Source organism: Bacillus sp. JJ1764 (genome assembly GCF_036962145.1).
Taxonomy (GTDB): domain Bacteria; phylum Bacillota; class Bacilli; order Bacillales; family Cytobacillaceae; genus Neobacillus.
Genome location: NZ_JBALNY010000040.1, coordinates 278 through 49,012, shown reverse-complemented (window position 1 = coordinate 49,012; position 48,735 = coordinate 278). Strand labels below are relative to the sequence as shown.

Here is a 48,735-nt window from a genome sequence, read left to right as displayed (position 1 = left end):
CTGAAGAAGAATTCGACCGTCGATTAGAAATCTATGCGGATGGAGAACGCCATGGAGAATAAAGGTTCTCGCTATTTATACTCGATTCCTTATTTTCTTTGGATTATTCTTTTTGTCATTGCACCCATTTTTCTTGTATTCTATTACTCTTTTTTCGATATTGAAGGCCATTTTTCGTTCGTTAATTATCAAAAGTTTTTTACACCAGTCTATTTAAAAATGACATTCAGTTCATTTTGGTATGCAATTTTAATCACAGTATTGACTTTGCTCGTTTCTTATCCAACGGCTTACCTGTTAACGAAAACCAAACATAAGCAATTATGGCTATTATTAATCATTGTTCCATCTTGGATTAATTTGCTGTTGAAAGCCTATGCTTTCCTTGGAATCTTTGGTACCTACGGGGTAGCGAACAGTTTATTGGAGATTATTGGAGTGGGTTCGAAGCAAATCTTATTTACGGATTTCAGCTTTATTTTTGTTTCCGTTTACATTTTTATTCCATTCATGATACTGCCAATTTTTAACGCTTTGGATGAATTGAATCCGACACTTTTGGATGCAGCCAGCGATTTGGGCGCTTCTAAATGGATTACATTCCGCCGGGTTATTTTTCCACTAACGCTGGACGGGGTCAAATCAGGCTGCCAAGTTGTATTTATACCGGCATTATCTCTGTTCATGTTGACAAGGTTAATTGCCGGAAATCGGGTGATAACACTTGGAACTGCAATTGAGCAGCATTTTTTAGTCACTCAAGACTGGGGTATGGGATCGACAATTGCCGTGTTTTTAATCATCATTATGGTGCTAATCATGGTCGCGACCGATACGCGAAAGCGAGGTGTGTAAGTTGGATAAAAAAATCTCTCCGTTATCAAAAGTATTTTTAGTATTCATCTTTTTTATCCTGTATGCACCCATTTTCTTTCTTATTTTTTATTCCTTTAACAGCGGGGATACCATGTACGACTTTAAAGGATTTACCTTGGATTGGTACAGGGAGCTATTTCATGATACAAGGCTGTTGATTATTGTACTTAATACCATTGTTGTTGCCTTGCTATCCGCTCTTTTTTCAACCGTTATTGGAGTTCTCGGGGCATTGGCCATTTACTTGGCGAAGAAACGGCAAACAAAAAATACGCTGCTATCGTTAAACAATGTGTTAATTGTCAGTCCGGATGTCATTATTGGTGCGTCGTTTTTGATTTTATTCACCATGGTGGGAATTAAACTGGGCTTTTATTCTGTGCTGCTTTCCCATATTGCGTTTAGCATTCCCATTGTTGTGTTAATGGTGCTGCCTAAATTAATGGAAATGAGTCCTTCGCTAATCGATGCGGCACGTGATCTAGGGGCGAACAGCTGGAACGTTCTGACAAAGGTAATGATCCCGTTTATTTCACCCGGGATATTCGCAGGTTTTTTTATGGCGTTAACGTATTCGTTTGACGACTTTGCGGTAACTTTTTTTGTAACCGGAAACGGTTTTTCGACGTTATCGGTGGAAATTTATTCCTTAGCACGTAGGGGTATTTCATTGAATATTAACGCCCTATCTGCCCTGCTCTTTGTATTCACGATGCTGCTAGTGGTTATTTACTATTTTATTAGTCAGCGAACCAAGTTGAGTGGAATGGGGGTTCGCAAACAATGAAGAGTCTGATTCGCTTTTTTATCGTCATTGCAGCTGTATCCGCCATTTTGCTATATACCATTTCCAGTTTAAATACATCGCAGGGCTACTCTGGAAGCAATACATTGACCGTATTTAACTGGGGCGACTATATTGACGAGGAACTCATTACGAAGTTTGAGAAGGAAACAGGCATTAAAGTCATTTATGAAACATTTGATTCCAATGAGGCAATGATGACCAAAATAGAACAAGGCGGAACGAATTACGATATTGCTGTTCCATCAGAATATATGATTGATAAAATGCGCCACGAGCATTTACTAATCCCTTTGGATCATTCTAAGCTCCCAAACTTAAAAAATATTGATAAACGGTTTATGGACCTACCGTTTGATCCTAATAATAAGTACTCTATCCCCTACTTCTGGGGAACGGTCGGGATTGTCTACAATACTAAAATGCTTGGTGGAGAAAAAATCACTAGCTGGAACGACCTTTGGAAACCGGAGTTTAAAAATAGAATATTGCTCACTGACGGGGCCCGCGAGGTAATGGGCATGGGGTTAAATAGTTTGGGATACTCATTGAATGATACGAATAAAGCACATTTACTTGAGGCAAAAAACAAACTAAATAAATTGACGCCAAATGTAAAAGCGATTGTCGGTGACGAAATTAAAATGCTGCTTGCCAATGAGGAAGCTTCAATCGGCTTGGTCTGGTCGGGAGATGCCTCAGAGATTATGTCTAATAACGAGAATTTGGACTATGTCGTTCCTAAAGAAGGTTCCAACCTTTGGTTTGACAACATGGTCATCCCAAAAACAGCCAAAAACATCGATGCAGCCCATAAATTCATTAACTTTATGCTTGACCCAAAAGTAGCAGCCAAAAACACCGAATACGTCGGCTACTCAACACCTAACAAGGCTGCCCTAAAACATATGCCTAAAGAAATCACAGACGATAAACGTTTCTACCCATCGCCTAACCTAACCAAAAAACTCGAGGTCTACAAAAACCTCGGTAAAAAGAACCTAGCCTACTACAACGAACTATTCCTGCAATTCAAAATGCACAGCAAGTAGCGGGCCGTATGAGGTTCGGTGTCAGTTCGGTGTCAGTTCGGTGTCAGTTCGGTGCCTGGCACCGCTCGTGTACAATTGTCCACGTGGAAAAGACAGTCCAAGTTTCGGACTGTCTTTATTTATTTATTTATTTATTTATTTATTTATGTATGCTGGAATTTCTTCTAGTAGCTGTTATCTTCTTCGAATTGGGTTTTGTTGGTGTACCAGTTGGTTAACTGGGTTAGTATAGCGAAGACGAAGAAGAAGTTCATCGCCCATATATTGATAAATGGGGTGATTCCTCCGAATTCAATGGTTTCCATTCCCTTTAGCTTCATGACGATCATTGATTCTATAAAAATGAGGATAAATCCCAAAACACCCGCAGCGGCTGCTCTCATCATGATAAACAACTCCTCTATTTCCTTTTTTAACTATTTAAATGGTATCAAGATTAATTTTCAACAATTTTGTGAACGTTGTTAATCCTATTATATATCAGTGGAAAAATATGAAAAGTGAAAAGTACCTTTTCATCAAAAAGATTCCATCTTCACAACTTCCACATAACTTCCCCCTAAAATCCCCACAAGTTTTTTATAAGATAAAGACAACTTAATTAGGAAATAAGTTCACGGAACTCATTTCTTAAAACTTCCCATAATTTTGATTGGTGCCGACACCAATCTATTTTTTTTGTAAAAAGACCCCCTTTTTCTAATTGTCTTGGAAAAAGGGGGTCTTTTATTATAGGGTGCTGACAAAGGTTTGGCTTTCTGTTTCAAACGGATTTTCTTCGATTTCAAAACCAAGATCTTGGATTAATTGAAGGTCTTCATTACTGCCTTGACCTGCCGTGGTTAAGTAATCGCCGACAAAAATAGAATTGGCAATGAACAAACCTAGATTTTGAAGGGAACGCAGGTTGAATTCTCGGCCCCCCGAGACCCTAATTTCCTTGGTCGGATTAATAAAACGGAATAGGGATAAAATTTTCAAACAGCGAATGGGGGTTAGATCATCCATGCCCTCAAGTTTTGTGCCTTTAATTGGATGAAGAAAATTAACTGGAATGGAGTCCGCATCTAGCTCCTTTAAGGCAAAAGCCATTTCTACGATATCGGCATCTGTTTCACCCATGCCACAAATGACACCTGAGCACGGGGAGATCCCCGCCTTCTTCACATTTTCAATGGTAGTAACTCGATCATCATAATCATGAGTTGTTGTAATGTTAGTGTGATGATTGGAGCTCGTATTTATATTATGATTAAATCGGTCCACCCCGGCCGCTTTCAGCTTTATAGCCTGTTCCTCCGATACCAATCCCATGCAAGCGCAAATTTTGATCTGGTCTACTTCACTTTTAATCTCCTGGACTGCAGAGATAACCGTGTCCACTTCATTATTGGTCGGTTTGCGCCCACTCATAACGATGCAATATGTACCAATTTTATTCTTCTTTGCCTCTTTAGCACCTTCCACAATCGTTTGTTTACTAATAAGCGGATACCTTTCTATTTCTGTGGTTGCTTTAATAGATTGAGAGCAATAGCCGCAATCTTCCGGACAAAGGCCGCTCTTGGCATTGATGATTAGGTTTAGTTTAACTTTCTTACCGTAGTAGTTCCGTCGAATTTCGTATGCACCATTCACAAGAGACAGAATGTCGTCATCTTTTGCCAGCAAAATTTCTTTCGCTTCTGACTTTGATAGTGAGTAACCATCAAGAACCTTTCTAGCAAGCTCTGTCCAATTCATTTCATCACCTCCGAATAATATGTTAACCATTTTAAATTATAAGTTAACATATTAAATTATAAAACAAGAAAACCATGAAATAAACTATTTTTGGAAAAAAATTCAGTACTCCATCTTCACAAATTCCACATAACTTCCCTATAGGTTCTACATAAGTTTTCTATATGATAAAGGTAACTTAATTAGGAAATAAGTTCACGGAACTCATTTCTTAAAACTTCCCATATTTTTGATTGGTTCTCTCAACCAATCCTTTTTTTTGCCCTTTTTTAAAGGGGCTTATAAATATAGCCCCTTAGTATAAACAGACGTTATTGTTTCTGCTATTTCTTCTATTGAATCCTGCCGCTCATTTCGAACTATTTCCCAAAGATACATTTCATTCATGAAAAACCATCCTCTTGCCACCAATTCATGCTTTAATTCCGATCTTGCTAACCCTTTGTGTTGGGCATAGGCAATATCCTTTGAAATGATTTGAATAAACTTTTCTCGAATGGTTTTCCACTTGTCGGCAATAGCAGTTGATATGCCAATTCCCTGTTCAAATACTTGCATCATGTTACGTTCCATTTCTGCCATCTTTAAAAAAGCCGTTGCCTGCTCTTTAATGATTTGCTCTGCTTCCTCTTTTGATGTTGGAAAAAAGGTAATTTCGGCTATTTCATAGAATTTCTCCATCACATCCTCCATTAGGACAATGAGGATGTCCTCTTTTCCTTCAAAGTGAACATAGGCTGTTCCGTACCCAATATTAGCTTTTTTTATCATTTGAGTGATCGTCGCTTTTTGAAACCCATCTTTTAAAAATACTTCTCTAGCTGCCTCCAATAACTTTTGTCTTGTCTTCAAGGATCGCAAATGTCGTTTATCGATTACTTCCTGATCAGCCAATTTCCTTCCTCCCTGATCCTATTTCTTCTAGCATAGTGGGAATTTGCAAAAATGAAAAGTATCATCCTTATCTGTGAAAACATTATTAATTTTCTGATATATAATATTGACACCGTGTCACATTCCTTGTTATGATTCACTAGAAAAAACCTTAGTAAGGAGGAGTAATATGGACTTACATGATTTTTCCCTAACATTAGATTTTGCTAAAAAGTTGGACTCTGAAGACACATTAGCAAGATTTCGAAAAGAGTTTTACCTTCAACCGAATACCATCTATATGGATGGGAACTCATTAGGACTGCTTTCAAAACGTGCCGAACGTGCACTATTAGATACACTTGAGGATTGGAAAGAGTATGGCATTGATGGCTGGACACAAGGAAAACAACCATGGTTTAACCTTTCTGAAAAATTAGGAGAAATGATTGCTCCATTAGTTGGTGCATCCGCAGATGAAGTTATTGTAAGCGGTTCCACAACTGTTAATCTTCATCAACTGCTTGCCACATTTTATAAACCAAAAGGTTCCCGCACCAAAATTGTGGCGGATGAGTTAAATTTCCCCAGTGATATATACGCACTCAAGAGTCAACTAAACATACATGGATTGGATCCAGATGTTCATCTGATCCGTGTAAAAAGCCAGGACGGCAGATTCTTAGTTGAAGATGATATTATTGCCGCCATGTGTGATGATGTTGCACTTGTGATTCTCCCAACTGTTTTATACCGCAGTGGCCAAATCTTAGATATGAAACGCTTAACAGTAGAAGCCCATAAACGAAATATTATGATTGGATTCGACGCATGCCATTCTATTGGTGCAATACCTCATTCTTTTAGTGAATGGGATGTAGATTTCGCGTATTGGTGCAATTATAAATACTTAAATGGTGGACCAGGTGCAGTCGGAGGCTTGTTTGTAAATCGAAAGCATTTTGGCACAGCGCCGGGATTAGCCGGATGGTTCGGGTCTGATAAAGAGAAGCAATTTGATTTAGAACATAACTTTACTCCTGCTAATACTGCTTCTGCCTATCAAATTGGAACACCTCACCTCTTAAGTCTTGCTCCGTTAATGGGTTCATTAGAAATTTTCGCAGATGCCGGTATGGAGAAAATCCGTCAAAAGTCTCTTCACATCAATCACTATTTTATGAGATTACTAGAGGAAGAATTAGCTGGAATGGAGTTTGAAATTGGCAACCCTAGAGAGGATTACCGTCGTGGCGGACATGTAAGTCTTGAGCATCGTGAAGCTGCCAGGATCTGCAAAGCATTAAAAGAAAACGGGGTTATTCCGGATTTCCGGGCGCCGAATGTCATCAGACTCGCACCAGTTTCTCTCTATACCTCCTATGAAGACGTTTGGAAAGCCGTTCAGATTCTCAAAAAGATTATGACCGAAAAGCTATATGAGAAATTTGCCAATGAACGTGAAGTCGTGGCATAACCTGTTTCATTTTTTTAAGAAACCTTAAGGAGGCTATATATGGAGAACAAACCTACACAAATAAAAAATGGCCACGATTCTGAGAAAGAGCTAAAGCGCGATTTAACTACTAGGCAGCTCACCATGATTGCCATGGGGTGCGCCATTGGAACAGGACTGTTTCTAGGAAGTGGATTGGCCATTAGTACGGCCGGACCTGGGGTATTAATCAGTTATGCTATTGGTGCTTTCATTGTCTTATTATTAATGGGATGTTTAGCAGAAATGACAGTTGCCCATCCCTCTACGGGAGCTTTTGGATTTATTGCGGAAAAGTATATGGGTCCGATGGCCGGTTATCTTGTCCGATATTCTTACTGGATCGCAAATGTATTGGCGGTCGGAGTTGAAGTAAGTGCCATTGCTGTTTATATGCATTATTGGTTCCCAACCGTTCCAGGAATGATTTGGATCTTGCTGTTTGGTGGGGTTCTAATTTATGTAAATGCTACAAGTGTTAACACCTTTGCTACCTTTGAATATTGGTTCTCCATGATAAAAATCAGTGCCATAATTGGTTTTATCCTGTTGGGACTCTATGTTGTGTTTGGTTCTTCCTCCGTGGCAAATATTGGCCCGGAAAACCTAGTAAATACCGGAGGATTCCTTCCACATGGCTGGTCAGGTGTATGGATTGCGGTTTTTATTTCTTTATTCAGCTTTTTAGGGACAGAATTAATAGCTGTTACAGCCGGCGAGGCAAAGGATCCGGATGTTGCCGTTCCAAAAGCTTTAAAGGCAACTGTCTTCCGTCTATCCACCTTCTATGTCATCACACTTGCTATTATGTTAATGATTGTTCCATGGAAATCAGCAGGAATCGATAAAAGTCCATTTGTAAAAGTAATGGAAATTTTAAATATCCCGGGTGCTTCCGGAATTATGAATTTTATCATTTTAACAGCGGCATTATCGGCAATGAATAGTCAACTTTATGCATCCACAAGAATGATGTTTTCCCTATCACAAGCTAAATTTGCTCCTGCCTTTCTTGGAAAAGTAAACAAAAAAGGAGTCCCGCTTACTGCTCTTGGTGTTTCTACTATTGGAATCATGGTGGCGGCAGCGGTCAGTGCCATCTTCCCTAATACCTCCTATGCTTTTATGATGGGAATCTCCATGTTTGGAGCGATTTTCACCTGGTTCATGGTTTTCATCTCTCATTTGTATTTTAGAAAAGCCTGGGAGAAAAATGGTGGCCGTAATCTGCCGGTAAAAATGATTGGTTTCCCCTATTTAACCGTGTTGGGGGCCATTCTCTTAGCAGCCCTTATGATTACAACTTGGTTTACGGATTTTAAAATATTACTTCAATTCGGTATCCCATGGCTCATCTTTTTATCTATCATTTATTTCTTTACAAGGAATAAAAAAACTAATGTACCAGAATCATTAAATCAGCAAGTTAAATAAAGAGGATTGGAAGAAAGGGATGATTAATAATGAACAACCTTGACAGTACAAAGCGGCAAATGAAGGGGAGTCTGGAGAAGGAAATCCAAACCAATTTTCAAAAAGAAATGTCATATGGTGATTACCTTCACCTGGATCAAATTTTATCAAGCCAACATCGTCTATCCCAACATCATGACGAGATGCTCTTTATCATCATCCACCAAACAAGCGAATTATGGATGAAGCTGATTTTACATGAATTAAATGAAGCCATTCAGTGTATTCTTAAAAACGATCTGGAGCCATCCTTCAAAATGCTGTCACGTGTCTCGAGAATTCAGCAGCAGTTAATTCAATCCTGGAGCGTACTTACTACATTAACTCCAGCTGATTACATGCAATTTCGCGATAAGCTGGGACATTCCTCCGGGTTTCAGTCCTACCAAAATCGTCAAATAGAGTTTGCACTAGGACAAAAAAATGTCCATACTTTAGCTGTTTATCAGCACCAGCCAGAATTATATGAAACGATGGTTAAATCCCTTGAAGCACCCAGTATTTATGATGCGGCCATCATGGCGCTTAAAGCACATGGATTACCAATCGAAGAAAATGTTCTGAAACGGGATTGGTCTCAAAACTACGAACCAAAGACAAGCGTTGAAGAAGCGTGGCTGACTGTTTACCGGAATACCGATCAATACTGGGATCTTTATGAGCTTGCTGAAAAGCTGGTAGACATCGGCAATCAACAGCAATTATGGCGTTTTAATCACATGACAACAGTGGAAAGAATTATTGGCTATAAGAAAGGAACAGGCGGGTCATCCGGCGTCAACTATTTAAAAAAGGTAGTTGATCAACAATTTTTCCCTGAATTGTTGAGTCTCCGAACCAAGCTATAATACACTATAAACAAAAAGATAGCGGAGTTGAGGAGGCAAAAATATGAGTAAATGGATTGATGTTTCACAACCTCTTGCCAATGGAATCCCCGTTTGGCCGGGAGATACCCCTTTCAGTTACAAGGTGAGCTGGAGTAAGGAAGAAAGCGGGTCAGTCAATGTAGGCGAAATTACGATGAGTGTTCATACCGGAACCCATATTGACGCTCCTTTTCATTTTGATAATTACGGTAAAAAAGTCATTGATCTTGACTTAAATTTATACATTGGAGAAGCATTGATTATACATTTGGAAAATGTGACGAGCATTGGGGTCAACACTTTGGCAGATTTCCATTTGGACGGTGTCACTCGACTGTTGATCCGAACAGATGCATGGAAAGACCGGATTCATTTCCCAGCTTCTATTCCCCCTATTGAACCGGAACTGGCCGCCTATTTAGCCGTTAGAGGTGTCCGTCTGCTCGGACTCGATTTGCCCTCGGTTGACGCTTTGGACAGCAAAGAACTCTTAGCTCATCACGAGCTCACAAAACATGGGATCCACATATTAGAAGGATTGGTTTTAGATCATATAGAACCAGGAAATTATGAATTAGCAGCCCTTCCATTGGCATTAAAAGAGGCAGATGGAAGTCCAGTTAGGGCAGCAATTAGAAAGATTAAGAGGCTTTAACACAATGTTAAAGCCTTTTTTTACTACTGTAATGTTCCATCATCTTATTTATCAGCCAATTTCCTACTATAAACAAAACAATACAAAGTGGCAAAGACCAAGAGCCAATCTTGTCTAACATGGCATTCCCAAAGAATATGAGCACGGCCAAAAAGCCTATTTTTAAAAACCAAAATAAAAAATTCATACGTTTCACCCTTTCAGGAAAACTATTAATACCTATTTTCCCTCATAAAGGTGTACGTTTCAATGAATGACTCTTGGGCTGAAAAAGCCCTCACAATTTACCGTGGCCTTGCTTACTACGCCACTTTAATAGCTTTACCAAATGGAACTCTTGGTAAAAATTGACCAGGAACCAGCCAAAACATATCAAAGTCAACTTTTTCCATATCTTCCGAGAAAAAGCCTGTCACATCCGTAATATAAAACAGTGTGTCAATATTTTCTTCTTTTGCCCATTCAAGCACGAGTGTATACGATGATTTTCCGTGGCTAAAATATTTGATTGTATCGCTTTTAACCGGAGTGATACTTCTTATTTTAAAGTCAGCTTGAACCAAAATCGTATCTGGTTTTACCGTTTCAAAAAGTTTTACAATATTATTAATAAGAATAGCAGGTGCTTCACTGCTAGAAGTATCGACTGCTAATGCTACTTTCTTATCTTGACGTTCCTGAATCATTGATAAAATCCGCTTATGCCATTTCAAAACCGTTTCCCCCTTTGTTTTTGTGGCGACAGCTATTATTTTAAGTTAAACAAAATAGGTTTATGATTGGATAATATTAGAAATCAATATTTGATGAAAAATTGTTTAAATTGAGCATAAACTATAATAACAATCATAAGATTTAAGTTTCCTTAAATTAATAAAAAACTTCACCGTTTAAACAACTTTAGCTTTAATGCGTTATGTACTCTTGTACTCATAGAAAAACACCCTCCTAAGAACCCAAATAGGATTCAGGGGGGTGTTTTTCCTTGTCTCATTGATCTTGGTCTTCCAAAACTTGCTTATCGATTTTTATTCCAGTAAGAAGACCTTATAATTATGCTGCTATTTCTTCTACCTCAGCGTCGTCAAGCTTGTAGCCTTCCCATCTTGAGATGACGATGGCAGCAAGTGAGTTACCTACGATATTTACGCAAGTACGAGCCATATCAAGGATTCGGTCGATACCTGCAATGAATGCAAGGCCTTCGACAGGAATACCGACACTTCCTAATGTAGCAAGCAATACAACAAAGGATACACCCGGTACCCCGGCAATTCCCTTGGAAGTTACCATTAATACCAGTACCAATGTAATTTGATGCGTGATGCTCATATGAATGCCGTACATTTGAGCAATGAATAATGCGGCAATGGCCTGATATAACGTTGATCCGTCAAGGTTGAAAGAATACCCTGTAGGAATGACAAAGGAAGTAACCGACTTTGGACAGCCGATTTTCTCCATTTTTTCCATGATTCTTGGAAGAACTGTTTCTGAGCTAGCAGTAGAATACCCTAATAATAATTCGTCTTTTAAATATTTTAAAAGCTTGAAGATGTTATAACCAACCAGTTTAGCTGTTAACCCCATAACAACCAGAATAAAGAAGGCCATAGCACCATATACAACAATTACCAGTTTTCCTAACGGAATTAATGAAGAAAGACCAAACTTTGATACCGTTACTCCAATTAATGCGAAAACGCCAAGAGGAGCAACCTTCATGACTTGGTTGACGACATAGAACATTGCCTCTGAAATCCCTTTAAAGAAGTTAAGAAGCGGCGTTCCTCTTTCACCAATCGCTGCAATTCCTAGCCCGAACATGACGGAGAAGAAAATAATGGCTAACATATCCCCATTTGCCAGTGACTGGATGATGTTGGTTGGAACAATATTAACAAATGTATCAACCATCGAGTGGCTTTCTGTTGTTTTCGCAGTCTCAACATAGGTATTAATATCTGTTTTTGTTAAAGCAGAGCGGTCCACTCCTGTCCCAGGATGGAAAATGTTTGCAGTTAGCAACCCTACTAATATAGCAATAGTAGTAATAGTTTCAAAATAAAGGAGCGTTTTACCGCCCAGTTTACCAAGAGATTTTATATCCCCTACACCGGCAACACCAACAATAATACTAGAGACAACTATTGGCACTACAATCATCTTAATTAGACGGATAAAGATATTGCCGATAGGCTGCAGATAATCAGCTACATGCGGATTACCATAAAATATACCCCCTACCACAATACCTAGTGCCAATCCAATAAAGATTTGCCATGCTAAACTAATTCTTTTCATTCGCATTCTCCTTGTTTCTTTAGTATAAAAAAGATAATAAATTGATTTATTTTAACACATAATTCGAATAATAGTCTGTTACTTTTCTCACAAACTATTTAGATTTCTACTATAATTTTAATTTTTATTCCATCATAATACAATAGAAATTTTATTCCATTATTATAGCTTTAAATATTTTATTAAAATAATAAATATTCTGAATATTGTTAAACAAAATATTATATAAAATAAAGAAGCATCTTCCTTCCATTCAACCACCCTAGTAAATTGATACCCTTTCAGTTTTCATTTCTGAACAGAAAATAAGTGCAAAACCTACTGGTTTTACACTTTTAAAATGGCTTCGTGATCATTAGAAAAATGATAATGATAAAAATGACATTGGCAAGGTTTTCATAGCGGAAGAGAATTTTCGATAATCTCCAATATTCTTCAGGAATTTCTTCACCTTTATGGGATTGCAGCAAAGCTTTAACAGGTCTTGATCTTGGTGATAACAATAACGGTCCAGAAGCAAGCGCCACCAAGAACAGCACAAGACTTGTAAGATACCATCCCATCTTAAATAAGCTTGGATTCATAACCCCCAGAAGCAAACCAGTAACAAGCAGCAAGGTTCCACCAATCATGACATAGATATGCAGCTTATGTCTAACGGCATAGGAATGCCTTAATTCGGTCATCGTTTTTCCTGATTTTACAACCGTTGTTAAAATAAACCCCGGCCCCATCCCAATGATGGCAGAAAATATATGGATGATAACTAGGATTTTGTAGAATGTCATACTAGCAGCCTCCTCTATTCAATACCAACACTATTTTACCATAATCTTCATTACTATAATTAGCTTTGATACATCTTCAATGTAGTTTATAAAAAAAATAACCCGGCACACCGAAGGAGTATGCCGGGTTAACTTTATTTTAAATGAAGATCCATATGCTCATCACCGAAGTACGTTCCATTGACTTTAATTGCATTTTCCTCCATGCCATACACTTTAAATCCCAGACTGCTATATAGATTCTTGGCTTTTTCATTACCAGCCGTGACAGATAGGTTTATTTTTTCAATTCTATTAATGGTTTTTGCTTTGTTGATGGCTTCTGTAAGGAGCGCCTTTCCAACACCCATACCTCGTTTTTTAGGAGTGACGTACATGGCAAAAATATTGGCGCGATGCTGAATTTTACTTTGTTTTTCAAGCAGTAAGGTTACCACCCCTATCAGATTGCCTTCATCAAATGCACCAAAAGTAAAATTCTCTTCAGCAGCTAACTGGTGAGAAGTCTGTTCGATCGGTTTTTCCCTTTTTAATGCTTCTTCATAGCTGACCATAAACGCTTCGGGGTTTTGTTGCAAAGCTTCTAGTCTAATTTTCCAATAAACTTCAGCATCTGAAGAGTCCAGCAATCTGATCTCCACACCTACTCCCCCTATATCTCTTCACTTTTTTTCACTGCAGTTGTACCCTTAAAAAGTGGAGCCAAACATAAAACCCCGACAATAAATAATAAGGCGGATGTTTCATAAATCGTCATTAAGGAAAAAGTTTTCTTTAGCCAGCCGCTAGCCGTCATGGTAATGACCATCGTTCCCATAAAAACCGGATTCAAAATCCCGTTCACACGGCCGATGAAGGCTGCTTCGGTATTTTTTAAAATCATCGTATTAATGCCAATATGGATGCATGGCATGAATAAACCACTAATAAATTCAGCCGTTAAGGTCAGCCAGAACAGATCAGACATCCCCATTACTAAGAGTCCAATTGCATTGATTGTCATCCCTAAAGCAAGCAGGATTTGCGGAGGAGTCTTTTTCGAAAAGCCCACCGTTAAACCTCCACCTAAAATCATCCCGATTCCAAATGCCGCCATCAACCATTGGAGCTGTTCCTTCGGTAATCCCAGCTGTTCCGTAACAAGGAATACTGCTAGCGGTTGAGTTAATCCCAGTGCCAGACCCGCTGCAGCAAAACTGCCTCCCAACAATGTCAGTGAACGGCTATTCCAAACATAGCTAAAGCCTGCCTTCATTTCTTCAATAAGAGTAGTTGGTTCCGCTTTTTTCTCCTCCTCAAAATCTGCTGGTAGTAAAAATAAAATCCCAGCGGATAACAGGAAAGCCACACCCATTATGGCAATGGCCGCATCAATGCCGTAATGCTGATAAACAAAAGTACCTAGTACTGGACCTAAAATCATAAACAGCGCAAAAAGCGTCTGGTAAATGGACATACCCATTTGAATCAGTTCTTCAGGAACATGCAATTTAAATAGTTTCATTCCTGATGGCTGTGAAAATTGTGAGAGAATGGATGACACAAGTGTCGCAAAGAAAATAACTTTCCAGCTTCCGAACACAAGTGCGATGAGTACGATAAAAATCGAAACCGCACTAAGGAAATCACACCATATCATCGTTTTTTTCGGCCTCCATCGATCTGCAAATGTTCCTCCGATAAAGGAAAATAGGAAAATCGGAGCAAACTCAGCCACCGAAATCAGTGATACCGCTACTGGGTCAGAATGGGTTTTCTCTACCACAAATAAGAGAATCGAATAGTTCCGAACCCAAATGCCAATTTGCAAAAATAACGTTGAAAGAAGAATCGTTTGAATCACACGATTTTTTAACAATGCTCCTGCCGACATGTTAGAGTTTGTTGCTTCCATAAAAAAACCTCCTTATTCATCACTCTGAATAGGAGGCAATACAGGCACAAAGAGACCAATTTCGTTAAAGTCCCCTCGATTTTATATAAAAAAGCCCGCACTAATCCTATTCAGAAATATAGTCGTGTTTATACGAACTGCTTCTAAAATGGATTAGTAGATCATTGGCTTAATGGTCACCCTTCCTTATTTCGTATTTTTTATCATACTTGAAATGAAAGTGTGTTTCAAGAAAAAAATGTTATTTTGTGGGAATTTTTTTCAAAAGTAATAGGTATACAACGTGGCAAAAATTGTTATATACATATGGTAATATTAGTATGTCAGACAAGCTGGAGGTGATTTTAATGGAACCAAAATGGCTAGAGTGGGCAAAGCAGCTGCAGTCCATCTCACAGGCAGGGCTAACGTATTCCAAAGATGTCTACGATTTAGAAAGGTTCGAAATGATCAGAAACATAAGTATTGATATAATGGCCCACTATACAGAACTGGCACATTCCACGATTAAAAACCTATTTGCCAACGAAACAGGCTATGCCACTCCGAAAGTGGATATTAGGGCAGTCGTTTTTAAAGATGATAAAATTCTAATGGTTCGCGAAAAAATGGATGGGAAGTGGTCACTTCCCGGCGGCTGGGCCGATATTGGACAAACCCCTGCTGAAGTAGCGGTGAAAGAAGTAAAAGAAGAAGCAGGATTCGTTGTACGAGCAAAAAAATTGCTTGCGGTCATGGATATGAAATGTCACCCGCATCCTCCTTCCGCCTACCATATTTATAAAATTTTCATCCAATGTGAGATTGTCGGCGGACAGGCTGAACAGGGGCTGGAAACGTCCGATGTTCAATTTTTTGCCGAGTCCGAACTACCAGAACTGTCAGTTGGCAGAAATACAGACTCCCAAATAAAAATGGCTTTTCGGTATATAAAAAATCCTGAAACACCTGTATATTTTGATTAAAAAAACGAAACACCAGTCGCATATTTCTGACTGGTGTTTTATTTTTTAAAAGGTATGACATTTCTAGATAAATGTTTTTGAAAAGCATCTAAAAGTAGGTAGTCCATCTTTTTCAGTTCTAAGCATGGTTGTTGCCCTGTCGGATAAGGATAGATCATTCGGTGACATAATGGGCACGTTCCTTGCTCTGCAAAACGATGTAAAATATTGAGCGGCATCGGCGGATTTGTATTAGCTACCATAAAAACATATCGTTTACCTTGAAAAGTAAATAAAAGATCCGTCCCACTATATCCGCTAACTTCTGAAACATTGATATCTTTAAATGTTAAACCCCTTACCTTTACTTCATTCATTTTTCTTCGCACTTCTTTCATTTTACTTTTAATTCCATCATACCATAATCACTTACCGTTCACGAATAATGGCAGCCTTTAAGGTTAAACTATGGGTCGAACCTATTAGAGCGATGGAGGTACTTTTATGGCGGATTTTTTAGAACCATTTGAATATGAAACCGGGACTGCAATTCGGACCTTCAATATCATTGATACAAATGTAAATGCCGATGGTTATGAGGTTCTGCTAAACATTGATTTAGACAGCGGCTATGATCTTGAAAATGTTAAAATGCACATTACCCACGAGGACCTGTTGGCCTATGAAACAACAGATATCCATGAAGCTGTTAAATATGCTTTAGGATTTTTTGAGCAGGAGGATGCACAATGACTAATCAAAATAAGAATTCAAAACCGCAAAAAAATACGATTAAACAGAGTCAAGCAGAGCAAACTTTGAAAAATCAGGCAAATATTCAAGATACTGATAGAGCTTGGGAAGATGACCGATTATAAGGGGTCATCTTCTTTTTTAATGAAAGAAAAGCCGCTTTCAAATCTCCCCAACCCTAGCCATTATTCACAAAAATTCCTAATTTCATAATTGAATATTTGTAATATCTGTTATACTATAAATATAACAGATGGAATATAAAGGAGTGTGAAACGAATGTATATCACTCTCAACCTGGAATCGGAAGAACCCATTTACACGCAGTTAAAGTATCAGATTATTGCTGGGATTGCAAAAAAAGAACTGGTCTCCGGTGAAGCACTACCTTCAGTAAGAACTTTGGCAGCCGACCTCGGGATTAATCTTCATACCGTCAATAAAGCGTACCAACAACTGAAACAAGAGGGATATATACTAATCCACCGGCAAAAAGGCGTTGTCGTCAATCCTGATGGGATTCCCAAGGCAGACGAGTCTTACTGGTCCGAGTTAAAAACCAAGCTCCATCCTTTAATTGCCGAAGCGGTTTGCCGAGAAGCTCAGGAGCAAGATTTTTTGCAGCTTTGCCAACAGCTATACCAAGAGTTTTCAAAGAAAGGTTGATGTAGGATGAATTCGACCATTTTTTTATTTATTATGTTGGTTCCAGTTTTCATACCGTTCATTTTTATACCGTATTGGACTAGAAAGACGGAGAGCTTTGGCATTTCTATTCCTGAGGATGCCTTTTATTCTACCGACATTCGAAATATGAGAAAAAAATACGCTTGGATCAACGGGATCCTTGCCTTGCTGTTTACAGTCATCTTTTATGTTGTATCAAGCGGGCATAGTGAGCATTTTATCAGCATCGTTTTTCCCATTCTGATTTTTGGATATATCGCCGCAAGCTTTGGGGTTTATCTATTTTTTCATAAAAAAATGCAGGATGTAAAAAATACCCATAAAGATTGGGTTGGTAAATCACAGTTAATCGTGGTTGATACTAAATTTCGGAATCAAAAGCTAACTTATTCCAATTTATGGATGTTAATCCCGTTTACTCTATCCATTTTTACATTGGCTATCGTTTTATTTCACTATCAGGATATTCCTGAACGATTTCCGATGCAGTACGATTTTAATGGGGAAGTAACCCGCTGGGCTGATAAATCGTATCGTTCCGTATTGTTAATACCCATTATTCAAATCTATATGACCATGCTGTTTTTGTTTATTAATACCATTATCTCGAAGGCCAAACAGCAGGTATCAGCGGAGAATCCTGAGGAGTCCCTTCGCCAAAATATTATTTTTCGAAAACGTTGGTCACTGTTCACGATTATAATGGGTACTGGTTTGGTCTTGATGCTCACGCTACAACCGTTATCTTTCATTTATCCAATCAGCCATCAGGTTTTATTAATTGCACCGCTTGTTTTTGTGATTGGTGTCTGCGCTGCATCTATTATTCTATCTATTACCACCGGTCAAGGCGGCAGCCGCATTGGAAAAGCCGCTGGCGGCAAATTGATTGACCGGGATGATGATCGTTTCTGGAAACTGGGGATGTTTTATTTTAATAAAAATGATCCTGCGATTTTCTTGGAAAAACGTTTTGGAATAGGATGGACTAATAACTGGGCTCACCCAATCTCATGGGTTATTACAATTGGCATTATTTTAATAATCGTAGGCCTGCAGTGGTTTTTAGGTTGAGTTAGCGCATGAAAGAAAAAGGAATGCAGTCATCATTATTTTTTTCAACAAAAGCTCACATCTCCTTTTAAAAAGAAATACGTAAAACTCGAAAAATCCCCATGTGGCCTTTCACATGGGGATTTTTAAACAGCTGTTGTATTTACCTACTCATTAGGTCCAAATACCCTGTTGCTAATATCCGGAATGCTTTGTTTTTCGATTCGTTTATTCAATGTCTCTTTCATGCCCGGAGATAGGAGTTCACATTTTGCCAATTCCTGTATTGCCTGAAAATCCGGTGTTCTTGAGTGAATTATTTCATTACATTTTTTGATCGTCCAGTGTGGGTACGGGCGCTCAAGTCTCGTGAAGGTCTGCCCTGCCTCTACAAAACCCTCTTTCAGGACCCGATAATACCAGCCTGTTCTGCCGGTATTTTGTAATAACAATGCAAAGGTTTTCTCTCGAAAGCGGCGGGCAGGCTTCCAGCATGGCTGTCTTGGCTGAGATACCTGGACAATGGCCTCACCGATTTGAAAAGTATCTCCCAACGCAACCGTATCTTCAGTAGCCCCCTCCATAGCGAAGTTTTCTCCCATGCTACCAATTGTTATCTCTGGATTCCCTAATTCAGTTTGCCAATAAGTGTAGTTTCCGACAGGATAGGCGAATACGGCTTTTTCTGGCCCTCCATGATGTTCTGTATCCGCCACCCCATCCCCGTTTAAACCTGTCTTTCCGACCCACACCCGACCATGAACAGCCTCCTTAAAAATGGCACTCGTCCATTCCCGATCCATCGGACTAACGGCTTCTTTATTCCCAACTGTTTTAGGAAGACCAACAAGCAACTGCTTCAATAATATCTCCATTTTACTTCTCCTCTCAACCTAACCCTCATAACTACAGTTTATCGAAAACATATTCAACCTCCAATGAATAATTCCTGCAAAATTACAAAAATAGGCACCTTCCCTGAAGGAAGATACCTATTCTAAGCAACTAATTGTCCTCCTGAGGCGGACAATTGTCCATGAACGGTGCCTGTCACCAATCCATTATTAGAACTGTTCCCTGCCAAGATCAACAGCGGTGGTTGCTATGGTGTTGAAGGCTGTGATGCGGAAGGCTAAGGAAAAGTCTTCAAAGGTGCAGCGGTATTTTTTGAGTTGGTTTTGGCCGCAGGAGTTGCTGCCGAGCCCGTTTTGTTTGTAGTCAAGATTGAGCACGATGTAGTCACGCGGTTTCAGGTCGATCGTATGTTTAGCTGCCTCGAGGTCGCTCACTTCGTAGTATGATGCGCTGAAGTTCAATGAATTTTCAGCAACAAATATTAGCCCGGTCGAGTTATGGTCCGTAAGGCTGACCCAGTCACAATCGGAACGATTGCCATTCTCCTGAGGTTTCACATAATGGGTGAACAATTCTTCAATCTTGCTAGTGTATACTCCCAGGTGGTTGGCTTGCTGCGAATCTGGATAGCTTTCGCCAGGGCCGCGACCTCTCCATTGTACTTGATTAAATTGGTTATTTAGCTGAAGTCGGACACCAAGCCTTGGTATCATTTCCGGGGCATTTTGCTTTAGGCCGGCAGCTGTCCCATTAATTCTGAATACAATATCACCGTCCGGATAAATCCTGTAAAGATACTGAAGCCTGTAATACCAAGAGCTGTTCGTGGTTCCGTAAAGGGCACTTGTGCTCAACTCGAAGACAGATTCCTTCAATTCATAGTGAATGTCTTCCACAATCTCATGTCCTAAATGCATGAAATATTTGGTCCGATAGTCATTTAAAAGATACATGTCATTATCAATTGGCGCTCTCCAGAAATGAAATCTTGGGCCATTCTCAATGATCACACCACCGTTTTTGATTACTTCCTTTAACACTCCTTTAACTGTATCAAAGGTGACTGTAAAATCGGAACCAGAAACGGTTAGGACCGTTCCCTCTTTTTTGACCTTAAGTTCCGCTTCCGCATGCACCCTGTAGGTCTTTTCTTTTCCAGGAAGCATAAAAGTAGCATTTGCCAATTCATGACCTTTTGAAGCCCACATCGTCTCTTCCTTTAACTGATAAGAAAACACTAAATAATAATTGGCTCCACTTTTCTTTTTCACATTTTTTCCAAGGAGAACTTCGATTTCGTTCGATTGTCGCCCCTCCAGCTTTGGTATTTCTATATCCTGTGCTTCCAACAGCTGATGATCTTCAAATAAAGAGCATGTTAACTTCAAATGATCCAAAGAAAGAAAATCATAGCGATTGTTTAGGCGAAATTCTCCTTTCTCAAGATCCACCGCTTCCGTTTGTACCGGCTCTATTACCTTTTTATACTCTAATAAACTCGGAGATGGAGTACCATCCGGCATCACAAGGCCATCAATGCAAAAATTCCCATTCGTTGGATCGTCACCAAAATCGCCGCCATACTGATAATAAATTTTACCATCCTCGGTCATTGCCTCGATCCCATGGTCAAACCATTCCCAAATGAATCCGCCTTGCAGTTTATCATACTTGTAAAATAAATCTTGGTATTCTTTTAAATTGCCAGGGCCATTTCCCATGGCATGAGCGTATTCACAGAGAATATGCGGCTTTGTTGATTTTTCAATAATCTTTTCCATGGTAAGCCGATCCTTACGCTCCTCTAGCCAGGTATACATGGTACTATAAACATCGGTTACTTCCGCTTCGCTGTCCCCTTCATAATGGACAAGACGGGTCGGATCCATTTCCTTAGCCCGTTTAGCCATGGATCGGAAATTATCACCAAAGGAAGATTCATTCCCAAGTGACCACATAATGATGCAAGGATGGTTTTTATCCCTGGCAATCATTCGTTCAAGTCGGGATACATAGGCCTCTTCCCAAGCATGATCATTGCTGATCCAATTGTAATTCCCTGTTAACTCAAAGCCGTGACATTCCAAATCCGCTTCATCAATTACATACATTCCATATTGATCACATAAATCGTAAAAATAATAGGCATTAGGATAATGGGCAGTCCTGATTGCATTAATATTATGTTGTTTCATGGTCCTAATGTCCCGTTCAATCTCTTCCTTTGTCACGACCCTCCCTGTCTTTGGATTAAAGTCATGCCGGTTGACACCTTTTAACTTAATAGCCACCCCGTTTACAAGGAATTGATCCCCGTTTAATAAGATTGTGCGAAAACCTACCTTTTGATGAACTACTTCAATGACCTGACCATCCTTTTTCACTGTGAGGTAAAGGTCGTATAAGTGTGGAGTTTCTGCACTCCATCTCTTTGGTTCAGTCACTGTTTTGTAAAATAATTTCGTTGCACATTGTTCCTCACAAAAAATCAGCCTCCCATCAGGAGCTAACAATTCATATATAATGGTCTGATCAGAGTGTTCAGTCATTACGGGTTTTACTGTTAGCAAAGCATCCAGCCAAGTTTGTTCAAACACCGTTTGAACCGTTAAATCATAAAGCCCCTGTTTAGGTCTTGTATAAAGCTCGACATCACGGAAGATCCCGCTCAGCCACCACATATCCTGATCCTCTAAATACGTACCATCTGACCACTGAAATACTCTAACCGTTAAAGTGTTGGTTCCTTGATAGCAGAACCGGGTCACATCGAATTCAGCTTGAAGGCGCGCTCCTTTGCTATACCCCGCAAATTCACCATTCACATATACTTCAAAGGCTGAATCTATCCCGTTAAAGCGCAGGATCAATTGCTCTGCAGACATTTCCCGTTCCAGTTCGAATTCCCTTCGATAAATCCCGGTTGGATTATCCGTTGGAACATGTGGGGGAATAATCGGAAAATTGTACCAAAGATCGGAATAATGCATTTTTCCATACCCCTGAAGCTGCCAGTTTCCGGGGACGATAATGTCATACCAATGCCCTGTATCGAATTCATTCTGGTAAAACCCTTCGGGAGAATATTCAGGAGCTTCAAGAAATAAAAACTTCCATGTCCCGTTCAGATTTTGATAATATTTACTTTTTTCAGCATCCCTTGTCTCCGCTGCTTCTCTAGTTGGATAACTGAAAAAATGCGCCCTTGCAGCCATTCGGTTGATTCCATCTGTATGGATATCTTCCCATCGCTTTAATTTTTTCATTTTGTCACCTCATCTTTTCGCTAAAAAGCTTCCTTCAATAAATCTCCGAGCATTAGGAATACACTCGATGTCCAAGTAAATGCCGGATCACGCAATGATTCACCTGTCATGGCATCAAAATTCTCTGCCATACCCGCATTTGTGGCCATCTCACAAAATCTCTCGGCAATGTCCAATGCCAATTCCCTCTCACCGGCTGAAAGGAGGCCGTCCACCAGCAGCATTGTTGTTGGAGCCCAAATTGGCCCTCGCCAATATCCGTCGTTCCGATAATAAGGGCTGGAAGGTAACTCTGTCGCCAATCCATGTTCTGTAAGAAAACCTTTGTATTTTATATCCATTACAAGTTGGTTTACGATTTCATCCGGAAGCCTTTTACCTAGAATAAGTGGCATATATACAACAAGGCTGTTGGAATGGATCGGCTCATGCGTTCCAGACTTTAAGGCAATAAATCGATTCCCTTTCCAAAAATGACTGATCATTCTGGTTAACATTTCTTGTGAACGTTGCCGCCATCTTGCTGCCTCCACATCTTTATTAAGCTTTTCCGCCACATCTGCTAGTACATCCATTTGGATGACTAAAAAGGATGTAAGATCCGGACTCTCCACAGGTGTTCCTTTATGGAAGATCGTACTGTTATCCCAGCCGCTATCATTGCCGTGATTATATTGGGGAATTCCATCACAGTCCGTATCTTGAAACTGAATCCACCAGTTGGTCCATTTGACAAGCGGTTCGTAGACTTCCTGTAATTTCTCCAAAGTTACATGATCGGTTTTTTCCATCAATTTTCTTAGTGTCCAGCCATGGATCGGGGGTTTGGTAAAATTCCAAAGAGCATAACGGTTATTTACAAAATCAGGCAGGACACCTGATACATCCTGTAAATCAAAAAAGATCAAAAACTGATCCCAAGCCAGTTCAGGTGATTTTTTTGCCAAGGCTATTGCATTAAAGCAATGATCCCAACTCCAAATGTTGGTCATCCAATTCTTAGACATATACATGGCTGGCCTTGTCAGCATTCCTTCAGGCGGGACCACACATGACCACGTAATATATGAGGCTAACAGTCTTCCATCTCGATATCTTTCTGGCATTTCAAGCGTATTGGCATACCAATAATCAAATTCAGCTTGTACCCTGTTTTGTCCCTCAGAAAATAGCAAATATGAACGGTGTGCATAAATGGTCGTAAACTCTTCAATGGCACACTCCATTTCCGATACGCTGGAATCTGGGAGAAAATCCACCACAATCTTTTCACAACGCTGTTCTTTAAAGGGGGCTTCCACTGTCATATTTCCAGTAATCGTTGTCAGCAAATAACGGATTTCCTGAGAGGAGTGGTTGACCTCCCATCTGTTCTGCTCCACTTTTACTGCATAATCGTAAACGCCGGTTATCCCAATTAGCCGGACTCCGACACCCTTGCTTTTGATTTGCAGAACTTTTCTTTCCGTAATACAGAATTCTGCAAATCCGAATTCCGCATTTAGGCGGAGTACACTTGGGGTTAAACCGGCTGTATAAGGCACCGTTCCGCTGTCCTTTATTAGTTCAATCCGAAAGACAGCACCAAAATCATTGTCTCCATTTCGGATATTGCGAATGTAGAGTGAATCATCTCCTGTTTCATGATGATTCTGCGAAATGGTAATAAAAGAGCCATAACGACTGAAGGGAACCTTTTTTATATCCAACATAACCACATTTTCCTTTCGTTATATTTCATTGATCGCTTTATGCACTTCCTGATTTGAATCATCAAGTTTTGGAGCAATAACGATAACAAAGTACAGATACCCTAGTAACAGGAGCAAACCGGAAATGAAAAAGGGCAGAGTATAGTTTCTGTCAGCTAGAATCCCTCCAATAGCAAATGCCGCCATAGCCGAACCTATACTGCGAAACACGGCTCTCATTCCCGCATACAAATCACGCTCTTCATCTTTAAAAGAAGACATCGAGAGGCTGTCGGCCAAATTTGTCAGTATGGTAAAAAAACCGCCTCGGATTACTAATAATACAGAGAAGAAAAATGGCTGTACGTTTAAAAAAAGCAAACCACATAAGACCATGTTCACGGAGTATATGAGGAAAAACGTTTTTTTCAATCCCATTCGTTCAATCAGAAATGGTGAAATAACGGAACCAATAAAAAGGGCCAAGCCATTCAAAGCTAAAATGATTGATACGATTTCATTCGAGAAATCATAGCGAAACTTGGCAAATAAATTCAGGTAAGGCTGCAAACAGGCTGCAGCACCGCCAGTTACAAAAGCAAACAAGGAAAACCATATTAACTTTTTTCGTAATGGGTGAGGGATCCTTATGAATAGGTTTTTTTGCACTCTTGGCAAGGAATTCCCCAGTTGCTCCTTTGGAAGCAGCGCAGCCCTAACCACGGCAAGGACGATGAAAACGAATGCGGCCACTAGCAAAGTGTTTCGATAACCTCTTGCTGTCAAATCAATCCAATCTGGCAATAACCCAGCCATTAATGTTCCCACTCCTGTAAAAGCAGTAAAAACTGCAAACATAAAACTGTAGGCTTGTGTCTCTTCCTTTATAGACCTGCAGTAATAAAACAAAAGCTGGATTTCCGTAGTTTCCACAAGGGTCAGACCAAGTGAAACGATAAACTGTGCGGTCAAAAATAGGGCAAAACTTTTTGAAAATGCAAACACACTGCATCCAACTGCAATACAACCAATTCCGATGATGAGCAGTTTTTTTCTGCCTGTTTTTTTCGCTAGGATGCTTACAGGAATGGCAAACAAGCCCATAACCAATATTCCGATGGAAGTGATCAGTCCAATTTGCCTTTCTGAAATTCCCAATTCAATTAAATGTAAGTTTAATAGTAAATTAAACATGCCAATGCTCAGCCCGTACAATGATTCTGTGGCCAAAAAACGTTTAACTCCTGATGACAGGGATAGAGATTGCAATGACTGGATCATGGTATGCTTCTAACCTCTCTTCATAAAAATGCGTACAACAAAAAGGTTCTGGCCAGACAGGAATCCCCCTCTGACCAGTCCTCAGTTCTCTATTAAAATGGCTATCCTTTTATTCCTGATTTCGAAACATCCTCCATAATATATCGCTGGGCTGCAAAGAAAATGATCAATGGAGGAATACTGATCAAGAATGTAATTGCCATAATCCCTTCCATATTGACGCCGAACATTCCCCTAAACTGAGCCAAACCAAGAGTCAGTGTATATTTGCTTTGATCATTCAAGAAAACCAACGGGCCTAAATAATCATTCCAGCAATTTAAAAAGCTGAATACACCAACAAGAATTAAGGCAGGTTTCATTAAAGGCAGATAAATTTTATAAAAAATTTGAAAGGAGTTTGCTCCATCGATCTTCGCTGCTTCATCAAGCTCCTTCGGAATCCCCATGATAAACTGACGAAGAAGGAAAATAAAGAAAGGAGCGCCAAACCATGCAGGTACAATCAACGGTTTTAACGTATTCAGCCAACCAAGCCAATTAAATTCCATATATAAAGGAATCATTGTTACTTCCCAGGGAATCATCATCGTGGCAAGAAGCAAAATGAACAGAAAATCCCTTCCTTTAAATTGAAATCTGGCAAATCCATAGGCCACCAAGGAAGAGGAAACAATCTGGCCCAGTGTTGCCATGATCGTTACCGTGAGTGAATTGGTTAAAAACTGCGTAAAGGGCTGAGATAGCCAGGCCTCTTTAAAATTTTCAAAATGAAATTTGGCTGGTATCCATTTGGGAGGGAACTGATAAAGCTCTTCCGGCCCTTTTAACGATGTCGTGACCATCCAAAATAACGGTGCCAAAAATAACAAAGATACAAAAATTAAGAGAATATATACAAAAGCTTTTTCAATCCTGCTTTTCTTTTTCATAGTAATAACCCCTCATATTCTGAGACTCATGAAATCTATTTTTTCTTCTTCACTTCTCCTTCGTAATAAACCCATGCAGACGAGGATTTAAATACTAGCATGGTCAACCCCAAAACAATCACAAACATAAACCATGCGTTAGCAGAGGAATAGCCCATTTTAAAGTACTTAAAAGCATTTTCATACTCATACATTGCATAGAAATACGTAGACTTAAGCGGGCCCCCGCCTGTTAAAACTAGAGCCAGGGTTAACTGCTGAAAAGCAGAAATAATCGTAGTGATTAGATTAAACAAGATAGTTGGTGTCAACATGGGCATGGTAATTTTGAAAAACTGGGTGAATTTATTTGCACCATCGATGGAAGCAGCCTCATATAGTTCTTTGGGAATGGCTTTAAGGCCGGTCAGAAAGATTAACATCATTTGCCCTTGTCCCCAAAGGCTGGCAATGACCATAGCAACCAACGCCCAGCTAGTATGATTGAGCCAATCAGGTCCTTTTATTCCGAATAATGAAAGAAAATAGTTTAGGATGCCGTATTCACCGTTAAAAACCCAAGCCCAAATCATCGCAAGAGCAACACCCGAAATGACAGAAGGCAGATAGAAAAAGGTCCTGAAAAAAGAATGGCCTTTCACATTTTGATTCAATAGTATGGCTAAAAATAAAGCAATAATCAGATTTAATGGAACAAATAACAAGGCAAATTTCGCAGTCACCCATAGTGATTTCCAAAACAATGGATCTTCCGTGAACATAGTTTTATAATTTCCTAGTCCGATAAACGTCGCCTTGCCAACAATGGGCCAATCAAAAAAACTGATAAAAAGCGAATAGAGCAACGGTCCCAATGTAAAGGCTAGAAACCCAAATACCCATGGGGCAATAAAAAGAAAGGGGACAATTTTGTCCCACTTAAACTTCTTTTTTGGATCTAGCTCTAAATGCGGTGTTGACGAGGAAGTTAGCAATTTCATAATAAACACCCCATTGTATTTCTTACTTAACGTATTTCTCAGAGTCTTTTACTGCTTGGTTCAATAACGTCTTCGCATCCTGCCCCAGCATGATGGCATTGATGGCAGATGACAGGTTACGATTGATATCCTTCCAATTTTTATTTAAAAGGAATGCAGGTGTATCTGTTGAGCGTTCCAACATTTTATAAAAAGGACTAATCATCGGATCTTGTTCCATATTCATTTCTTTTACAACACTGATTCTTACTGGTAAATCTGCTGTACGCATCTTAATTGCTTCCGGAGAAGAGTAGAATTTCACAAATTTATAAGCTAGGTTCTTGTTTTTTGAATCCTTTGCAATAGAAATCGCAGATGCAGCAATCACACCTTTTGAAGGCTTACCTTCAAAGGATGGAACCTCAACCGTTCCAAAATTGATTTTTGCTTCCTTGAATCCTTGCAATGGCCAGATGCCGCTTTCCCACATGGCAATTTTTCCGGCTTTAAAAATATCATCGCCGCTTTGTTGGTTTTTCCCGCCAACAAGTACCGCACTTTTATGTTTTAAAAGCTCACTTAAGACACTGACTGCCTGTACAGTCTCCGGACTGTTCATAACATCTTTGATCTTCTTTCCATCCTTACTGATGAAACTGCCCCCATTACTCCACACAAGTCCTTGGAGATCATACGTATCCGGTTCCGGCACGACTCCAAAACCATATTGCTTTTTGGCCGGGTCAGATAATTTCTTGGCAATTTGTTTGAACTCATCCCACGTCCAGCCGTCCTTTGGATAAGGAATATTGGCCTTGTCAAATAAATCCTTATTATAGTACACCACTCTGGTAGTAAAACCTGCTGGCATTCCATAAGTTTTGCCGTCCATGCTTGAATAATTGAATAATCCCTGATAAAAATCGTTTAAATCCAATTCAGAATCACCTTCTAAATACTTATCCAGTGGTTCAAGGGAATCATAATACGCAGGAAAATTCCACATATACATGACATCCGGGGGATTTTTTGCTCCAAACGAAGCAGCAAGCTTTTGGTCAAATCCATCACCGTACGGCTCTACTTGGACTTTCACACCACGATTTTTTTCTTCAAATTTTTTAGCGATTTGTTGTTGGATCTTTAACGCCTCACCAGTATCCCACGTCGCAAATCTCAGTGTTGTATTTCCCTTGCCGCCCTGATTGTCACTTTTTGATCCAGAAGAATTTTCTCCGGAGCTGGATTTCGAACAGGCTGTCAAGGAAAACATGCTTACCAGCAAAACAATCATTGCCATGATGCTGACTTTCTTCATTTAGTCTTTCCCCCTCAATGAATATAAAAATTTAACCGCTTTCATTGTATCTTTAACGAAAGCGGTCTCACACATAAATTCATCTTCACTTTTTCGTAATAATGTTTTATATTTACCAACTGTTATGGTACAGGGGCGAATTTGTTCTAGCTGTTTCGTCTTTTTGTTTGACGGTACTCAGATGGAGTCAATCCGGTGCATTTTTTAAACCATTTGCTAAAATATTTTCCGTCCTGAATGCCAATCTTCTCACCAATTTGCTGTAACGTTAGCGAGGTGGCCTCAAGCAACTCGCAAGCTGCATTTAGTTTGAATTTTTCCGTAAAATTGTAAAAGCTTTCCCCCACCGATTTTTTAAAAAGCGTACTGAAATGACTTCTGCTCAAATTCACTTTTTGGGCAATCTCTACTGATGAAAAGGAATGAGAAAGATCATCTATAATCATCTGAACGGCCTTTTGGATCGGCTCAGGCCATTGATCAATTGAAACATTAAATTGCTGCTCAATTTTAAAATTACTATATAAAAAATGAACTCCAGTCAACCATTGCTCTGTTCCAATATTAGGTCCGTTTACATTCCATTGGAGTGCCGGGAAATTTTGTTTCGCTTTTATCAACAAAGTCTCAAAATGATTATGTAAGACCTGGGGAATAAACATAAAGCATTGATCGTGTCCACAGATAATTTTTGTTGTGATATCTGGAAACAAAATGTCCATATGTTGTTCCACTGATGATATTCCTTGGCCCAGGTGAATTAAATGGTAGATGTAAAAAGGTTGATGGATCCAACTCCATTCACCCTTACATTTATCCTCCAGTATGGATGCAAAAGAATTATCAAACCCGCATAGCCATTCATAAAACTCTTTTGTGAGTGCCGTCGCCGGGATAGCAGAAGAACTATTCTTCCCTTTTCCAATCTCATTTGCAAATTGAGTCAGGTACTCTTCAAATTCCTCATCTTGGAAAGCCGTTTTTAATATGTAGCCAGCCGCACCAAGCCTAATCCCCTCCTGGGCAAACTCAAAATCGCGATGACAACTTAACAAAAGAATTTTCGTCCCCGGGGCCTTTTGTTTTATTTTTCGTGCCAATTCTATTCCATTCATCTCAGGCATAACAATATCCGTTATAACTACCTCGGGTGAGTGTTCAATAAATAATTCCAACCCCTTTTGCCCGTTGGCTGCATCTCCGCAAACTTCCATATCGAATTTTTGCCAATCAATCGTTGCAATTAAGCCTTTCCTTACAATGTATTCATCATCAATTATGATTACTTTTATCATTGGAAGCACTCCTTTTCGGCCAGCACATGATGATGATCGTACCTTGCCCTGGTGTAGTATTTATCCTCAGTCCGTATTCATTGCCAAAATGAAGCTTTAGCCGTTGATCCACATTATAGACTCCGATTCCATGCCCCTTCTCATTCACTGGATGTGGCCTTAATAGACTCCTTGCCGTTTCCTCACTCATTCCTTTACCATTATCAACCAAAGTTAATTCCAGAATGTCAGATTTTTCCTCAACAGCCAAAGTAATTCTTCCTTTCCCATCCTCAAAGGCATGAAAAAAGATATTCTCAAATAGCGGCTGCAGGGACAGCCTCGGTATTAAAAATTCAACACATTCTGGTGAAACATTTTCCTCATAGGAAAACATATGTCCATAACGGATTTCCTGGACTTTTAAATAATGGCTAATGGTTTTAAGTTCTTTTCTCAAGGGAACCAATTCATCAGAAAAATTGAGGTTTTCATGAAGAACCTCAGTTAAATGGTAAATCATCAACTGAACTTCCTTAGCATTCGAAAGCCTTGCTTTCCATTGAATAGAGTTCAGGGTGTTGAATAATAAATGCGGATTGATTTGATAGTGAAATGCTCTTAATTCTGCTTTTCTTTTTAACCTTTCTGTTTCGTTTATTTCCTTAATTAATTCCTTAAGCTGCTGAACCATGCTATTAAAGCTTAGTGACAAATTGCCGATTTCATCATGTTCCTTGACTGGAATTCTAGTTTCCAATTCACCGGCACTGACCCGTTCCATTGACTCCTTCAGCTTTCTAATCCTCTTTGCAATTGGCGCAGAAAATATCATTGCGAGAAGGCTGGCAAGGAGAATCGAAAAAAAGTTTCCTAAAATCGTATAATTAAAAATGACATTAGATGACTGATAGAATAGTCTTTTGGGTACCCGGACTTCTACTTTCCAGTTATAGGATTTGAGTGTAGTTTTTCTGACAATGTCACTTGAAAGTTCCTCGCGTTTACTTTTTGTTTGATATACTACATTATTTTTTTCATTTCGAATCGTTACAAAGGCGTGGACATCCTTTTCTAAAAAACGGATATAGGAAAATAGTTCATCGGCCTTCGTTTCAACGAGAAGTTTGCTTCCTGATAATATTCCATATTGACTTTGAATAGGAAGAACTAGGCCGATCATATTTGCAGGCGGACGATCTTGATAATAATCGGCTTTGTAAAAGCCAATCCAGCTCTCTCCCTGACTCAGCCGACTCGCTTCCTGCCAAAATGGCATGTTAAACAGATTCTCTGTATTAAGCAGGTTGCTTCCATAGTAATATCCTGATCTGGTAATTAAATAGATTCCTTTCGTATTAAACGTTTTATGTGCCTCAAGATATCTTTCAAAATTCTTTTTTTCAATAAATCCTTCGTATGTCTTGGGGGCCTCTTCTTTCAGGACAATTAAAGTCGGGTCGGATAAATATTGATGAATATCATTTGCAACCACATACATTTGTTCGATCGTATTGTCCAACTGTGTTTCAAGCTGGGATACGGCAAACTTTTCATAATTATTATATTGGCGGTTAACAATCGAAGAAGATTTTTGATAGGAAAGAAAACCAAATAATAAAAGAGGAATAAGCGCCACCACAATAAAATACAGCACCATTTTCGTACGCAAACTCCCAAATAACAACCTTTTCGACCTATCTACCAATCTATAAACATATCCGCTCACGATTAATGCCCACTCCCCGTCCATTCCAGTAAAAGAAACCCGCTGACATCATTCTACATTCCTAACGCACAAATAGGCAATCCAATATCCAAAACAAAAAAGGTACCCTCCCAAAAGGAAGATACCTTTTTTGATTATTTTATGTCCACTGGTGACGGACAATTGTCCACAAGCGGTGCCTGTCACCCAAGTTGTTACCCAATTATTTCTTCTTCGCGTGTTTGCGCATGTCGAAGGCTACTGCGACGACGATGATGGCGCCTTTGACGATGAATTGGATGTATGGACTTACGCCTAGGAAGGCTAGGCCGTAGTTGATGATTTGGAAGATAAGTACGCCTGTGATGACGCCTGGGACGGATCCGACGCCGCCTGATAGGGATACGCCGCCGACTACGCAGGCTGCGATGGCGTCTAATTCATACATGTTTCCTGTGTTGTTGGTGGCACTGCCGACGCGTCCTGCTTCTAGTGTTCCGGAGAAGCCGTAAAGTGCTCCGGCAAGCATGTAAATGAGAATGAGATACTTGGCCACATTAACTCCTGAAACTTTGGCTGCTTCCGGGTTGCCTCCAATGGCATACATATTTTTACCAAATTGAGTTTTGTTCCAAAGAACCCAAATTAAAATTGTAGCGATAATGGCATAGAAAATTAGGTAAGGAATTTCATAGGATCCTACAGGGATACCCTTTTGAGCAAAAGTTGTAAAAGTTTTACTTAAACCACCAATTGGCTGTGCACCGTATGGAGGTCGATCAAAATAAATAGATGTCAATCCATAAACCGTAATCATCATACCCAGGGTTGCGATAAACGGAGGCACGTTTAATTTTGCAACAATGACGCCGTTTAGAGCACCGATAAGCCCGGTAATAACCATAGCAAGTAAAATTGGCACAATAAGAGGCAATTCGTGTAAATGCGGATACATTTTATATGCATAATCAGATGCTTGTAACATGGAAGCTGAGACCACCGCAGCAAGACCAACCATACGTCCGGCAGAAAGGTCAGTGCCAGCGGTGATCAGGATGCCGGCCATTCCAAGAGCAATGATGATCCGTGACGATGACTGACTTAAAATATTTAGCAAGTTCGTAACTGATAAAAAGTCCGGAGAAGCGATGACAATCCCAATTACAAGCAAGATTAAGAATACATAAATTACATTGTCAAATAGCCATTTGGTGATAGTGGATTTTGATGAAGCCTGATTATTCATATAATCTCCTCCTAGTACAAAGCTGCCAATCGCATGATTTCTTCTTGTGAAGTTGTTTTGGTATCAACGATTCCGGCCGCTTTTCCATTACTCATAACTAAAATTCTGTCTGTTACTCCCAGAAGCTCAGGCATTTCGGATGAAATCATGATAATTCCTTTTCCTTCTGAAGCTAATTGGTTAATTAACTGATAAATTTCGAATTTTGCCCCGACGTCAATACCTCTCGTTGGCTCATCTAGCAGTAAAATTTCAGGCTTTGTTAACAGCCAACGGCCGATAATGACCTTCTGCTGGTTTCCGCCGGAAAGGCTTCCGATAGGGGTTTTTTGTGTCGGTGTTTTGACCTTCATCGAATCAATCACCCATTGGGTATCACTGTATACCTTGGCATCTGATAGAAATACCCCGCCTGTTTTATATTGTGATAAGTTAGAAATAATCGAATTGAAGCTTATGCTTAGCTGCGGAAAAATTCCCGTTGATCTTCTTTCTTCTGTTACAAGGGCAAAACCATTTTTAATCGCATGCTGTGGTGAAGAATTTTTAACCTCCTTGCCATGCAACTCGATCTTTCCAGAATTAATCGCTCTAATCCCGAATAGCGCTTCAACCATTTCAGTCCGCTTCGAACCAACAAGTCCTGCAATTCCAAGGATTTCCCCTTTCCTCAGTTCGAAATTGACATTAATAAAAGATGGCTGTGTTTCCGCAGTCAGGTTTGATACTATTAAAATCACATTCCCCGGCTGATTCAATTTTTCCGGAAAACGCTGAGATAGATCACGGCCTACCATCAGTTTGATAATTTCGTCAGTCGTCATTTCCTTCGCACTTTTCGTGGCTATGTACTGACCATCGCGCATGATCGTTACTTCATCAGAGATTTTAAGAATTTCCTCCATTTTGTGAGAAATATAGATTATAGCTACGTTTTCACTTTGAAGTTTGCGAATAATCCTAAATAAATGATTGACCTCATTCTCGGTTAATGATGATGTCGGTTCATCCATTACAATAATTTTCGAGTTGTAGGAGACAGCCTTAGCAATTTCGACCATCTGCATTTCAGAAACGGATAATGTGGCTACTTTACTTCGTGGGTCAATATTAATGTCAAGACTTTTAAAAATTTCCTTTGTTTCTTCATACATTTTCTTTTCATCGATAAAAAAGCCTTTTCTTGGATAACGGCCGAGCCAAATATTATCCATAACACTTTGTTGACGAACCTGGTTTAATTCTTGGTGCACCATGGAAACCCCATTTTCGAGAGCTTGTTTGGAGTTGGTAAATACCACCTCTTTTCCATCTAGAAGGATTTTCCCTTCATCCATGGAATAAATACCGAATAGACACTTCATTAAAGTTGATTTCCCTGCACCATTTTCCCCCATTAAGGCATGAACGGATCCCGGCTTTAATTTCAGAGAAACATTATTTAAGGCAAGCACCCCGGGAAAACGTTTGGTTATATTAAGCATTTCAAGAATATTGGCCTTATTGGCTTCTGACATAAGCGAACCTCCTCGCTATCCTATTAAAAAATATGAGATGCATGAAGAGCCGGCTTCTCATATCAACATGAAAGATTTTCATTTTTCTAGTTGGGACGGTGTCCTGCTCCAAACGGAGTATAGCCCCGAACGAAAGAAAAGTTACATCTTTTCCTTCGTTCGAGGAGCGCCTTGCCCTGATTGGGCCGGACAAAGGCGCTGTTTGATCTAGTAAGCTAGCATTTCTGATTGTTAGCTTAAGTGTCTAGGGGACTAAGGGGTCAAAGCCCCGGACTAGGCACTTTTACTATTCTTATTGATAAGCATCTTTACCTTCTTGAAGGTTGTCTTTTGTAATGATCTTGTATGGTACGCGAACAGCCTTAGAGTCATCAAGCTTCCACTCTGTTCCATCTAAAACGTCTTTACCGTTTGCAGCATTTGTAGCAAGCTGAATCGTTGCTTTCCCTTGATTTTTCGCATCATTTAGAACAGAACCAACCATCTTGCCATTTTCAATCATTTCAAGTGCTTCTGGAATAGCGTCAACACCTACAACCGGCATAAATTTGTCGCCGGAGAAATAGCCTGCTTTTTCAAGAGAAGCAATGGCACCTAGAGCCATACCGTCATTGTTTGCAATAACAAATTCAATCTTATCGCTGTATTTTGCCACCCATGCATCCATTTTTTCAGTAGCCTTGGTAGCATCCCACATCGCTGTATCCATTGCTAATTCTTCTACGCCGATGCCTTTATCCTTTACCGTTTCAACTGCATATTTTGTACGAGCTTCAGCATCAGGGTGTCCAGGTTCACCTTTTAATAATACATATTGGATTTTGCCATCATGGTTTTTATCCCACTTGTCTTTGTTGGCTTCCCATGCTTTCGCAATCATTTCACCCTGAAGGACACCTGACTCAGAAGAAGTTGTTCCTACAAAATAAGCTTTGTCATAACCTTTTAATACGCTTGCATCCGGCTCTTTATTAAAGAAGATTACCGGGATGTCCTTTGGTTTTGCTTTATCAATGATCGTTTGAGCCGATTTAGGGTCAACCAAGTTGATCGCTAATGACTTTGCACCTTTTGCAATCAATGTATCTACTTGTTCGATTTGTTTTATTTGGTCATTTTGAGAGTCGTTCAGCATAAGATTAATTTTACCTTTTGCTTCATCCTGCATGGCACGGCGTACATAAGACATGAAGTTATCGTCAAACTTATAGATGGTTGCACCAACGGCAGGAAGTTTGCTGTCCTTGCCGCTGCCTTCAGAGCTGCTTGTAGAACTACTGCAGCCGGTTGCTAGTAGAATACTAGAAGCTACTGATAATGATAAAATTAAACCTTTTTTCATTTTACCCATGTCATCATTCTCCTTTTTATAAATTCATCTGTTGCAAGCGCTTAACTTGTAAGCCTTTACATACATGTTAGCATGGGCAAAATTATTACAATAGGTCGAAAGTATAGCATTAAATTGTGATATTCTAGACTTTTTTGCAAAGATTGAAATATTGTTGAAATAATCCTAATTATGAATAGGATATTTAAAGAACAGGTTGATTGGAGCGGAAGGCACGTAGACTCCTGCGGGAGTACGGGGCAGGGGAGACCCCGCAGGCGCTAGCGACGAGGAGGCTCCCCGGAACGCCCGCGGAAAGCGAAGTGCCTGAAGCGGAAACCAACCTCCCAGTTTAAGAGGACCTTTGAAAAACAAATACCAGCTCTAATAAAAAAGCTGGTATTCTCACAATATATTAACTTACAATCGCCTTGCGGTACTCAGACGGCGATAATCCTGTCTGCTTTTTAAATACTCGGGAGAAGTAATTGGGATCCCTGTAACCGACTGAATAACAAATCTCTTTTAAACTCTTCCCGGGGTTTTCCATTTCCGTTTTTGCGCGATTAATTCTAATTTCTGTCAAATAATCAATAAAGGTCATGCCAAACCGATCTTTAAATAATTTGCTAAAATAGAACGGGCTTAGTTCCACGTATTCAGCAACCTGCTCTAAGGTTATGGAATCTGAATAGTGAGACTCGATAAATTCCTTTGCTTTTTGAAGCATACCTTTAGCATGATTATTCCGCCAAGCCTGTACATGGTTGACAACCGCTAATAAATGCGATTTGGCTTTTTCTACTGTCTTCTTTTGATTTTCCGTGGCATCGAAAGTAGGGGACTGCTGATAGTTAATGCCAAGGTCATGAAGCATGCGGGAAATCAAAATAAACAATTCATCAAAAGCCTTAATGAAAACAGGTGTTTTCCATTTTTCTTTTTCGGCCTGTTTTGTGACAAGAGTATCAAATAAACGGAGAACCTGATTTACATCACCTTGACGTAAGGAGTCTAACAATTTTTTCTCTATTTCTAAAAACTCTGATATAATTGGGATTTCTTTGTTATCCCGCTTATTCGAAATGATATATTTTCGCTGCGGAGAATTTTGCAATTGTCCGATGGCCATAACTGCATCATGATAGGATTGGTTTAATTCATAGGCATGCTTATAGAGCAGGCCTACCCCTATTTTTAATTCTGCACGGAAAGGGCCCTTTATAAATTGGTTGAAGATCTGATCGATGATCGATTGAGCATTTAATTTATGTTGGTACTTTTCTGTTGTATTTTTACAAAGAATCAGCACTGGAACCTGATTTTCTGTCATCGGACCAATCATGATTTCTTCCTTTTCCCGGGCCGATTTCAAGTGTCCCTTCAACCATGAATACCAATTCTGCTTCTCTGCCAAGGATACTTCGGTTCCTTCCTTAGGTTCAATAAGGAACAGCATCACATATCCTGAAGTAATCTCAATCCCCAATAATTCCCCCCATTCATCAAATGAAATATCTTGGATTTGGTTTAGAATCATGGATGAAACCCATTCCTTTTGAGCGATCGAAACAGCTCGATTTAGATTCTCCATCAGACTTTGCTGTTCAATTTTATGTCTGCGTTCGGACCTAATTTCGTCAACCACCCGGTTTAAACTGGCGAGAATATCTTCGGTACGACTTGGTTTTAAGATATATTCTTTTACTCCTTGCTGCATGACTTCCTTGGCATATTCAAACGTATTAAAGGCAGACACCATGATAAATCGAATATCTGGTGCAAATTTTCTAATTTCCTTAACGGCCTCCACTCCATCTATTCCTGGCATTTTTATATCCATAAAAATTAGGTCAGGACGGAGTGTTTTAGCCATTTCAATTGCTTTTCTCCCATTTCGGGCCTCTCCAATGACTGTCACGCCCTCTTTGGAGCTATTTATAATTTTTGTTAACGCCTTCCTCTCAAGAACCTCATCATCAACAACGAGAATGTTTAACAAGATTCTCCTCCCCCTTTTGCGGCATTGGCAGGTATCATCAATCTAAAAGTCGTTCCTTTTCCCGGTTCCGATTCAATTGCTACGATGTCATTCCGTTGATAAAAAAGCTGAAGTCTTCTGATTACATTTTTCACCCCTATACTTGTGGAATGACCTTTTGATTTTTGCAGCTCAACTAACTCATCCGGTTCAGAATCTGCTGGGTTCAAATATTGAAGCAGTTTATTTTTTACGGTTTCAGACATCCCTTTTCCATTATCAATCACTTCCACATTGATCTGCTGATCCCACCGATAAATATGAAGGCGGATTTCACCCTTTTCCTCATAGGATTCTACCCCATGAATGAAGGCGTTTTCAATTAAAGGTTGCAGAATTAATCGTGGAATTTCAATATCCAAACATTCTTTTTCAATTTCTGTGATAAATTGAATGCGTTCCCCAAATCTAGTTTGCTGAATAAAGAAGTACTCTTCGACAATTCTTACCTCCTCTTGAAGCGTGGAGGCCCGATTAAAATCACCCAAATTATAGCGGAGTATGGCAGCAACGGCAACGATTAATCTAGAAGTTTGGTCTGCGTCTTCCAAATAGGCCATCTTGGATACCGTGTTTAAGGTATTAAACAGAAAATGCGGGTTGATTTGATTTTGCAGGCTTTTTAACTCTAATTCCTTTAAGAGCTTGTCCAATTCAGATTTTTGCTTAATTTCCATGACAAGCTGCCTAAGGTTGGCCCTCATTTGATTAAAGGTCTCTGTTAAAGGCTTGAGTTCATCCTTTGAGGATATTTTAATATCTTCACCCGCTAAATTTCCAATTGCTATTTCTTTTGCCGCTTTAGAGAGAAGACTAATTGGTTTCGTGATTCCGCCTGAAATCCACAAAGCCAACAGGGTGCTTAGAAAAAATGCTGCTGTGAACAAGGCAAATGACATTAGTCGATAGTAATGATTTTGTTGATCCATTTGCTCGTAGAACTGCTGATAGTGAGTCAATTTATCATTTAAAATATCCAATGTACTTTCATGAAGAAATGAGGCGGTATTTAACACTTCATTAAAATGGTCAGAGTAACGGTTAATATCGTCCACCTCAAAAGCCCCGACAGTTGCATCACATTCGTCTATAAAACTCTCAATCATATTTTTATAGTTTATGAGGCTGATATCACCAGAATCCATCATTTGATTTAATTTTTTTTGATCTTTAATTAATAGGATTTTCTCTTTACGATAATCCTTTAGATAGGTCACTTCTTTATCAAGAATATAGGCGTGGAGCTTATCTGTAATTAAATTGGTTCGTTGAGAAATATCGTTAAGCAGGAGAAATCGTTCAAAGCTATCATCATATTCTCCTACTACCTTTTCGCTGCTCTTGTAAAAAATAACGCCAACTGAAGTTAATAATACAACCAGTACAATAAAATACAGCAACAATTTAGAACGGATACGAAATAGCATTAGCGGACCCCCTCCAAATCTTCCTGCTGTAACTTTGTCAAATCCTTCGCCCGCATGATTCTTGTATTTGTGTGAACGACCGTCTGGACCTCTCTACCTTTTATAATATCAATCATCATATTGACAGCATCGTAGCCCATTTGAAAAGGCTGCTGCACCACGGTAGCTTGAATCGTTCCTTTACGAATATAAGCGATCGTTTCAGGAAGATTGTCAAACCCCATAATATATAGATGATCCTTACTTTTGTATTTTTCAACAACTTCGGCAATGCCGATACCATCAAGGGCGCTCGTCCCGAAGAAAGCGGTTACTTCAGGGTGACTTTGTAAGATTTGATACGCCTTTTCAGCGGCCCTTACCCGGCTGATATTCGATTCCTCCTCAGCCACTATATGGATTCCCGGTTCTGATTTCACTGCATCCTCAAAACCTTTGACCCGCTGCTGCTGATGGTTTTTGTAAAAACTTCCAGTAATAATGGCCACATTGGCCTTACCGTTTGTATCCGCAATCAAGGCCTTTCCGGCCATATAACCTGAAAAATAATTATCTGTTCCTATGTATGCTAGACGTTTGCTATTAGCTGCGTCTGTATCAACTGTAATGACAGGGATTCCTTTTTCCACAACGCGATTAATTAACGGAGTAAACTGCTGATCGCTCAACCCCTGGGTCATAATGCCATCCACCTTGGAAGCAGCTGACATTTGGATCGTCTTAAGATGATCATCGATATTCGCCTGCTCGGGACCCACATATTCCAGCAATACATGGTTTTGCATCGCAGCCGCCCTCGCTCCTTTTTCAACCAGGCGCCAATACTCATTATCAAGTTCCTCCGGCACCAGCACAAAATGATACTGATACTTAGCCTGCACCTTATTCTCTATTGGCAGCTGATGCGTCAACACCTTATACCCATAAAACACAGCGATCGAACAACTAATGACAAAACACACAGCACCCACCACATACGCCAACACCGACCACCTGCTACCCATAAACCCCCCCATATGTAAACACGATCTAAACCAAAAATATATGTAACATTATACATTATATCCCAAAGCAAGTCTGTGAAAATAAGTTGGTGACAGGCACCGCAAAAAGACAAAAGCGGCCAATTTGTCCACGCCACACGGACAAATTGTAATGTATTTACAAATTATGAATCCCCTGTTATTTGCAGCCAGGGGATTCGTTTTTCTTTGTTATTTTTTTATTTGAGTTTTGATGTCTCCGTATTTGTGGAGGGCATTTCTCCATAGTAGAAATCCGGTTTCCATTAATGACAAGCTTAGGCCTACCCAGGCAAATAAATAGGAGCAGGAGTAGTTTTCATATTGTAAATAGGGATCTTTTCCTTCGATGGGGTGATTTTTCGGTGGTACTGATTTTGATTGGATTGACGTCTCATGAGGTTCCTTTGTTTCTTCTGGAACTTCTGAAACCTTGATTACCTTTATCGTAGGTTCTTTTTTTTCCTGCTTATTCGATGTTTCCGTAATGTTTACAGCTACAGATTTTTTGTCCCCCACCGCCTTGTTATAGCTCACAGACATGGAATCCATGGCATCCGTGATGACCTGTATCAGTTCTCCCTCTGAAAAATCCTTAATCGAAATCCATCCACGCGCATCTACCTTATATCCTTTATCACGAATGAGTTCCGAAGACATGTATTTCCCAAGAACATAGCCATTGCCACTATGGTGCAATTGAGTCGCAATGACCTGTCCTTTTTTCTTACTCTCGGGATAGACAAAATTAACCCGTCCATGACTAATTTGCTTCTCCTTCAGCTTAAACGAATGAAAAATCGCCTTTTTTTCCTTCAGTGATAACATCGAACGAAATCCCCTTTCTATCCCGTTAGATTTGTTATATGTACTTATGCCAAATACTATTCTTCAAAACATAAATCTCGTAATTTCCGAAACAAAATGATGATATTTGTCCCCACGAATTAGCATTTATTTGGTGGAAAATGGAGTGTGAGAGGGTACGGCCCCCATAAATTGGATATTCAATCGATTAATAAGTCATTTGATTTCGAGTAATTTTCAAAATTGGTTGTCAGTATTCCAATCGGGTACAGAAAGGGAATTTATGTATAGAGGTATTCCATATAGAGAAAATAAATTTGACTTTCCATTCTATATTTTGGTAATACCAAGAAATAGAGCTGAACCACTTGAATTTCATTGGTGGGTGGATCTGACCCAACCAGATGATATTAACCAATTAAAATGCCCATTCTACAAATAAAATAAATTGAGAAACGTTCACTGTAAGAAAGATGGTGTAAATAATTTGACTAATATACTCACGAATTTAATCCAAGATAAAAATTCTGATAGTTATCCGTTTTTTAAGGAGTTTTGCATCCTCAAAGATATGGGACTTAGGAAAGATGCCTTTAAATCGTTAAAGAATTTATCAAAGGGGTAAATGGATGGCGAACTAAACAGAAAAAGGAATTTGTTCATTGGCTTTTTAAATGGTTCGAGGAATCAGAAGATATACACTATGTACTTGTACACCCACTAGAAGAAAACGTATTAAAACCGATACTTGAGGATTGGATAATTGAAGATCCAAAAGACCCACAACCATTTAGATGGTATGGGTTATTCTTAAAATCCGAAAATCATTTGACGCACCTTGAAACAGCACTAAGGGTTGGTGGGAAGAGTGAACAAAGAGTATTGTTGGCGATCATAAACTATTATTTTAATTCCCTTGAATTTTCTTTTCACCACATTTCTGAAGATGCGTACCTTGGTGATATTTATGAGGATCAGGACTCCGTTCTGAAAATAGAAAACCTCTCTAAAGAAATCATCGATGTTGAAAGTAAAAAGGATGTTAGCGAAAGTGTAAATTATTACAAGAATCTGTTAAGTGACTGGATTGCTTTTAATAGCACGGGTAAAAAAGGATTTCTTAAATGGTGTGCTGATAAGGGTAAAGAATATGGTTGGACTAACTCGTACTATTATGAATAGATTATGAAGAAATGCACTTAAACTCTTGTGGTTAGATTCTTCAATAAAGAAGGATCGACTTTTCCTTATTGAAGTAAAGGGGGAGGATAGTACAAAAAAATGGTAAAATAAAATATATAATAAAAGTGGATGATTATAATGGGTGCTTGGGGTACAGCAATATCATCAAATGATGATTACGCAGATGTATACAGAACAGGAGCGAGTGATAACCTTACAAAAAGATAATTACGTAAAATATAAATTTGACGTAATTAAAGAAGGAATTTTAAAAGGGGCGTCGAATATATCATTTATGAGGTGAATTTTATGCGTAATCAAAACAAACAGCAAGATTTTAAAAAGCTGCAAACCATCCTTAATGAACTGCCTTGGTATGTAGATGAATTTATTAATCACAAATTACGAAAACTTTCCACCGCATCGCTGTTCAATTATTGTCATGATTATAGAATCTTTTTTAATTGGATTGTGAGCGAAAATTTATGGACTGGAACCATTAAGGATATACCATTAGAGCGTTTGGAAAAAATGACGGTTTTAGAGATTGAGAGTTTCTTAAATTATCTGCATTACGAACTAGATAATAAGGAATTAACCGTCAATCGCAAACTATCAGCATTAAAATCTTTATTTAATTATTTGCAAAACATTGCTGAAACCCCTGATTTAAAGCCGTATATCAACCGTAATGTTATGGCTAAGATCGAGTTTAATGAAGTTAAAGAAACAATGGAAACCAAGGCAAATAAAATGGAAGGAAAAATACTGCTTGGTGATGAATATGAACGTTTCAGACTGTTTGTAGCCAATGATTATGGTGAATTACATAAAGAAAATAAAAAGCTATATAACTTTCATCAATTAAACAAAGAACGTGATACAGCAATTGTTTCTCTTATTTTAGGTTCTGGATTGCGTTTATCTGAACTCGTTGGCATTGATCTAGATGATATTGATTTTAGCAAGTATTGTGTTCGGGTTATCCGTAAGGGAAATAAAGAACAATATGTGTTTTTTAGCCAAATCGCAATGGCTGATTTGCAAGATTATTTGACCATTAGAGCATCCAAATACCAAGTGGATAAATCTAATAAGGCATTATTTATTTCGGCACCGATTGGTCCAAAAGGAAAATCACGCAGACTTACAGCGAGATCCGTGGAAAAACTGATTGAAAAATATGCAACAGCATTCGGTAAACCATCATTATCAGTACATAAATTACGGCATTCATTTGCAACCAGATACCACGCTGAAATCAATGATGTACCGAAATTAAGGCGGCAGCTGGGCCATTCATCGATCCAAACGACGATGATTTATACTCATATTAAGAATGATGATCTAAAAACGGCTGTTGATAAGATGGATATGCCAAAAGAACAAGCAGATTAGAGGTACTTAATCAAAAAACTGTTATCCCCTGTTGAATGACAGTTTTTTGATTAGTTTACATAATATAATTATAGTAATAAAAATATCTCTCGTCTCAAAAACCTAGTATACTTAAGATAATGAGACAGAAGAAATTTTTTAATAAAATTACACTTCCTGAATCTTTCCATCAATAATGGTCATTTCAATATTGGTTTGAAGTAATTCATCCGGTTCTTCCAAATTCAACAGATTTTTCGAAAACACGGTCATATCGGCGAATTTTCCTCTGGATAGCGTCCCTTTCACATGTTCTTCATTGGTCGCATAGGCTCCACCTAATGTAAATAGCTTAATAGCATCGTACAACGATAATTTCTCTTTTTCGTTCCATCCGTTATGTTGATCATCTGGCGCCCTCCTTGTTACAGCAGCATGAATGCCTAATAATGGATCGATTGGCTCAACCGGTGCATCTGAACCACCCGCGCTTATAACACCTGCAGTTTGTAATGTTTTCCAAGCGTAGAGGAATTCCTCCCTCTCCTCCCCTATTCTATCCAGAATCCATGGATAGTCACCCACAATAAATCTTGGCTGAATATCAGCAATTCTACTCGGTTTTGCTAATCGAGAAACTAAATCCGCTCTAAGCAATGAAACATGGATGATACGATCACGATGCTCTACCGGTGGAAATTGATCCAGGATATTTAAAACGTTTTCCAAAGCTTGATCGCCAATCGTATGGACCGCAATTGGCATATTACGTTCTCGAACACTTTTCACCATTTGATACAGCGTCTCCTGATCATGCATGGCTTTTCCCAATTGTGTCGGAGAATCCTGATATGGCAGGGATAGCAGGGCTGTTCTTCCCCCAAATGCACCATCAGCAAACATTTTAATGGCCCCAATTTGTAATTTCTCATTACCATAACCCGCTCGCATTCTTCGCTCTTTTAAGCGTTCCAGATACGGAAAATCAATTAAAAGATTGCAACGAGGTCCGATCCCCTCACCATTAGTTAATTCATCATACATTTGATAGGTCTGATCAAAACCTCCTAAATAAGCAGGATCATTCGTATGTACCCCAGTTAAACCTTTTTTAATTGCAAATTTCATTGCATGCGCCAGGCCGTCTTTCAATTCTTCATACGTCTTTTCTGGGATATGTGCTGTAAATAGTTTGGAAGCAGATTCCAAAATTAGTCCAGTAGGTTGATGGGTCAGAGAATCAACAACGACGCTTCCACCCTGAGGTATTGTAATGTTAGGATGATAATTTGCTATTTCAAGAGCCTTGCTATTCACTAAAAAGGCATGATGGCAAATACGTTTTAAATAGATGGGACAATGTGGTGCCACTTGATCTAACTCTTCAATCGTTGGAATGGTCCCGCTATCAAACTGATTTTCATCCCATCCCATACCAACAAGCCAATGTCCGGGCTTTACGGTTCTAGCTCGTTTCTTGATCCGATCAAGCATCTCTCGTTTGGATGTTACACCAGTTAAGTTCAAGTCTAATAAATGAAAGGCCACACCCGATAAATGCAGATGACTGTCAATTAAGCCTGGAGTCACCGTTTTTCCTTGTAGGTCAATTACAGTAGAATGGCTCCTTCCCCACTGTAAAACCATATCCTGATGGGAACCTAGATCCACAATTTTTCCATTCTCTACAACAACGGTTTCTACTAATGGATGCTTCGAGTCTAACGTATGAAACACTCCGTTTGTATAAATCGTCTTACCCATGATTGGCCCTCCGTTCTCAAAAAAATAGGGGATTCTATTTCTAACGAATCCCCTACTCTACCTTTCATCATACAATTAATTTTATTGATAATTCAACCAATTTATTATCAACCCTTAGCAGCCAGATATTCATCCAAAGAATACACTAAATTCCCACCTATATATGTATGTAAAACCTTAATCTGGTCAATTCTCTCGGAAGGCATGTTGAAAATATCTTGATTTAGAATAATGAAATCCGCATAATATCCTTCTGCCAACTGTCCCACAGATGGAATCCGGGTTATTTCCTGTGCTTCACGAGTATAAAGCGTAATAACCGTCTCGATGTCTAGTTTCTGATCTTGTCCGGTATCTGTTCCATCATATGCATGGCGGGTAACAGCTGATTTCATGCCAACAAAAGGATTAACAGGATCCGCCCAGGCTGTTGCCGGTGCATCTGAAGAAAAAGCAAGCTTGATCCCTTCTTGTAACATGGATTTAAATGGATAAGTTTGTTTTGTGCGTTCATGCCCTAAGTTTTTCAGATAACTTTCAATTTCAGCAAAGATAAAGATGGGTTGAGAAACAAATGCAATTCCTTTTTCTGAAGCTCTTTTTATCGATTTTGCTGTAGGCATTGCTGCATGTTCAATTCTAATAGATGGTCCGTCCGAGATCCAACCTTCAGTTTCATAGAAGGTATCAACGATCAAATCTATGGCCTGTTCACCCATCGCATGGACAACAAGCTGAATATCATTTTGCTTTGCGGCTTTAGCCGCAGCTAATAGTTCCTCACTGGTTGTCGTTTGAATGCCGTAGTTCTCCCCATCTCCTAAAAAGGGAGGATTCACCCATGCTGTTTGCCCCGATACACTCCCATCGGAAAACAATTTTACTCCGCCAATATGGATTTGGTTTTCTCTAATGAGTTTCTCTTTATTCATAATTGGATTATTTTTTAATTCATCCCAAATATAGTAGAGAACTGAACGTTGTTTAAGTCCTCTTTCACTTGCCAAGTGATACATGTCAAAATAATCAATGGGCTCCCTTAATCCCATCAGTTCTGTAATCCCTGTAATACCATGTGATAATAATACTGGGCTAAGTTCAGCCAACATGGCTGCATTTTCTTCTATCGTTTTTTTCGGCATTTTTTTTAGGATAAGGTCTTTAGCATTTTCAAGTAAAACTCCTGTTGGTTCACCATTTAAATCACGGTCAATTTTTCCGCCTTGTGGGTCAGGCGTATCCTTCGTGATTCCTGCTAATTCTAATGCTTTGCTATTTACCGAGATAATGTGGGTGCAAGTTCGGGTGATGACTACCGGTACGTCTGGAGCGACCTGATCCAAATCCCAACGGTTCGGTGCTCTTCCCTCCAATAACTTCCCTTCATCATATCCCCAACCTTCAATCCAATTGTCCCGCGTATGAGATTCACGGACCAAACGGATCTGCCCTTGTAAATCAGCTATTGAATAGACCAGTGGTGGAGTACAGGCAATTTGATTAGCAGCCCCTGCCAAAAACAGCGGATGCATATGAGCATCAATCAAGCCCGGCAAAACTCTTTGACCTTGAAGATCAACCAAGTTTCCTTCCATTTTTTCTAGTTCATTTGACTCCCCAATCCATTTGATTTTCCCGCCCTGTACGACCATGGCACTCGCATATGGTTGTTTAGGATTGGCAGTAAAAATCTTGCCATTTAAAAAAGTAGTCACTTCATTCATGCAGAATTCTCCTCTCAAATCGTGCATTGGCATTGAAATTGTTCACAAGTAGTGCGGTGTAAAGAAATCTAAATGCTTTTCTATACCTTATTTAAACTCAATAACAATCCGAAATTCAATAAAAGGTGCTTAGAAAACGATAAAACCTCATTAGATGTAACATTTCAGACATAATTAACATTTTGTATGTCGCGGGAAACCAAAAACTGTCATGTCATCAAAAATACCTTTTAGTCAATTTCTTCAAATTTATAAATGACATAAAAAAAGTTTGACACTATACTGTCAACAACAGTATAGTGTTATTAACAGTACATTATTATAAAATTAAATACTTTAAACTAGGAGGTCATTTATTTCATGAAACATACCGGGAGACATACAGGTGCATTTCTATTGCTGTTTTTAACAGAGGGAGATAATTACGGTGGGAAACTTCTGCAAAAATGTGAGGAAGAGCTCCCCATTAATCCTATTGATAGTGCCATATTATATCGCACACTTAAAAAATTGGAGGAAGAAGGTGCTGTTGAGTCATATTTGAATACATCTGATCGAGATAAACCGATAAGGATGTATAAAATTACGGCCGTTGGAAAACGAAAACTAGAAGATTTCCAAATTGATATTGAAGAAAAAATGAAAAATTTATCTTTTTTCCTAGAAAAATATAAAGAATTGAAGGCCAATCATAATGATTAGTGGAATGATTCTTTATTCTATCGCCACTATTTATCTTGGAATTTCCTTCATGAAAGACAAACATAAAACAAAGACAGCCATCTTAGGTTCATGGAAAATGTTTCGAAATGTTTTGCCAGATATTTTAGCGATTATGCTATTTATTGGGCTAACATTGTCTATATTGACACCCTCCCTAATATCTTCCATAATCGGTGAAAATTCAGGCTTACTAGGTATCATTTATTCCACCATTATTGGCTCAATAGCTTTAGTTCCAAGCTTTATTGTCTTTCCTCTCGGGCATACATTAGTTCAAAATGGTGCTGCCCTTCCACAAGTAGCTGTATTAATGTCGACATTGATGTCTGTCGGTTTTATAACTTTACCCATTGAACAAAAAACATTTGGACGAAGTTTTGCATATACTCGAAACTTATCGGCCATTGTGATGTCTCTTCTTTTCGCATGGATGATTGGGGTGATCATCACATGAAAAAGCTAAAAAGATATCGGTTCTTTTTTATCTTATTACTTGCACTGTTAGTAACCACATTAGTGAATCAAACCACTGCTATAAAAGCAGTTCAATTAACTGGAAATAGTATATTTGATATGCTATTACTTCTTCCTCCAATATTTCTATTAGTGGGGTTACTGGATCAGTGGGTAAAGAAAGAGACACTGATTCGATATATGGGTGAAAAATCCGGTATTTATGGCATCTTCTTCACCTTATTATTAGCAACAGTAGCTGCTGGCCCCCTTTATATTGCATTCCCAATTGCCGTTCTTTTATTGAAAAAAGGAGCAAGTGTTCGGTACATGGTGTTTTTCTTAGGAGCTTGGTCAACGGTGAAATTACCTGTTTTAGTGTATGAATTCACTTCATTCGGTCCTCAATTTACACTTATTCACATCTGTTTTGGCCTTGTGTTCTACTATTTAACTGGAATTCTTTTTGAAAAAGTTTACAGCAAACAAAAATTATTAAAATATAATTTAAATCAGGAAGTTTAAGTCATTAATTACAGTTTCATTTAAGCTTTGTTAATCATATTTCACT

Annotated in this window: 44 protein-coding genes; 17 read left to right on the top strand and 27 right to left on the bottom strand. The window is 39.1% G+C overall.

Features of this window, described 5'->3' with window-relative positions; all coding sequences use genetic code 11:
• Window positions 1–51 precede the first annotated feature (51 nt).
• The 3 genes from V7083_RS06725 to V7083_RS06715 are packed head-to-tail and all read left to right on the top strand — an operon-like array spanning window position 52 to window position 2,733.
• Entirely contained in the window at window positions 52–855 is an 804-nt protein-coding gene (locus V7083_RS06725) for an ABC transporter permease (protein WP_335476612.1), read from the top strand.
• 1 nt (window position 856) lies between these two features.
• Window positions 857–1,663 (top strand): ABC transporter permease, encoded by an 807-nt coding sequence (locus V7083_RS06720; RefSeq protein ID WP_335476611.1) that lies wholly within the window; start codon window positions 857–859, stop codon window positions 1,661–1,663.
• The gene (locus V7083_RS06715; protein WP_335476610.1) at window positions 1,660–2,733 is read left to right on the top strand and encodes an ABC transporter substrate-binding protein; all 1,074 of its coding nucleotides are present in this window, start codon (window positions 1,660–1,662) and stop codon (window positions 2,731–2,733) included. The genes V7083_RS06720 and V7083_RS06715 overlap by 4 nt, the downstream gene beginning before the upstream one ends.
• A gap of 164 nt (window positions 2,734–2,897) precedes the next feature.
• On the opposite strand, the gene V7083_RS06710 is transcribed toward V7083_RS06715, so the two are convergent.
• From V7083_RS06710 to V7083_RS06700, 3 genes are all read right to left on the bottom strand, one after another.
• Window positions 2,898–3,119 carry a hypothetical protein gene (locus tag V7083_RS06710; RefSeq protein ID WP_335476609.1) on the bottom strand — a complete coding sequence of 74 codons (222 nt, stop codon included), beginning with the start codon at window positions 3,117–3,119 and terminating at the stop codon, window positions 2,898–2,900.
• 343 nt (window positions 3,120–3,462) lie between these two features.
• Window positions 3,463–4,476, bottom strand: coding sequence for a biotin synthase BioB (gene bioB / locus V7083_RS06705; protein WP_335476608.1), 1,014 nt, complete (start codon window positions 4,474–4,476; stop codon window positions 3,463–3,465).
• A gap of 279 nt (window positions 4,477–4,755) precedes the next feature.
• A complete protein-coding gene (locus V7083_RS06700) occupies window positions 4,756–5,370 on the bottom strand; it encodes a TetR/AcrR family transcriptional regulator (protein WP_335476607.1) in 615 nt (204 codons plus the stop codon).
• 169 nt (window positions 5,371–5,539) lie between these two features.
• Here V7083_RS06700 and kynU point away from each other — a divergent pair, with 169 nt between their 5' ends.
• The 4 genes from kynU to kynB are packed head-to-tail and all read left to right on the top strand — an operon-like array spanning window position 5,540 to window position 9,841.
• Window positions 5,540–6,826 carry a kynureninase gene (kynU, locus tag V7083_RS06695; protein ID WP_335476606.1) on the top strand — a complete coding sequence of 429 codons (1,287 nt, stop codon included), beginning with the start codon at window positions 5,540–5,542 and terminating at the stop codon, window positions 6,824–6,826.
• Between the two features lie 39 nt (window positions 6,827–6,865).
• Window positions 6,866–8,278: an amino acid permease gene (locus V7083_RS06690; RefSeq protein ID WP_335476605.1), complete on the top strand. Its 1,413-nt coding sequence runs from the start codon at window positions 6,866–6,868 to the stop codon at window positions 8,276–8,278.
• Between the two features lie 29 nt (window positions 8,279–8,307).
• Window positions 8,308–9,165: a tryptophan 2,3-dioxygenase gene (gene kynA / locus V7083_RS06685; RefSeq protein WP_335476604.1), complete on the top strand. Its 858-nt coding sequence runs from the start codon at window positions 8,308–8,310 to the stop codon at window positions 9,163–9,165.
• 43 nt (window positions 9,166–9,208) lie between these two features.
• Window positions 9,209–9,841: an arylformamidase gene (kynB, locus tag V7083_RS06680; RefSeq protein WP_335476603.1), complete on the top strand. Its 633-nt coding sequence runs from the start codon at window positions 9,209–9,211 to the stop codon at window positions 9,839–9,841.
• 302 nt (window positions 9,842–10,143) lie between these two features.
• Here the strand turns inward: kynB and V7083_RS06675 are convergent, their stop codons facing one another.
• The 5 genes from V7083_RS06675 to V7083_RS06655 form a co-directional block, all read right to left on the bottom strand.
• Window positions 10,144–10,554: a hypothetical protein gene (locus V7083_RS06675; RefSeq protein ID WP_335476602.1), complete on the bottom strand. Its 411-nt coding sequence runs from the start codon at window positions 10,552–10,554 to the stop codon at window positions 10,144–10,146.
• 340 nt (window positions 10,555–10,894) lie between these two features.
• Entirely contained in the window at window positions 10,895–12,145 is a 1,251-nt protein-coding gene (locus V7083_RS06670; protein ID WP_335476601.1) for a cation:dicarboxylate symporter family transporter, read from the bottom strand.
• A gap of 335 nt (window positions 12,146–12,480) precedes the next feature.
• The gene (locus V7083_RS06665; RefSeq protein WP_335476600.1) at window positions 12,481–12,933 is read right to left on the bottom strand and encodes a DUF2269 family protein; all 453 of its coding nucleotides are present in this window, start codon (window positions 12,931–12,933) and stop codon (window positions 12,481–12,483) included.
• Between the two features lie 134 nt (window positions 12,934–13,067).
• Window positions 13,068–13,574, bottom strand: coding sequence for a GNAT family N-acetyltransferase (locus V7083_RS06660; RefSeq protein ID WP_335476599.1), 507 nt, complete (start codon window positions 13,572–13,574; stop codon window positions 13,068–13,070).
• Window positions 13,575–13,585: 11 nt separating this feature from the next.
• Window positions 13,586–14,827 (bottom strand): MFS transporter, encoded by a 1,242-nt coding sequence (locus tag V7083_RS06655; protein WP_335476598.1) that lies wholly within the window; start codon window positions 14,825–14,827, stop codon window positions 13,586–13,588.
• A gap of 347 nt (window positions 14,828–15,174) precedes the next feature.
• Here V7083_RS06655 and V7083_RS06650 point away from each other — a divergent pair, with 347 nt between their 5' ends.
• The gene (locus V7083_RS06650) at window positions 15,175–15,792 is read left to right on the top strand and encodes an NUDIX hydrolase (RefSeq protein WP_335476597.1); all 618 of its coding nucleotides are present in this window, start codon (window positions 15,175–15,177) and stop codon (window positions 15,790–15,792) included.
• Window positions 15,793–15,830: 38 nt separating this feature from the next.
• On the opposite strand, the gene V7083_RS06645 is transcribed toward V7083_RS06650, so the two are convergent.
• Window positions 15,831–16,148, bottom strand: a complete 318-nt coding sequence (locus V7083_RS06645) for a hypothetical protein (RefSeq protein ID WP_335476596.1) — start codon at window positions 16,146–16,148, stop codon at window positions 15,831–15,833.
• Between the two features lie 127 nt (window positions 16,149–16,275).
• Between V7083_RS06645 and V7083_RS06640 the strand changes: the two genes are divergently transcribed.
• From V7083_RS06640 to V7083_RS06625, 4 genes are all read left to right on the top strand, one after another.
• Complete coding sequence (locus V7083_RS06640) at window positions 16,276–16,524, top strand: hypothetical protein (protein ID WP_335476595.1); 249 nt, start codon at window positions 16,276–16,278, stop codon at window positions 16,522–16,524.
• Entirely contained in the window at window positions 16,521–16,649 is a 129-nt protein-coding gene (locus V7083_RS06635; protein ID WP_335476594.1) for a hypothetical protein, read from the top strand. Before V7083_RS06640 ends, V7083_RS06635 begins: the two co-directional genes overlap by 4 nt.
• A 154-nt stretch (window positions 16,650–16,803) precedes the next feature.
• The gene (locus V7083_RS06630) at window positions 16,804–17,190 is read left to right on the top strand and encodes a GntR family transcriptional regulator (protein WP_335476593.1); all 387 of its coding nucleotides are present in this window, start codon (window positions 16,804–16,806) and stop codon (window positions 17,188–17,190) included.
• 6 nt (window positions 17,191–17,196) lie between these two features.
• Window positions 17,197–18,285, top strand: a complete 1,089-nt coding sequence (locus V7083_RS06625) for a DUF1648 domain-containing protein (protein WP_335476592.1) — start codon at window positions 17,197–17,199, stop codon at window positions 18,283–18,285.
• 146 nt (window positions 18,286–18,431) lie between these two features.
• On the opposite strand, the gene V7083_RS06620 is transcribed toward V7083_RS06625, so the two are convergent.
• From V7083_RS06620 to V7083_RS06545, 16 genes are all read right to left on the bottom strand, one after another.
• Window positions 18,432–19,139, bottom strand: coding sequence for an MOSC domain-containing protein (locus tag V7083_RS06620; protein ID WP_335476591.1), 708 nt, complete (start codon window positions 19,137–19,139; stop codon window positions 18,432–18,434).
• A 189-nt stretch (window positions 19,140–19,328) separates the two neighbouring features.
• The gene (gene ebgA, locus V7083_RS06615; protein ID WP_335476590.1) at window positions 19,329–22,385 is read right to left on the bottom strand and encodes a beta-galactosidase subunit alpha; all 3,057 of its coding nucleotides are present in this window, start codon (window positions 22,383–22,385) and stop codon (window positions 19,329–19,331) included.
• Window positions 22,386–22,405: 20 nt separating this feature from the next.
• Entirely contained in the window at window positions 22,406–24,097 is a 1,692-nt protein-coding gene (locus tag V7083_RS06610; protein WP_335476589.1) for an amylo-alpha-1,6-glucosidase, read from the bottom strand.
• An 18-nt stretch (window positions 24,098–24,115) separates the two neighbouring features.
• Entirely contained in the window at window positions 24,116–25,306 is a 1,191-nt protein-coding gene (locus V7083_RS06605) for an MFS transporter (RefSeq protein ID WP_335476588.1), read from the bottom strand.
• Between the two features lie 152 nt (window positions 25,307–25,458).
• Window positions 25,459–26,289, bottom strand: coding sequence for a carbohydrate ABC transporter permease (locus V7083_RS06600; protein ID WP_335476587.1), 831 nt, complete (start codon window positions 26,287–26,289; stop codon window positions 25,459–25,461).
• A 35-nt stretch (window positions 26,290–26,324) separates the two neighbouring features.
• Window positions 26,325–27,269, bottom strand: a complete 945-nt coding sequence (locus V7083_RS06595) for a carbohydrate ABC transporter permease (RefSeq protein WP_335476586.1) — start codon at window positions 27,267–27,269, stop codon at window positions 26,325–26,327.
• Between the two features lie 22 nt (window positions 27,270–27,291).
• Window positions 27,292–28,569 (bottom strand): ABC transporter substrate-binding protein, encoded by a 1,278-nt coding sequence (locus V7083_RS06590; RefSeq protein WP_335476585.1) that lies wholly within the window; start codon window positions 28,567–28,569, stop codon window positions 27,292–27,294.
• Window positions 28,570–28,715: 146 nt separating this feature from the next.
• Window positions 28,716–29,864, bottom strand: a complete 1,149-nt coding sequence (locus tag V7083_RS06585; protein WP_335476584.1) for a response regulator transcription factor — start codon at window positions 29,862–29,864, stop codon at window positions 28,716–28,718.
• Window positions 29,842–31,515 carry a sensor histidine kinase gene (locus V7083_RS06580; RefSeq protein ID WP_335476583.1) on the bottom strand — a complete coding sequence of 558 codons (1,674 nt, stop codon included), beginning with the start codon at window positions 31,513–31,515 and terminating at the stop codon, window positions 29,842–29,844. The genes V7083_RS06585 and V7083_RS06580 overlap by 23 nt, the downstream gene beginning before the upstream one ends.
• Window positions 31,516–31,774: 259 nt before the next feature.
• A complete protein-coding gene (gene mglC / locus V7083_RS06575) occupies window positions 31,775–32,797 on the bottom strand; it encodes a galactose/methyl galactoside ABC transporter permease MglC (protein ID WP_335476582.1) in 1,023 nt (340 codons plus the stop codon).
• A gap of 11 nt (window positions 32,798–32,808) precedes the next feature.
• On the bottom strand, window positions 32,809–34,314 hold the full coding sequence (gene mglA, locus V7083_RS06570; protein ID WP_335476581.1) for a galactose/methyl galactoside ABC transporter ATP-binding protein MglA: 1,506 nt from the start codon (window positions 34,312–34,314) through the stop codon (window positions 32,809–32,811).
• A gap of 292 nt (window positions 34,315–34,606) precedes the next feature.
• Window positions 34,607–35,665, bottom strand: a complete 1,059-nt coding sequence (gene mglB / locus V7083_RS06565; protein WP_335476580.1) for a galactose/glucose ABC transporter substrate-binding protein MglB — start codon at window positions 35,663–35,665, stop codon at window positions 34,607–34,609.
• 394 nt (window positions 35,666–36,059) lie between these two features.
• Complete coding sequence (locus V7083_RS06560) at window positions 36,060–37,646, bottom strand: response regulator (protein WP_335476579.1); 1,587 nt, start codon at window positions 37,644–37,646, stop codon at window positions 36,060–36,062.
• Complete coding sequence (locus V7083_RS06555; protein ID WP_335476578.1) at window positions 37,640–39,112, bottom strand: sensor histidine kinase; 1,473 nt, start codon at window positions 39,110–39,112, stop codon at window positions 37,640–37,642. Before V7083_RS06555 ends, V7083_RS06560 begins: the two co-directional genes overlap by 7 nt.
• Window positions 39,112–40,116: a sugar-binding protein gene (locus V7083_RS06550; protein WP_335476577.1), complete on the bottom strand. Its 1,005-nt coding sequence runs from the start codon at window positions 40,114–40,116 to the stop codon at window positions 39,112–39,114. Before V7083_RS06550 ends, V7083_RS06555 begins: the two co-directional genes overlap by 1 nt.
• 210 nt (window positions 40,117–40,326) lie before the next feature.
• On the bottom strand, window positions 40,327–40,962 hold the full coding sequence (locus V7083_RS06545) for a hypothetical protein (RefSeq protein ID WP_335476576.1): 636 nt from the start codon (window positions 40,960–40,962) through the stop codon (window positions 40,327–40,329).
• Window positions 40,963–41,823: 861 nt separating this feature from the next.
• Between V7083_RS06545 and V7083_RS06540 the strand changes: the two genes are divergently transcribed.
• Both V7083_RS06540 and xerS read left to right on the top strand, forming a co-directional pair.
• Window positions 41,824–42,123 carry a hypothetical protein gene (locus V7083_RS06540; protein WP_335476575.1) on the top strand — a complete coding sequence of 100 codons (300 nt, stop codon included), beginning with the start codon at window positions 41,824–41,826 and terminating at the stop codon, window positions 42,121–42,123.
• Between the two features lie 309 nt (window positions 42,124–42,432).
• Window positions 42,433–43,521 (top strand): tyrosine recombinase XerS, encoded by a 1,089-nt coding sequence (gene xerS, locus V7083_RS06535; RefSeq protein ID WP_335476574.1) that lies wholly within the window; start codon window positions 42,433–42,435, stop codon window positions 43,519–43,521.
• 147 nt (window positions 43,522–43,668) lie between these two features.
• On the opposite strand, the gene V7083_RS06530 is transcribed toward xerS, so the two are convergent.
• Together V7083_RS06530 and V7083_RS06525 are read right to left on the bottom strand one after the other, a co-directional pair.
• Entirely contained in the window at window positions 43,669–45,264 is a 1,596-nt protein-coding gene (locus V7083_RS06530) for an amidohydrolase (RefSeq protein ID WP_335476573.1), read from the bottom strand.
• A gap of 107 nt (window positions 45,265–45,371) precedes the next feature.
• A complete protein-coding gene (locus V7083_RS06525) occupies window positions 45,372–46,988 on the bottom strand; it encodes an amidohydrolase (protein WP_335476572.1) in 1,617 nt (538 codons plus the stop codon).
• 360 nt (window positions 46,989–47,348) lie between these two features.
• Between V7083_RS06525 and V7083_RS06520 the strand changes: the two genes are divergently transcribed.
• The 3 genes from V7083_RS06520 to V7083_RS06510 are packed head-to-tail and all read left to right on the top strand — an operon-like array spanning window position 47,349 to window position 48,689.
• The gene (locus V7083_RS06520; RefSeq protein WP_335476571.1) at window positions 47,349–47,690 is read left to right on the top strand and encodes a PadR family transcriptional regulator; all 342 of its coding nucleotides are present in this window, start codon (window positions 47,349–47,351) and stop codon (window positions 47,688–47,690) included.
• The gene (locus tag V7083_RS06515) at window positions 47,683–48,165 is read left to right on the top strand and encodes a hypothetical protein (RefSeq protein WP_335476570.1); all 483 of its coding nucleotides are present in this window, start codon (window positions 47,683–47,685) and stop codon (window positions 48,163–48,165) included. The genes V7083_RS06520 and V7083_RS06515 overlap by 8 nt, the downstream gene beginning before the upstream one ends.
• The gene (locus V7083_RS06510; protein WP_335476569.1) at window positions 48,162–48,689 is read left to right on the top strand and encodes a permease; all 528 of its coding nucleotides are present in this window, start codon (window positions 48,162–48,164) and stop codon (window positions 48,687–48,689) included. The genes V7083_RS06515 and V7083_RS06510 overlap by 4 nt, the downstream gene beginning before the upstream one ends.
• Window positions 48,690–48,735: the final 46 nt, after the last annotated feature.

Bases quoted from the DNA above. Each gene is read 5' to 3' on its own strand.
- V7083_RS06725 (WP_335476612.1), top strand. From the start codon at position 52: ATGGAGAATAAAGGTTCTCGCTATTTATACTCGATTCCTTATTTTCTT.
- V7083_RS06715 (WP_335476610.1), top strand. From the start codon at position 1,660: ATGAAGAGTCTGATTCGCTTTTTTATCGTCATTGCAGCTGTATCCGCC.
- V7083_RS06710 (WP_335476609.1), bottom strand. From the start codon at position 3,119: ATGATGAGAGCAGCCGCTGCGGGTGTTTTGGGATTTATCCTCATTTTT.
- bioB (WP_335476608.1), bottom strand. From the start codon at position 4,476: ATGAATTGGACAGAGCTTGCTAGAAAGGTTCTTGATGGTTACTCACTA.
- kynU (WP_335476606.1), top strand. From the start codon at position 5,540: ATGGACTTACATGATTTTTCCCTAACATTAGATTTTGCTAAAAAGTTG.
- V7083_RS06690 (WP_335476605.1), top strand. From the start codon at position 6,866: ATGGAGAACAAACCTACACAAATAAAAAATGGCCACGATTCTGAGAAA.
- kynA (WP_335476604.1), top strand. From the start codon at position 8,308: ATGAACAACCTTGACAGTACAAAGCGGCAAATGAAGGGGAGTCTGGAG.
- kynB (WP_335476603.1), top strand. From the start codon at position 9,209: ATGAGTAAATGGATTGATGTTTCACAACCTCTTGCCAATGGAATCCCC.
- V7083_RS06670 (WP_335476601.1), bottom strand. From the start codon at position 12,145: ATGAAAAGAATTAGTTTAGCATGGCAAATCTTTATTGGATTGGCACTA.
- V7083_RS06665 (WP_335476600.1), bottom strand. From the start codon at position 12,933: ATGACATTCTACAAAATCCTAGTTATCATCCATATATTTTCTGCCATC.
- V7083_RS06655 (WP_335476598.1), bottom strand. From the start codon at position 14,827: ATGGAAGCAACAAACTCTAACATGTCGGCAGGAGCATTGTTAAAAAAT.
- V7083_RS06650 (WP_335476597.1), top strand. From the start codon at position 15,175: ATGGAACCAAAATGGCTAGAGTGGGCAAAGCAGCTGCAGTCCATCTCA.
- V7083_RS06645 (WP_335476596.1), bottom strand. From the start codon at position 16,148: ATGAATGAAGTAAAGGTAAGGGGTTTAACATTTAAAGATATCAATGTT.
- V7083_RS06640 (WP_335476595.1), top strand. From the start codon at position 16,276: ATGGCGGATTTTTTAGAACCATTTGAATATGAAACCGGGACTGCAATT.
- V7083_RS06635 (WP_335476594.1), top strand. From the start codon at position 16,521: ATGACTAATCAAAATAAGAATTCAAAACCGCAAAAAAATACGATTAAA.
- V7083_RS06630 (WP_335476593.1), top strand. From the start codon at position 16,804: ATGTATATCACTCTCAACCTGGAATCGGAAGAACCCATTTACACGCAG.
- V7083_RS06625 (WP_335476592.1), top strand. From the start codon at position 17,197: ATGAATTCGACCATTTTTTTATTTATTATGTTGGTTCCAGTTTTCATA.
- V7083_RS06620 (WP_335476591.1), bottom strand. From the start codon at position 19,139: ATGGAGATATTATTGAAGCAGTTGCTTGTTGGTCTTCCTAAAACAGTT.
- ebgA (WP_335476590.1), bottom strand. From the start codon at position 22,385: ATGAAAAAATTAAAGCGATGGGAAGATATCCATACAGATGGAATCAAC.
- V7083_RS06610 (WP_335476589.1), bottom strand. From the start codon at position 24,097: ATGTTGGATATAAAAAAGGTTCCCTTCAGTCGTTATGGCTCTTTTATT.
- V7083_RS06600 (WP_335476587.1), bottom strand. From the start codon at position 26,289: ATGAAAAAGAAAAGCAGGATTGAAAAAGCTTTTGTATATATTCTCTTA.
- V7083_RS06595 (WP_335476586.1), bottom strand. From the start codon at position 27,269: ATGAAATTGCTAACTTCCTCGTCAACACCGCATTTAGAGCTAGATCCA.
- V7083_RS06590 (WP_335476585.1), bottom strand. From the start codon at position 28,569: ATGAAGAAAGTCAGCATCATGGCAATGATTGTTTTGCTGGTAAGCATG.
- V7083_RS06585 (WP_335476584.1), bottom strand. From the start codon at position 29,864: ATGATAAAAGTAATCATAATTGATGATGAATACATTGTAAGGAAAGGC.
- mglC (WP_335476582.1), bottom strand. From the start codon at position 32,797: ATGAATAATCAGGCTTCATCAAAATCCACTATCACCAAATGGCTATTT.
- mglA (WP_335476581.1), bottom strand. From the start codon at position 34,314: ATGTCAGAAGCCAATAAGGCCAATATTCTTGAAATGCTTAATATAACC.
- mglB (WP_335476580.1), bottom strand. From the start codon at position 35,665: ATGGGTAAAATGAAAAAAGGTTTAATTTTATCATTATCAGTAGCTTCT.
- V7083_RS06555 (WP_335476578.1), bottom strand. From the start codon at position 39,112: ATGCTATTTCGTATCCGTTCTAAATTGTTGCTGTATTTTATTGTACTG.
- V7083_RS06550 (WP_335476577.1), bottom strand. From the start codon at position 40,116: ATGGGTAGCAGGTGGTCGGTGTTGGCGTATGTGGTGGGTGCTGTGTGT.
- V7083_RS06545 (WP_335476576.1), bottom strand. From the start codon at position 40,962: ATGTTATCACTGAAGGAAAAAAAGGCGATTTTTCATTCGTTTAAGCTG.
- xerS (WP_335476574.1), top strand. From the start codon at position 42,433: ATGCGTAATCAAAACAAACAGCAAGATTTTAAAAAGCTGCAAACCATC.
- V7083_RS06530 (WP_335476573.1), bottom strand. From the start codon at position 45,264: ATGGGTAAGACGATTTATACAAACGGAGTGTTTCATACGTTAGACTCG.
- V7083_RS06525 (WP_335476572.1), bottom strand. From the start codon at position 46,988: ATGAATGAAGTGACTACTTTTTTAAATGGCAAGATTTTTACTGCCAAT.
- V7083_RS06520 (WP_335476571.1), top strand. From the start codon at position 47,349: ATGAAACATACCGGGAGACATACAGGTGCATTTCTATTGCTGTTTTTA.
- V7083_RS06515 (WP_335476570.1), top strand. From the start codon at position 47,683: ATGATTAGTGGAATGATTCTTTATTCTATCGCCACTATTTATCTTGGA.
- V7083_RS06510 (WP_335476569.1), top strand. From the start codon at position 48,162: ATGAAAAAGCTAAAAAGATATCGGTTCTTTTTTATCTTATTACTTGCA.